54 protein-coding genes and 1 riboswitch (2 of these 55 only partly in view) are annotated in these 56,453 nt (G+C 72.0%); of the genes, 24 read left to right on the forward strand and 30 right to left on the reverse strand.

The window, feature by feature from the left end:
- Both ACBJ59_RS40840 and ACBJ59_RS40845 read right to left on the reverse strand, forming a co-directional pair.
- Positions 1-337: the 5' end (the start) of a hydantoinase/oxoprolinase family protein gene (locus ACBJ59_RS40840; RefSeq protein ID WP_375115483.1), read on the reverse strand. Its footprint begins 1,664 nt before the window's first position; only the first 337 of its 2,001 coding nucleotides appear in the window; its start codon is at positions 335-337; its stop codon lies off the left edge, out of view.
- A 6-nt stretch (positions 338-343) separates the two neighbouring features.
- Positions 344-772 (reverse strand): hypothetical protein, encoded by a 429-nt coding sequence (locus ACBJ59_RS40845; protein ID WP_364132484.1) that lies wholly within the window; start codon positions 770-772, stop codon positions 344-346.
- Positions 773-803: 31 nt separating this feature from the next.
- On the opposite strand from ACBJ59_RS40845, the gene ACBJ59_RS40850 reads away from it, so the two are divergent.
- A complete protein-coding gene (locus ACBJ59_RS40850; protein ID WP_375115484.1) occupies positions 804-1,460 on the forward strand; it encodes a thymidine kinase in 657 nt (218 codons plus the stop codon).
- A gap of 71 nt (positions 1,461-1,531) precedes the next feature.
- Here the strand turns inward: ACBJ59_RS40850 and ACBJ59_RS40855 are convergent, their stop codons facing one another.
- The 4 genes from ACBJ59_RS40855 to ACBJ59_RS40870 are packed head-to-tail and all read right to left on the reverse strand — an operon-like array spanning position 1,532 to position 4,282.
- A complete protein-coding gene (locus tag ACBJ59_RS40855) occupies positions 1,532-1,951 on the reverse strand; it encodes a MarR family winged helix-turn-helix transcriptional regulator (protein ID WP_375115485.1) in 420 nt (139 codons plus the stop codon).
- A 26-nt stretch (positions 1,952-1,977) separates the two neighbouring features.
- Entirely contained in the window at positions 1,978-2,652 is a 675-nt protein-coding gene (locus tag ACBJ59_RS40860) for a DsbA family protein (protein ID WP_375115486.1), read from the reverse strand.
- Positions 2,653-2,687: 35 nt separating this feature from the next.
- Complete coding sequence (locus ACBJ59_RS40865; protein ID WP_375115487.1) at positions 2,688-3,584, reverse strand: hypothetical protein; 897 nt, start codon at positions 3,582-3,584, stop codon at positions 2,688-2,690.
- A gap of 56 nt (positions 3,585-3,640) precedes the next feature.
- Positions 3,641-4,282, reverse strand: coding sequence for a carbon monoxide dehydrogenase subunit G (locus ACBJ59_RS40870; protein ID WP_375115488.1), 642 nt, complete (start codon positions 4,280-4,282; stop codon positions 3,641-3,643).
- A 267-nt stretch (positions 4,283-4,549) separates the two neighbouring features.
- Here ACBJ59_RS40870 and ACBJ59_RS40875 point away from each other — a divergent pair, with 267 nt between their 5' ends.
- Positions 4,550-5,905 (forward strand): cytochrome ubiquinol oxidase subunit I, encoded by a 1,356-nt coding sequence (locus ACBJ59_RS40875; RefSeq protein WP_375115489.1) that lies wholly within the window; start codon positions 4,550-4,552, stop codon positions 5,903-5,905.
- Between the two features lie 10 nt (positions 5,906-5,915).
- Positions 5,916-6,800: a cytochrome d ubiquinol oxidase subunit II gene (gene cydB / locus ACBJ59_RS40880; RefSeq protein WP_375115490.1), complete on the forward strand. Its 885-nt coding sequence runs from the start codon at positions 5,916-5,918 to the stop codon at positions 6,798-6,800.
- Here cydB and ACBJ59_RS40885 read toward each other — a convergent pair.
- The 5 genes from ACBJ59_RS40885 to ACBJ59_RS40905 are packed head-to-tail and all read right to left on the reverse strand — an operon-like array spanning position 6,793 to position 11,334.
- Positions 6,793-7,524: an ABC transporter ATP-binding protein gene (locus ACBJ59_RS40885; protein WP_375115491.1), complete on the reverse strand. Its 732-nt coding sequence runs from the start codon at positions 7,522-7,524 to the stop codon at positions 6,793-6,795. The two genes, cydB and ACBJ59_RS40885, sit on opposite strands and share 8 nt — an antisense overlap.
- Positions 7,517-8,260 carry an ABC transporter ATP-binding protein gene (locus ACBJ59_RS40890; RefSeq protein ID WP_375115492.1) on the reverse strand — a complete coding sequence of 248 codons (744 nt, stop codon included), beginning with the start codon at positions 8,258-8,260 and terminating at the stop codon, positions 7,517-7,519. The genes ACBJ59_RS40885 and ACBJ59_RS40890 overlap by 8 nt, the downstream gene beginning before the upstream one ends.
- Positions 8,257-9,246 carry a branched-chain amino acid ABC transporter permease gene (locus ACBJ59_RS40895; protein WP_375115493.1) on the reverse strand — a complete coding sequence of 330 codons (990 nt, stop codon included), beginning with the start codon at positions 9,244-9,246 and terminating at the stop codon, positions 8,257-8,259. Before ACBJ59_RS40895 ends, ACBJ59_RS40890 begins: the two co-directional genes overlap by 4 nt.
- Positions 9,230-10,111, reverse strand: a complete 882-nt coding sequence (locus ACBJ59_RS40900; protein WP_375115494.1) for a branched-chain amino acid ABC transporter permease — start codon at positions 10,109-10,111, stop codon at positions 9,230-9,232. The genes ACBJ59_RS40895 and ACBJ59_RS40900 overlap by 17 nt, the downstream gene beginning before the upstream one ends.
- On the reverse strand, positions 10,105-11,334 hold the full coding sequence (locus tag ACBJ59_RS40905; protein WP_375115495.1) for an amino acid ABC transporter substrate-binding protein: 1,230 nt from the start codon (positions 11,332-11,334) through the stop codon (positions 10,105-10,107). The genes ACBJ59_RS40900 and ACBJ59_RS40905 overlap by 7 nt, the downstream gene beginning before the upstream one ends.
- 102 nt (positions 11,335-11,436) lie before the next feature.
- Between ACBJ59_RS40905 and ACBJ59_RS40910 the strand changes: the two genes are divergently transcribed.
- Together ACBJ59_RS40910 and ACBJ59_RS40915 are read left to right on the forward strand one after the other, a co-directional pair.
- A complete protein-coding gene (locus ACBJ59_RS40910; RefSeq protein WP_375115496.1) occupies positions 11,437-12,477 on the forward strand; it encodes a LacI family DNA-binding transcriptional regulator in 1,041 nt (346 codons plus the stop codon).
- A gap of 137 nt (positions 12,478-12,614) precedes the next feature.
- The gene (locus tag ACBJ59_RS40915) at positions 12,615-14,900 is read left to right on the forward strand and encodes a PQQ-dependent sugar dehydrogenase (RefSeq protein WP_375115497.1); all 2,286 of its coding nucleotides are present in this window, start codon (positions 12,615-12,617) and stop codon (positions 14,898-14,900) included.
- A gap of 15 nt (positions 14,901-14,915) precedes the next feature.
- Here the strand turns inward: ACBJ59_RS40915 and ACBJ59_RS40920 are convergent, their stop codons facing one another.
- From ACBJ59_RS40920 to ACBJ59_RS40965, 10 genes are all read right to left on the reverse strand, one after another.
- Positions 14,916-15,332 (reverse strand): hypothetical protein, encoded by a 417-nt coding sequence (locus ACBJ59_RS40920; RefSeq protein ID WP_375115498.1) that lies wholly within the window; start codon positions 15,330-15,332, stop codon positions 14,916-14,918.
- A 47-nt stretch (positions 15,333-15,379) separates the two neighbouring features.
- Complete coding sequence (locus ACBJ59_RS40925; protein WP_375115499.1) at positions 15,380-15,805, reverse strand: hypothetical protein; 426 nt, start codon at positions 15,803-15,805, stop codon at positions 15,380-15,382.
- A gap of 49 nt (positions 15,806-15,854) precedes the next feature.
- Positions 15,855-16,868, reverse strand: coding sequence for a leucine-rich repeat domain-containing protein (locus ACBJ59_RS40930; RefSeq protein ID WP_375115500.1), 1,014 nt, complete (start codon positions 16,866-16,868; stop codon positions 15,855-15,857).
- Between the two features lie 30 nt (positions 16,869-16,898).
- Entirely contained in the window at positions 16,899-19,259 is a 2,361-nt protein-coding gene (cutA, locus tag ACBJ59_RS40935; protein WP_375115501.1) for an aerobic carbon-monoxide dehydrogenase large subunit, read from the reverse strand.
- Positions 19,256-19,735, reverse strand: a complete 480-nt coding sequence (locus ACBJ59_RS40940) for a (2Fe-2S)-binding protein (protein WP_375115502.1) — start codon at positions 19,733-19,735, stop codon at positions 19,256-19,258. The genes cutA and ACBJ59_RS40940 overlap by 4 nt, the downstream gene beginning before the upstream one ends.
- Positions 19,725-20,567, reverse strand: coding sequence for an FAD binding domain-containing protein (locus ACBJ59_RS40945; RefSeq protein WP_375115503.1), 843 nt, complete (start codon positions 20,565-20,567; stop codon positions 19,725-19,727). Before ACBJ59_RS40945 ends, ACBJ59_RS40940 begins: the two co-directional genes overlap by 11 nt.
- Positions 20,564-21,976 carry a uracil-xanthine permease family protein gene (locus tag ACBJ59_RS40950; protein ID WP_375115504.1) on the reverse strand — a complete coding sequence of 471 codons (1,413 nt, stop codon included), beginning with the start codon at positions 21,974-21,976 and terminating at the stop codon, positions 20,564-20,566. The genes ACBJ59_RS40945 and ACBJ59_RS40950 overlap by 4 nt, the downstream gene beginning before the upstream one ends.
- A gap of 138 nt (positions 21,977-22,114) precedes the next feature.
- Entirely contained in the window at positions 22,115-23,440 is a 1,326-nt protein-coding gene (locus tag ACBJ59_RS40955; protein ID WP_375115505.1) for a uracil-xanthine permease family protein, read from the reverse strand.
- Positions 23,441-23,551: 111 nt separating this feature from the next.
- The gene (locus ACBJ59_RS40960) at positions 23,552-23,755 is read right to left on the reverse strand and encodes an RNA-binding S4 domain-containing protein (protein WP_375115506.1); all 204 of its coding nucleotides are present in this window, start codon (positions 23,753-23,755) and stop codon (positions 23,552-23,554) included.
- Between the two features lie 11 nt (positions 23,756-23,766).
- Positions 23,767-25,365, reverse strand: coding sequence for a PucR family transcriptional regulator ligand-binding domain-containing protein (locus ACBJ59_RS40965; protein WP_375115507.1), 1,599 nt, complete (start codon positions 25,363-25,365; stop codon positions 23,767-23,769).
- A gap of 130 nt (positions 25,366-25,495) precedes the next feature.
- Between ACBJ59_RS40965 and ACBJ59_RS40970 the strand changes: the two genes are divergently transcribed.
- The 8 genes from ACBJ59_RS40970 to ACBJ59_RS41005 all read left to right on the forward strand — a co-directional run bounded on the left by ACBJ59_RS40970 (position 25,496) and on the right by ACBJ59_RS41005 (position 35,493).
- Positions 25,496-26,350: a DUF2877 domain-containing protein gene (locus ACBJ59_RS40970; protein WP_375115508.1), complete on the forward strand. Its 855-nt coding sequence runs from the start codon at positions 25,496-25,498 to the stop codon at positions 26,348-26,350.
- Entirely contained in the window at positions 26,347-27,696 is a 1,350-nt protein-coding gene (locus ACBJ59_RS40975; protein ID WP_375115509.1) for an FdrA family protein, read from the forward strand. The genes ACBJ59_RS40970 and ACBJ59_RS40975 overlap by 4 nt, the downstream gene beginning before the upstream one ends.
- Positions 27,693-29,072, forward strand: a complete 1,380-nt coding sequence (locus tag ACBJ59_RS40980) for a DUF1116 domain-containing protein (protein WP_375115510.1) — start codon at positions 27,693-27,695, stop codon at positions 29,070-29,072. The genes ACBJ59_RS40975 and ACBJ59_RS40980 overlap by 4 nt, the downstream gene beginning before the upstream one ends.
- A gap of 256 nt (positions 29,073-29,328) precedes the next feature.
- Positions 29,329-31,410 (forward strand): protein kinase, encoded by a 2,082-nt coding sequence (locus ACBJ59_RS40985; RefSeq protein WP_375115511.1) that lies wholly within the window; start codon positions 29,329-29,331, stop codon positions 31,408-31,410.
- 41 nt (positions 31,411-31,451) lie between these two features.
- Positions 31,452-32,024, forward strand: a complete 573-nt coding sequence (locus ACBJ59_RS40990; protein ID WP_375115512.1) for a TetR/AcrR family transcriptional regulator — start codon at positions 31,452-31,454, stop codon at positions 32,022-32,024.
- Between the two features lie 56 nt (positions 32,025-32,080).
- Entirely contained in the window at positions 32,081-33,280 is a 1,200-nt protein-coding gene (locus tag ACBJ59_RS40995) for a Cmx/CmrA family chloramphenicol efflux MFS transporter (RefSeq protein WP_375115513.1), read from the forward strand.
- Positions 33,277-34,095: an MOSC domain-containing protein gene (locus ACBJ59_RS41000; RefSeq protein ID WP_375115514.1), complete on the forward strand. Its 819-nt coding sequence runs from the start codon at positions 33,277-33,279 to the stop codon at positions 34,093-34,095. The genes ACBJ59_RS40995 and ACBJ59_RS41000 overlap by 4 nt, the downstream gene beginning before the upstream one ends.
- 156 nt (positions 34,096-34,251) lie before the next feature.
- Positions 34,252-35,493 (forward strand): MFS transporter, encoded by a 1,242-nt coding sequence (locus tag ACBJ59_RS41005; RefSeq protein ID WP_375115515.1) that lies wholly within the window; start codon positions 34,252-34,254, stop codon positions 35,491-35,493.
- A 13-nt stretch (positions 35,494-35,506) separates the two neighbouring features.
- Here ACBJ59_RS41005 and ACBJ59_RS41010 read toward each other — a convergent pair whose 3' ends face one another.
- Together ACBJ59_RS41010 and ACBJ59_RS41015 are read right to left on the reverse strand one after the other, a co-directional pair.
- Positions 35,507-37,075 (reverse strand): bifunctional 3'-5' exonuclease/DNA polymerase, encoded by a 1,569-nt coding sequence (locus ACBJ59_RS41010; protein ID WP_375115516.1) that lies wholly within the window; start codon positions 37,073-37,075, stop codon positions 35,507-35,509.
- 39 nt (positions 37,076-37,114) lie between these two features.
- Positions 37,115-38,368 carry a metallophosphoesterase family protein gene (locus tag ACBJ59_RS41015; protein ID WP_375115668.1) on the reverse strand — a complete coding sequence of 418 codons (1,254 nt, stop codon included), beginning with the start codon at positions 38,366-38,368 and terminating at the stop codon, positions 37,115-37,117.
- 370 nt (positions 38,369-38,738) lie between these two features.
- Here ACBJ59_RS41015 and ACBJ59_RS41020 point away from each other — a divergent pair, with 370 nt between their 5' ends.
- A complete protein-coding gene (locus ACBJ59_RS41020; protein ID WP_375115517.1) occupies positions 38,739-39,152 on the forward strand; it encodes a hypothetical protein in 414 nt (137 codons plus the stop codon).
- Between the two features lie 4 nt (positions 39,153-39,156).
- Here ACBJ59_RS41020 and ACBJ59_RS41025 read toward each other — a convergent pair whose 3' ends face one another.
- A complete protein-coding gene (locus ACBJ59_RS41025) occupies positions 39,157-40,737 on the reverse strand; it encodes an FAD-binding oxidoreductase (protein ID WP_375115669.1) in 1,581 nt (526 codons plus the stop codon).
- A gap of 31 nt (positions 40,738-40,768) precedes the next feature.
- Between ACBJ59_RS41025 and ACBJ59_RS41030 the strand changes: the two genes are divergently transcribed.
- From ACBJ59_RS41030 to ACBJ59_RS41055, 6 genes are all read left to right on the forward strand, one after another.
- Positions 40,769-41,278 (forward strand): TetR/AcrR family transcriptional regulator, encoded by a 510-nt coding sequence (locus ACBJ59_RS41030; RefSeq protein WP_375115518.1) that lies wholly within the window; start codon positions 40,769-40,771, stop codon positions 41,276-41,278.
- Positions 41,271-42,767: a glycerol-3-phosphate dehydrogenase/oxidase gene (locus ACBJ59_RS41035; RefSeq protein ID WP_375115519.1), complete on the forward strand. Its 1,497-nt coding sequence runs from the start codon at positions 41,271-41,273 to the stop codon at positions 42,765-42,767. The genes ACBJ59_RS41030 and ACBJ59_RS41035 overlap by 8 nt, the downstream gene beginning before the upstream one ends.
- Positions 42,768-42,906: 139 nt before the next feature.
- Entirely contained in the window at positions 42,907-43,755 is an 849-nt protein-coding gene (locus tag ACBJ59_RS41040; protein ID WP_364115104.1) for a sucrase ferredoxin, read from the forward strand.
- 100 nt (positions 43,756-43,855) lie between these two features.
- A complete protein-coding gene (locus tag ACBJ59_RS41045) occupies positions 43,856-44,167 on the forward strand; it encodes a WhiB family transcriptional regulator (RefSeq protein WP_080036407.1) in 312 nt (103 codons plus the stop codon).
- Between the two features lie 253 nt (positions 44,168-44,420).
- Positions 44,421-45,614: an esterase-like activity of phytase family protein gene (locus ACBJ59_RS41050; RefSeq protein ID WP_375115520.1), complete on the forward strand. Its 1,194-nt coding sequence runs from the start codon at positions 44,421-44,423 to the stop codon at positions 45,612-45,614.
- A 555-nt stretch (positions 45,615-46,169) separates the two neighbouring features.
- Positions 46,170-46,817 carry a hypothetical protein gene (locus ACBJ59_RS41055; RefSeq protein WP_375115521.1) on the forward strand — a complete coding sequence of 216 codons (648 nt, stop codon included), beginning with the start codon at positions 46,170-46,172 and terminating at the stop codon, positions 46,815-46,817.
- 55 nt (positions 46,818-46,872) lie between these two features.
- On the opposite strand, the gene ACBJ59_RS41060 is transcribed toward ACBJ59_RS41055, so the two are convergent.
- Entirely contained in the window at positions 46,873-47,106 is a 234-nt protein-coding gene (locus tag ACBJ59_RS41060) for a DUF397 domain-containing protein (protein WP_364115096.1), read from the reverse strand.
- A 135-nt stretch (positions 47,107-47,241) separates the two neighbouring features.
- On the reverse strand, positions 47,242-48,123 hold the full coding sequence (locus ACBJ59_RS41065) for a helix-turn-helix domain-containing protein (protein ID WP_375115522.1): 882 nt from the start codon (positions 48,121-48,123) through the stop codon (positions 47,242-47,244).
- Between the two features lie 129 nt (positions 48,124-48,252).
- Here ACBJ59_RS41065 and ACBJ59_RS41070 point away from each other — a divergent pair, with 129 nt between their 5' ends.
- Positions 48,253-48,726, forward strand: coding sequence for an ATP-binding protein (locus ACBJ59_RS41070; RefSeq protein WP_375115523.1), 474 nt, complete (start codon positions 48,253-48,255; stop codon positions 48,724-48,726).
- A gap of 23 nt (positions 48,727-48,749) precedes the next feature.
- Here the strand turns inward: ACBJ59_RS41070 and ACBJ59_RS41075 are convergent, their stop codons facing one another.
- A complete protein-coding gene (locus ACBJ59_RS41075) occupies positions 48,750-49,379 on the reverse strand; it encodes a phosphoribosyltransferase (protein ID WP_375115524.1) in 630 nt (209 codons plus the stop codon).
- A gap of 147 nt (positions 49,380-49,526) precedes the next feature.
- Positions 49,527-50,624, reverse strand: a complete 1,098-nt coding sequence (rsgA, locus tag ACBJ59_RS41080) for a ribosome small subunit-dependent GTPase A (protein WP_375115525.1) — start codon at positions 50,622-50,624, stop codon at positions 49,527-49,529.
- A 286-nt stretch (positions 50,625-50,910) separates the two neighbouring features.
- Here rsgA and ACBJ59_RS41085 point away from each other — a divergent pair, with 286 nt between their 5' ends.
- The 3 genes from ACBJ59_RS41085 to ACBJ59_RS41095 all read left to right on the forward strand — a co-directional run bounded on the left by ACBJ59_RS41085 (position 50,911) and on the right by ACBJ59_RS41095 (position 53,646).
- A complete protein-coding gene (locus ACBJ59_RS41085; protein ID WP_364115086.1) occupies positions 50,911-51,459 on the forward strand; it encodes a sigma-70 family RNA polymerase sigma factor in 549 nt (182 codons plus the stop codon).
- Positions 51,456-52,199: an anti-sigma factor family protein gene (locus tag ACBJ59_RS41090; RefSeq protein ID WP_375115526.1), complete on the forward strand. Its 744-nt coding sequence runs from the start codon at positions 51,456-51,458 to the stop codon at positions 52,197-52,199. The genes ACBJ59_RS41085 and ACBJ59_RS41090 overlap by 4 nt, the downstream gene beginning before the upstream one ends.
- 205 nt (positions 52,200-52,404) lie before the next feature.
- Positions 52,405-53,646, forward strand: a complete 1,242-nt coding sequence (locus ACBJ59_RS41095; protein WP_375115527.1) for a CHRD domain-containing protein — start codon at positions 52,405-52,407, stop codon at positions 53,644-53,646.
- A 429-nt stretch (positions 53,647-54,075) separates the two neighbouring features.
- Here ACBJ59_RS41095 and glyA read toward each other — a convergent pair whose 3' ends face one another.
- Both glyA and ACBJ59_RS41105 read right to left on the reverse strand, forming a co-directional pair.
- Positions 54,076-55,326 carry a serine hydroxymethyltransferase gene (glyA, locus tag ACBJ59_RS41100; RefSeq protein WP_375115528.1) on the reverse strand — a complete coding sequence of 417 codons (1,251 nt, stop codon included), beginning with the start codon at positions 55,324-55,326 and terminating at the stop codon, positions 54,076-54,078.
- Positions 55,327-55,350: 24 nt separating this feature from the next.
- A riboswitch (ZMP/ZTP riboswitch) is annotated at positions 55,351-55,433 on the reverse strand.
- Between the two features lie 25 nt (positions 55,434-55,458).
- Positions 55,459-56,453, reverse strand: partial view of a serine/threonine-protein kinase gene (locus ACBJ59_RS41105; RefSeq protein ID WP_375115529.1) — the 3' portion only. 451 nt of this gene lie beyond the right edge of the window; the window shows 995 of its 1,446 coding nt (coding positions 452-1,446); its start codon lies off the right edge, out of view; the stop codon is at positions 55,459-55,461.

The following is a 56,453-nucleotide window of genomic DNA, read 5'->3' on the forward strand; positions in this document are numbered from 1 at the left end:
CGATCCTGGGCGGCTTGACCCAGAAGTAGGAGTTGCCGTAGCCGTCGGGCACGCTCTGCCTGGCGATCTCCAGAATGAACTCGAACCCCTCGGTCGTGATGAACCCGAGGTTCTGGATCCGGTCTTCCAGCAGCTGGTTCGTGTCCACCGTGGTGCCGTGCACGATGGAGCCGACGTCGAGCCGGCCCAGCTTCTCGATGCCCGCGAGGAACCCGTCCGCCGGGTTCGCGGGGGTCGAGGGGGTCTTCGTGGTGAGGATCTCACCGGTCTCCTCGTCCACCGCCACGACGTCGGTGAACGTTCCTCCGGTATCCACTCCGATACGGACGCTACGCATGGCTCCTCAACTTCGGCGACGGCCGAGCACTTCGTCGATGACTCGGGGCGCGTTGGTCGTGCCGACGTAAGCGGCCAGCCGCACCACCATCTCCTGCGATCTGGCCAGCTCGGCCTCGACCCTGGCCTTACCCGACTGCCCCGCCTGCACCCCGAAGTAAGCCCCGATAATGGTACCGATCACCCCCGCCACACCGGCGAACAGTGGGGCGAACTCCCCAGTGGCGAACACAGCGGCCCCGAACGCGACCAGCACCGCGACGATGCCCGCCACCACGACGAGAAAGCCGTAGCGCCACTGGGTGGCATCGGCCTGGGCCGCCGTGAGGTCGTCCTGCTTCATCATCGCGTCCAGCGCCGGCGGCGGGGACGTCGGTTTGTCGGTGACCACAGATTCCTCCTGTAACTCCAGGGGAGAAATGTCCCACGAGGTCATGGAACAAGCCAAGCCACTAAGCTGGCCCCCCGTGACCGAACTGTCTGCCTTGTCTGCCGTGCCGTCCGGTGCCAGGGATGCCGTACTGAAGTTCTATTTCGGCCCCATGGATTGCGGGAAGTCCACGCTGGCGCTCCAGATGAACTACAACCACGGACGGCAGGGCCGGCGGGGCCTGGTGCTCACCAAGCACGACCGCTCCGGCGGGCCGAAGATCACCAGCCGGATAGGGCTCGGGCTGGAGGCGATCGAGGTGGTGGACTCCCTCGACCTCGTCCGGCTGGTCACGGCGCACGACCGCATCGACTACCTGATCTGCGACGAGGCCTGCTTCTACACCGTCGAGCAGATCGAGCAGCTCGCCGACCTGGTGGACGAGCACGGCGTGGACGTCTACGCGTTCGGGCTGGCCTCGGACTTCAGGTCGGTCATGTTCCCGGCGGCGCAGCGGCTGTTCGAGCTGGCCGACGAGGTGTGCCGGCTGCAGGTCGAGGTGCTGTGCTGGTGCGGGCGGCCGGGGCAGCTCAACGCCCGGGTCGTGGGCGGGACGATGGCGCGTACGGGCGAGCAGGTGGTGATCGGCGACACCGACGCCGCGCACGTGCGCTATCAGGTGCTCTGCCGCCGCCACCACCGCTCGGGCAGCCTCGGCGAAGGCACGGCCGTCGCCCTGCGGCCGAACCCGTAGCCGAACCTGCAGCCGAACCTGCGACCAGCCCTGCGACCAGCCCTGTGGCCGGCGGCGGGCGGCCTCCAGCTCTAGCCGGCGGGGGCCCGCACCAGGCGCTCCAGGACGTCCTTGAGCAGCCGCGCGTCCTTGTCCGGCAGCACGGCCAGGAACGCCGCCTCGGCCGCGTCCACGGCGCGCGTGGCCTCCGCCAGCGTCTCGCGGCCGCGCCCGGTCGGCTCCACCATGTTCTTGCGCCGGTCGCCGGGGTGCGGCCGGCGCCCCACGAGCCCCTTCCGCTCCAGCGCGTCCACCAGGGCGACCATCGTCGTCCGGTCGATCCCCAGGCGCTGGGCCGCCTCGAGCTGGGACAGCGGCTCGGGCGCGCCCAGCACCGACAGCACCGCGAACTCGCGCCCGTCGATCCCGTACGGCTCCAGCGCCGGGCCCGTCAGGTCTGCCAGGCGCAGGTTGGCGTGCTTGAGCAGGTATCCAAGGCGGCGTTTCGACACCCTGCGATTCTCCCACCGGACGGGGATCAGACCGCGCAGTATCCGTCGTCGTCACACCCGTCCGCCGGGGCGGCGAGCTGGGTGATCGGCGTCTGCCCGGTCCGCTCGGCCACCTCGTCGATGGCGGCGGCGAAGGCGTCCTCCGGCTGCGCCCCCGACACGGCGTATTTCCCCTCGAACAGGAACAGCGGCACCCCGCTGACCCCGAGCGACCGCGCCCTGGCGAGCTGCTCGCGCACCTCCTCGGCGCCCTCTCCGGAGTCCCGCACGCCCACCTCGGCGGCCAGCTCGGCCAGCACCCCGGCGTCGGCCACGTTGCGGCCCTCGGTGAAGTACGCGCGGAACAGCCGCTCGGCCATCTCCAGCCCGAGCCCCTGCCCCGAGGCCACCTCGATGAGGCGGTGCGCCTCGAACGTGCCCGCGTTCACGGCCTTGTCGTAGTCCAGCTTCAGCCCCTCACCGGCGGCGGCGGAGACGACCCGCTCGACCATCTGCCGCGCGTTGGGCCCGAACTTGCGCTCCAGCTCCGGGATCAGCGACCCGCCGCCCTCGGCGGGCGCGTCGGGGTTGAGCTGGAACGGCCGCATCGTCACCTCGATCGTGCCGCCCTTGGCCCGGAACCGGTCGGCGGCCCTGGCGAACCTGGCATGCCCGATGTAGCACCAGGGGCATACGACGTCGGAGAAAATTTCCACCTTCATGTCCGGGGACAACCCATCCCGGCCGGCGGAGATTCCTAGCCGGCCGCCAGTTCCTCCAGCCGGTACGGCAGGTAGGCCGAGTCGTCCACCAACGCGGACGCTCCCCGCCACCACCCGAACCACTCGCCGCTGCGCCACATCCAGTCCACCCGCTCGATGGCGGCCACCACGTCGCCCACCGTCTCCCACCGCTCGCCGAGCTGCTCGCGGGAGGCGCCGTGGCGCATCGCCCACGCCCGCAGGATGCCGACGGCGGCGGACGGGACCTGGCGCGCGTAGGGGTCGGGGTTCTCCCCCGGCAGGCGGTGGGGGCCGAGCCCGGCCGCCACCCCCCAGCTCCACTGCGCCTCGGCGGGCCGCGAGTAGCGCAGGGACTGGAAGTCCAGGTTGGAGCCGAGATCCTCGTCGGGCCGCCGGGTGACGACCGCGTCGAGCCGCCCTCCGGCGTCGAAGTGCACGACGAGCCGCTGCCCGGGCTTGACGCCCGGCGGCAGCTCGAAGCGGTCCTCGGCCTGCCAGGAGTTGAGGTCGACCTGCGCGACGGCCGCGCCCCACAGCTGGTCGGCGGCGTCGTCGGAGATCCAGGCGGCCAGCATCTCCAGCGCGGTCAGGTCGGTCCACGGCTCGATCGCGACGGCCGTGCGCACCACCTCGTCGGGCGGGGGCAGCTTGCCGCCCCTGGACGTGGTCCACCAGCCCTCGCCCAGCTCGCGGGTGCCGACCAGGAGCGCGGCGATGGCGGCCAGCTCCGCCGACCGCCTGGTGAGCGAGGCCCCCAGGGCCAGCTCGAGCGTGCGGTCGGTGCGGTCGTCCCCGAGCACGGGGCGCACGTCGCCGATCAGCATCTCGGCGGTCGGGCGCTCCTCACCCAGGAGGTTGCGTACGACTCGTCTGGCCTCGGTTCGTGCGTCTTCAGCATGTGCCTGCCGCATACCGCCACGCTACGCCCGGAGATCCTTTTCCGCGAGAGTCCGTGCCGCCATCAACCTCAGGCGCTCCGGCGGCGCGACCCCCGCCCGAGCAGCCAGCCCACCGCCGCCCCGGCCAGCGCGACCCCCGCGCCCATGCCGAACGAGGCCAGCATGACCCACGGGCGCGTCTCCGTGGGCCGCTTGGCGGGCCGCTCGAACACCGCCTGGCCCTGCTCCGGGCGGGCCACCGCCGCGCCGGAGGACACGGGGGTCACCTCGGCGGGCGCCCGGAGGTGCTCGTCGACGGCCGAGAAGAACTCCCCCGCCGTCCGCTTGGCCACCGAGCCCAGCATCCGCTGCCCGACCCCGCCGATCATGCCCCCGATGACCGCCTCGGCGTCGTAGTCCACCCGCGTGCCGCCCTCGACCTCGCTCAGCCGCACGAGCACGGTGGCGTCCACGGTCCCCGGCGCGCCCTGTCCGCGCGCCTTGAGCGTGAAGCTCTCCGGCGCCAGCGGGTCCGTCAGCGCCACCTCCCCCTGGTAGACGCCCTTGACGGAGGCCACCCCCGCATTCACCGTCATGCGGTACGTGTCCGGCCCCGTCTCCTCCAGCCGCTCGCACCCGGGGATGGTGCGCACCAGCACCTCCGGATCCCGGAGCGCCGCCCACACCCGATCCCTGTCCACGCCGATCACCGCACTGCCCGCCACGTTCATGCCGACACTCTAGGCAGACGGGACCGGCCGGATAAGGGCAACACCTGCCAGAGGCGGGCGCGGTTCGCGGATCGGGTCCGCCCAACGGCGTACGGACCCATCAGCCCGGCGGGTGACGCGCCGGGCCGCGTTCCCGGGGCATTCTCGACATCCAGCAACCAGCAGCACGGGGATGTGACCAAGCTCGCACCCCATTGCTCTACAGGCTGTAGTACTACTACAGGTAGATGTACTACAGCGTGTAGAGCTGAGGAGTCGACGGGGAAGATGGACGCACTTGACCTTGCGCGGTGGCAGTTCGGGGTGACCACCGTGTACCACTTTCTGTTCGTGCCCTTGACCATCGGTCTCGGGATCTTCGTGGCCGGCCTGCAGACGGCCTGGCACCGCACGGGCAAGGAGCAGTACCTGAAGCTGACGAAGTTCTTCGGGAAGCTGTTCCTGATCAACTTCGCCATGGGCGTGGTCACCGGCATCGTGCAGGAGTTCCAGTTCGGGATGAACTGGAGCGAGTACTCCGTCTTCGTGGGCGACGTCTTCGGGGCGCCGCTGGCCATGGAGGCGCTGCTGGCCTTCTTCATGGAGTCCACGTTCCTGGGCTTGTGGATCTTCGGCTGGGACCGGTTGCCGAAGAAGGCGCACCTGGCGTGCATCTGGGCGGCGGCCATCGGGTCCAATTTGTCGGCCTATTTCATCCTTGCTGCGAACGCCTGGATGAAGCACCCGGTCGGCTACGAGGTCGTGGACGGCAAGGCCAGGATGACCGACCTGTGGGCGGTGCTGACCAACTCCACCGCGCTGGCGCAGGTCCCGCACGTGATCGGGGCCGCGTTCATCGTTGCGGGCGGGTTCGTGCTCGCGGTGTGCGGCTACTGGCTGCTGCGGACCCGCGTCGAGCGGGACCGGGCGATGTGGCGCGGCGCGGCCCGCGCCGCGCTGGTGATGACGGCGATCGCGGGGGCGGTCGTCGCGGGCACCGGCGACATGTCCGCCAAGCTCATGTACGAGCAGCAGCCCATGAAGCTGGCCTCGGCCGAGGGCCTGGAGCGCGACACGGCGGGCGCCCCGTTCAGCGTCGTCCCCGGCATCGAGATCCCGAACGTCCTGAGCTTCCTGTCCACCAACGACCTCAACGCCACCGTCCAGGGCACCGAGGACCTGCAGCGGCGCTTCGAGGAGCAGTTCGGCCCCGGCGACTACCGCCCCGACCAGACGATCGTCTTCTGGTCGTTCCGGGTGATGATCGTGTTCGGGCTGGCCACGGTGGGCCTGTCGGTGCTCGGCCTGTGGCTGACCCGGCGCAGGCGGCCCTTCCCCGCCTGGCTGTCGCGGGCGCTGCTGCTCGCGCTGCCCCTGCCCCTGATGGCGGTGATCGCCGGGTGGCTGCTGAGCGAGATCGGCCGCCAGCCGTGGACGGTCGCGGGCGAGCTGCTGACGGCCTCCAGCGTGTCGCCGGGCGTGAGCCTGGCCGAGGTGGCCACCTCGCTGACGATCTTCACGCTGCTGTACGGCGTGCTCGCCGTGGCCGAGGTCGTGCTGCTGGCCCGGCACGTCCGCAAGGGCGTCGAGGAGCCGGCGCCGGCCCCCGCGGCCGAGCGGCTCGAGCCGTCGCTGATGTACTGAGGAGCAGACAATGATCGAGTTGTGGTTCGCCATCATCGCCTTCCTCTGGACCGGCTACTTCGTCCTCGAGGGCTTCGACTTCGGCGTCGGCCTGCTGGCGCCGCTGGTGAGCAGGAACGCCGCCGAGCAGCGCGCCGGTCTGGAGACCATCGGCCCGGTGTGGGACGGCAACGAGGTGTGGCTGATCACCGCCGTCGGGGCCATGTTCGCCGCGTTCCCGGCCTGGTACGCGGGCGTGTTCAGCGCCTTCTACCTGCCCGTGACGCTGATCCTGGTGGGCCTGATCGTGCGCGGGGTCGGCCTGGAGTGGCGGGGCAAGGTGACCAACCCCGTCTGGTGCGACCTCGGCATCGTGGTGGGCAGCGCGCTCCCGGCGTTCCTGTGGGGCGCGGTCTTCGCCGACCTGCTCCACGACAGCGTGCCCGCGGCCCTGCTCGGCGGCGGGTTCACGCTGGCGGTGTGCATCCTGCACGGCGCGGTCTTCCTGTCGCTGAAGACCACCGGCCCGGTCCGCCGCCGCGCCAGGACCGTGGCCGTGGCGGCCGGCGCCGTGACCATCCCGGTGGCCGTGTTCGCCCTGTCGAGCCTCGGCACGGCCCCCGCGCTGGCCTCCATGGCGGCGCTGGCCGCGGCCACGGCGCTGATCTGGCGGCGCAGGGAGGGCTGGGCGTTCGCGGCCACGGCGGGCGCCATCGTGCTGGCCACGCTGGCGCTCTTCATGGAGCTGCGGGTGCGGCCGCTGCCCGGGCTCACCCTGGCGGAGGCGGCCTCCGGCCCGTACACGCTGACCGTGCTGAGCTGGATCGGGCTCATCGCGCTGCCGTTCGTCCTGGTCTACCAGGGGTGGACGTACTGGGTGTTCAGGAAGCGGGTCAGGGTGGGGGCCGTCAGCTAGCGGGCGCCCCGCCCAGGTAGAGGCGGCCCAGGCGGGGGTCCGCGGCCAGGTCGCGGGCGGGTCCGGAGATGTGCACCCGGCCGAGGTCGAGCACGCAGCCGATGTCGGCCATCTCCAGGGCTCGGCGCGCGTTCTGCTCCACCAGCAGCACCGCGACCCCCGTCCTGCGCATGAGGTCGATCCGGTCGAACACGACCTGCGTGTTGCGCGGGTCGAGCCCCATCGAGGGCTCGTCGAGCAGCACCACGGACGGCTCCAGCATGAGCGCGCGGGCGAACTCGACCTGCTTCTGCTGCCCGCCCGACAGCAGCCCGGCCATGCTCCCCCACCGCTCGGCCACGACCGGGAACAGCTCCTTGACCGCCTCGATCCGGGCGTTCAGCGTGGCCTGGTCGCGGACGGTGTACCCGCCGAGCCGCACGTTCTCCGCCACCGTCATCTCGCGGAACACGCTGTGCCCCTGCAGCACGTGGGCCAGCCCCAGGCCGAGCAGCCGCTGCGGCGACAGGCCCGCCACGTCCCGCCCGGCCAGCACCACCCGGCCCGACCTGGGCGCGAGCAGGCCGCTGGCGACCTTGAGCGCGGTGGACTTGCCGGCCCCGTTCGGGCCGACGAGGCAGACGACCTCGCCGGCGCGGACGGTGACGCTCAGCCCGCGCAGCACCGGCGCGGCCCTGCCGTACCCGGCGACGACGTCTTCCAGAGACAGTACGACCTCAGACACCGAGATACGCCTCCAGCACCCGCGGATCCTCCCGCACCAGCGACGGCGGACCTTCGGCGATGGGCGCGCCGCGGTCGAAGACGATCACGTGGTCGCACATGCCCATCACCATGTCCATGTTGTGCTCGACGACGAGGAACGTGCGGCCCTCGGCGTTGAGATCGCGGACGAGGCCCACGATCCGGTCGATCAGCGCCGGGTTGACCCCGCCGGCCGGCTCGTCGAGCAGCACCAGGTCCGGCTCGGCCATCAGGACCGCGGCCAGTTCGAGCAGCTTCTGCTGGCCGTAGGACAGGTCGCGGGCCTCGGCCTCCTCCAGGTGCTCGATGCCCATGCGGCGCAGCCAGTGGCGGGCCCGCTCGACCTCGCCCGCGTCGCGCAGCCCGGCCAGCAGCTCGCGCAGCCGGGTACGGCGCACCGCGACCAGCATGTTCTCCAGCACGGTCAGCCGGGGGAAGATCCGGCAGAGCTGGAAGGTGCGGCCGATGCCCGCGTGCGCGATCCGGTGCGGCGAGTGCCGGGTGATCTCGCGGTCGCGGTAGAGCACCCGCCCCGAGTCGGGCCTGATCATGCCGGTGACGATGTTGAAGAACGTGGTCTTGCCCGAGCCGTTCGGCCCGATCAGCCCGTTGATCTTCCCGTCGCGCAGCTCGACGGTGGCGCCGCTCACGGCCAGCACGCCGCCGAACGACTTCGTCAGCCCCTCGGTCCGCAGCGAGCTCCCTGTGACCGTCACCGGGCCACCCCCTGCAGTCGCTGGTCGGCGCTCTCGTCCGGGATGGAGGGGCCCGTCCGTTTCCTGACGAGACGAGCGAGGATGCCGTCCGGCATGAACAGCACGACCAGCACGAGCACCAGGCCGGTCGCGGTCAGGTGGATCTGCGTCTCGCCCAGCGCGATCAGGAAGTACTCCCCCGCCGGCGCCACGATGAGCGCCCCCAGCAGCGGCCCGAACAGGTGCCTGACGCCGCCGAGCAGGCTCATGAGCACCATGTACGAGCCGATCAGGATCGAGAAGACGAAGATCGGGTCCAGGCTGCCGAACCAGACCGCGTAGAGCCCGCCGGCCAGCGCCACGAACAGCGCGGACAGGGCGAACGCCGCCACCTTGTACGCCCCCGTGGGCACGCCCAGCGACTCGGCCTTGTCCTCGTCCTCCCTGATGGCCCGCAGGCCCGCGCCGAAGCGGGAGCGGGAGACGTACCACCAGGACAGCAGCGCGACTCCGAGCAGCGCCAGGAACAGGTAGAAGAACACCACGTGCGTCTGACCCCGGTGCAGGTCGGGGAAGGGCGAGGGCACCTGCAGCCCGGTGGAGCCGCCGGTCAGCGAGCGCCAGCCCTGCACGACGAGGTTCATCATGGACACGAGCGCGATGGAGACGATCACGAACGAGGCGCCGCGCACCCGTACCGCGGCGATGCCGACGCCGACCGCGAACAGCGTGACGAGCAGCGCCGAGACGAGCAGGGCCACCACCCACGGGACGCCCAGGCGCACGACGAGCAGGCCGGTGCCGTACGCGCCCAGGCCGAAGAACGCCGAGTGGCCGAGGGAGACGTAGCCGGTGAAACCGCCCAGGAGGTTCCAGGACGTGGACATGGCGGCGTACATGACGGTCAGCGCGCCCGCGTACACCAGGTAGTAGTTGGGCACCAGCCACGGGTAGGCGATCGCCAGCGCGGCGACCAGCAGCGGGAGCCCCCTAGAAACGGTGCGCAAGCCGGCCTCCGAAAAGCCCCTGGGGGCGGACGAGCAGGGCCAGGAAGAGGAAGACGTAGAACATCATCGTGGCCCAGGTGGCGTCCACGGTGACCAGCACGACGCCCTCGACCACGCCGAGCAGGACGGCCGCCAGGGCCGCGCCCACCACGCTGCCGAGGCCGCCGACCACGATGATGGCCATGAGCTTGCCGATCCACACCCAGTGGGAGGCGGGGAAGAACGGCGTGATCAGCGCCAGCACCGTCCCGCCCACGGCGGCCGTGGCCAGGCCCACGCCGAAGCCGTACCCGGCCACGCGCTCGGTCTGGATGCCGACCAGCCGGGCCGCCTCGCGGTGCTGGATCGTGGCCCGCAGCGCCTGCCCGAACCTGCTCCTGATCAGCACCGCGAACAGCACCGCGAGGGTGAGCGCCGCCACCCCGAAAGCGATGATCTTGTCGTACGGGAGGTGCACGCCGCCGACGGTCAGCGACCTGGTGGCGTACTCCATGCTGACCGACTTGTAGGAGCCCGTGTAGAACGTCCCGAGCACGCCCTCGATGGTGAGCGCGATCCCGAACGTCAGCAGCACCGACATCATCGCCAGGTTCTCCGGCGCGAGCCGGGCGATGAGCAGCCGCTGCACCGCCACGCCCAGCGCGAAGAACAGCGGCACGGTCAGCGGCAGCGCCAGGAACGGGTCCACGCCGAGCGTGGCGTGCACGGTGTAGGTGAGATAGGCGGCCAGGAACAGGAACGCCGGGTGCGCCACCATGACCACCCGCATGACGCCGAAGTACAGCGACAGGCCCGAGGCCAGCAGCGCGTAGAGCCCGCCGGTCAGCACGCCCAGGGCCAGCCCCTGCAGGAGCAGGTTCACCATTCCTGCTTGGGATAGACGATGGAGGCGGTCTTGGCCTGCTCCGGCAGGACGATCTCGATCTTGCCCTTGACGTACTGCTGGATCATGTGCGCCTGCTCGGGGCGCCCCTGGTCGTCGAAGGACAGCGGCCCCACGACGGTGTCGAACGTGCCCTGGCTGATGTGCGCGGCCAGCTTGTCCTGGCACTCCTTGGTGGGATCCACGCACTTGACCGCGGTCACGGCGGCCTCGACGATCTGGCCGACGGTGTAGCCGTTGGCCGCGTCCTCGTTGGCCTCGCCGCCGAACATCTCCTTGTAGCGCTTGACCATGTCCTGGTTGCCGGTGAACGAGGCGGTGGCCGACCAGCCCACGGGCGAGACGATGTGCTCGACCGCCCCCTTCACCGCGGCGGGGAACTCCGCCAGCGTCGGCCCCGTCGAGAACGCCGCCAGCTTGGGCTGCACCTTCAGCTCCTGCAGCGCGCGCACCAGGCCGACCGAGTCCTCGAACTGCGTGCCGCCCACGACCAGGTCCGGCTCGGCGGCGGCGATCTTGGCGGCGATGGGGGCGAAGTCGGTCGTCTCGGGTGGGTACACCTCGTCCACGACCGTCTTGATCCCGGCCGCGGCCAGCTTGTCCCGCAGCCCGTACGCGGTGCCCTGGGCGAACGGGTCGTCCAGGCTCGCGTACGCCGCCGTCTTGGGCCGCTGGTCGGCCGGCAGCTTGATGAGGTAGTCGGCCAGGTAGTTGTAGTGGTCGCCGGCGATGGCCGGGGCCGCGTAGAACAGCCGCTTGAAGCCCTGCTCGAAGACCTCGGCGGCGGCCCCCGCGGGCTCCACGAACAACATGCCGTACGACTCGGCGACCTTCGCCGCGGGGATCACCAGGCGCGAGGAGAACGGCCCGAAGACCAGGTTGACCTTGTCCTGGGTGATGAGGGACTCGTAGTCGGAGCTGACCCGGTTGGGGTCGGAGGCGTCGTCACGGAAGATCAGCTCGACCTTCCTGCCGAGCAGGCCGCCCTTGGCGTTCACCCGGTCGGCCCAGACCTGGTATCCCTCCTGGATGCCCTTGCCGGGCTCGGAGAAGTCGCCCGTGAGGGGGAGCGAGATGCCGATCTTCACCGGCCCCTGCTGCTGGCCCGGCGACTGCGCCGCGCCGGGTTCGTCGGTCTTCGCACACGCGGTCAGCCCTAAGGCGCAGACGGAGATGATCGCCAGGCTCTTGCGGACTCTTGCCATCGAGGAGACCCCCGTCAGAAGAGGTGGAACGAAAGCGCTTTCGTAAGCGCTTTCGGTTACGATTACACGGGATTCAGCCCCGTACAAGGGGGTGCGCACCGCATGGCAGAGCGACCTTCCCCGCACTCTCCGCCCCGCCTGGTCGACGTGGCCAGGGCCGCCGGCGTCTCGCTGGCCACGGCCTCGCGCGCCATGACGGGCAGCACGGGGGTGAGCGCCCAGGTCGCGGCGCACGTGCAGGCGATCGCGTCCGAGGTGGGCTACGTGCCCAACAGCCACGCGCGGGCGCTGGCCGGCGGGCAGGCGTCCATGGTCGGGCTGATCGTGCACGACGTCGGCGACCCCTATTTCGGGGAGATCGCCAGGGGCGTGCTGCGCGAGACCGAGAGCCGCGGCTACCTGGCGCTGATCAGCCAGACCGAGCGCGACCCGCGGGCCGAGCTGGCCAGGATCCGCGCCCTGCGGGCCCACCGGGTGACCTCGATCGTGCTGGCCGGCTCGGGTTACGTCGAGGCGGCCACCGAGGCCGACATCGCGGCCGAGGTGCGCTCGTTCACCACGGCCGGCGGCCGGGTCGCGGTGATCGGCCGGCACCACCTGCCGGTGGACGCGGTGCTGCCCGACAACGCCGCCGGCGGGGCCACGCTCATGCGCCACCTGCTCGACCTGGGCCACCGCCGCCTGGGCGTGCTCGGCGGCCCGCCCAACCTGACCACGGTGGAGGACCGGCTGGCCGGGCTGCGCACGGCGTTCGGCGCGGCCGGGCTCGACTGGGGGTCGGTCCCGGTGGTGCACGGGGACTTCACCAGGGAGGGCGGCGCGGCGGCGGCCGCCCGGCTGGTGCGGGCGCACCCGGAGCTGACCGCGGTGGTGGCGCTGAACGACCCGATGGCGGTGGGCGCGCTGTCGTGGCTGCTCAACCACGGGCACCGGGTGCCCGGGGAGATCTCGGTGGCCGGCTTCGACGACGTGCCGGTGGCGCGGGACGTCTATCCGGCGCTCACCACGGTCCGGCTGCCCATGGTGGGCATGGGCAGGCAGGCGCTGGAGCTGGTGCTCAAACCGCCCGCCGCGCGCCCGCGCCGCCGGCGTACCGGGCACGAGCTGGTGGTCAGGGCCTCCACCGCCGCGCCACGCCCCTGACCCGGGCCTCCTGACGCGCGCACCGGTTGCGGACGCGGGCCTCTGACGGCGCTCTTGACAGTCCTCCGCGCCGGGTTACGATCCGAAAGTCCCGAAAGCGCTTTCGCCCTCCGGGGCGCCCGCGAGAGGACCCCCCGATGCCCGCCTTTCGCATCCTCGCCGCCGCCCTCCTGACGATCGCGTTGTGCGCGCCCCCGGCCGCCGCCGCGGAGCCGGTCCCGATCGACGACCCCATCCCCGAGCAGCCCACCCCGTCGGCGCTCACGCTGACCCTGGAGGAGTTCGCCTCCTTCCCCAAGACCGGGACGATCCCGGAGCCGACCGACCCCCGGCTGGTGCGCTGGGCCAGGATCAACTACCTGGGCGAGCTGCCCGACGGCTCCCACCGCCGGTACGTCAACGACCTCAACGGCAAGCTCTACCTGCTCGGCCAGGACCGGCGGCCGAAGGAGTACCTGGACGTGGCCGCCGCGTTCGCGCCCGACTTCGTCTCCGGCCGGGGCCTGGGCAGCGGGTTCGGCTTCGCCGCCTTCCATCCCGAGTTCGGGTCGAACGGGCGGTTCTACACCGTCCACACCGAGTGGGGCGCCGCGCTCACCACGAAGACCCCCGACCTGCCGCCCCAGCCGGGCACCAGGTTCCACGGCGTGATCACCGAGTGGACGGCCGCCGACCCGGGCGCCGGCGTCTTCTCCGGCGCCCGCAGGGAGGTGCTCAGGCTCGGCTTCTCCGGCCAGATCCACGGCATCCAGCAGATCGACTTCAACCCGGCGGCCCGCCCGGGCGACCCGGACTACGGCCTGCTCTACGTCGCGGCGGGCGACGGCGGGCGGGGCGCCTCCAGCGACGACCCGCAGAACCTGGCCATCCCGCAGGGCAAGATCCTCAGGATCGACCCCGTCAGCCCCACCGGCAGGTACGGCGTCCCCGCCTCGAACCCGTTCGCCGGGCAGGAGGGCAAGCTGGGCGAGATCTACGCCTACGGCATGCGCGACCCGCACCGCTTCAGCTGGGACCGTGGCCGGCTGCTCCTCGGCCACATCGGCGAGCACGCCATCGAGGCCGTCTACGACGTGGGCCCCGGGGACAACCTGGGGTGGAGCGAGCGCGAGGGCGCCTTTGTCTTCGACAGGGCCGACCGCTGCCACCTCTACCCGCTGCCGGAGGACGACGCCCGGTACGGCTACACGTACCCGGTGGCCGCCTACGACCACGACCCGCCGCCCGGCCACCCCTGCAACGCCGACAGCGGCCACGCCGTCGTCGGCGGGTTCGTCTACCGGGGCGGGCGGCTGCCGCTCCTGTACGGCAAATACCTGTTCGGCGACATCGTGGACGGCCGGATCTTCTACACCGTCGCCGCCCACATGCGCGAGGACGCCGGCCGGGCCACGATCTACCAGCCGCGCCTGGTGGACGCCGCCGGCCAGCCCGTGACCATGCCCGACCTGGCCGGCAGCGCCCGGGTGGACCTGCGTTTCGGCCAGGACCGCGCGGGCGAGCTGTACGTGCTGTCCAAGGCCGACGGCAGGATCTGGAAGGTCACCGGGGCCGCCTACGCACCCTCCGGGGTGCTGCCCTCGTTCCGCCCGAACCTGGTGGCCGCGTACGACTTCGAGCACCCGCTGCCCGGCGACCCCGCCCGCGAGCAGGACCAGGGCCTGTCCGGCACCGCCATCGCCCTGGTCAACGGCGGCGCCGCGATGCGCGTCCCGGACGGCGCGTACCGGGGCAGCACGAACGCCCTGGAGACCCGGCAGGTCGATCCGGCCACGGCGGGCAACGACGACTGGAAGGCCGGCGTCCACACCGAGCCCGGCGTGCCCACCCTGCGCGCCTTCAACGCGGTCCGGGGCGCCACCGTCATGGGCTGGTTCAAGATGCTGGGCGCGGGCCCCGCGCCCAACTCCAACACCCCGGACCCCGCCGACCGCTACAACGCGATCGGCCTGGCGGGGGTGCTCAGCGGCAACTCACAGGGCCACGACGTGCGGGCGCTGCTGGAGCTCATCACGGTCGAGGGCGAACTCCGGGTGGTGGCGCTGGCCAGGAGGGTGGACGGGGCCCCCTCCCAGACGTTCGCCGCGAACCGGCCGTGGCAGGAGATCCTGCCGCGCGACCGGTGGGTGTTCCTCGCCGCGACGTTCGACTTCGACACCGGGACGATGCGCCTCTACCGCGACGGCCGCCCGCTCGACGGCTTCCGCACGGTGGCCGGCGACCCGTGGGGGCTGGAAGGCGATCCGGAGCCCGACGTCACCTCGGCGACCGACCCCAGAGGCATCAAGATCGGCGGCAGTTACCCGCAGAACACCAGGGAGCAGAACCCGTGCGACTGCCGCATGGACGGCCTGATGTTCCTGGACCGGGTGGCCACCGCCGGCGAGATCAGGGCCCAGTACGAGCTCGTCCGCAGCCGATAGCCGGGCCTGCGGGCGTCAGCCGACGACCCGCATCTTCTTGGTCCGGTGGTCGGTGAGGTGCAGGTCGCCGCCGAGCCGCTCCTTGAGCAGATCGAGCACCTTGCGGCTGGACAGGACCGTCCAGAGGCTGCCGACCAGGTGCGGGTTGTACTCGGGGGCGGCGTCCATCCAGGCGTCCTTACCGGCCTGGCTCTGGAACGTCGTGACGAAGAACTCGCCGTCCGGGGTCTTGCAGTACCCGGTACGGAGTTCGGCGGCGTTGACCTGCATGCGTGGCGAGCAGCCGACCTTGGCGGAGAGCTGCTCGACGGTGAGGGGGGTGGGCCCGGCCTGTCCGCCTGCTGCGACGTGGTCGTGGCCGCTCCCGGAGGTGCAGCCGGCGACCAGTCCGGCCAGCAGCGCGAAAGCGGCCAGACGTGGAATTGTCGTCATGTGCGGAGGTACGCAGCACCCCGGGCGGCGGTTCAGACCCAGACCGGCTACTTAGGTGTCGGCGTCTGGGAGACCCGGTGGTCGGTCAGGTGCAGGTCGCCGTTGAGCGGCCCCCTGATCGCCTCCAGCACCTTCAGCGGCCCCAGCACGGTCCAGCGCGGGCCCACGAGGTGCGGGTTGTACTCCGGCGCCCGGTCCATCCACTCGTCCTTGAGCTTCTCGGTCGCGAACGTGTTGACGAAGAACTCGCCGTCCTGGGTCTTGCAGTACGCCGTGCGCACCTCCTCGGCGTCGACCTGCATCTTCGGCTGGCAACCGACCTTGGCGGAGAGCTGCTCGACGGTGAGGGGGGCGGCGTTGGCGGGCTGGGACTTGCCTGCTGCGACGTAGTCGCTCCAGCCGCCCCCGGAGGAGCAGCCGGCGACCAGTCCGGCCAGCAGCGCGAAAGCGGCCAGACGTGGAAATGTCGTCATGTGCGAGGGTACGCAGCCCCACCCGCCCCGGTTCACCGCGAGACCGGGTTCACCTCAGGACGACGCAGCCCCGCGCCGCCAGCCGGCGCAGCGCCTCGGGCTCGCCGTCGAGCTTGTTCCACCGCAGATCCAGCTTCTCCAGGCCGGGCAGGGTCTCGGCCAGGCTCTCCGGCAGCTCCCGCAGCCGGTTTTCGCGCAGGTCGAGCTGCCTGAGGCCGGCGGGCAACGTCTCGGGCAGCCGGCGCAGCCGGTTGGCGCGCAGGTCCAGGTGCCGCAGCCCGGCGGGCAGCGTCTCCGGCAGCTCGCGCAGCCGGTTGCCCTGCAGGTGCAGCTCGCGCAGCCGGGTCAGGCCGCCGATCGTCCCCGGCAGCGCCTCCAGCCGGTTGTTGTAGAGCCGCAGCTCCACCAGCGCGGCCATGGAACCGATGGAGTCGGGCAGGCGGGCGATGCGGTTGTCGGTCAGGTTGAGGTAGGCCAGCCGGTCCAGCCGCCCGATCGACTCGGGCACCTCGGTGAACAGGTTGTCGCTGAGGTAGAGGTAGTCGGTGAGCGGCAGGTCGCCGAGCTCCGGCGGGATCTCGGTGAGCCGGTTGTGGCCGAGGTCGAGCATGCGCAGCCGGGTCAGCCCGCCGATGGCGGCGGGGATCTCGGTGAGCGCGTTCTGGGCCACGTTGAGCGATTCGAGCCCGGTCAGCTTCCACAGCGAGGCGGGCAGCGCGGTCAGCCCGTTCGCGCCCGCCGCGAGGTGCCGGAGCGTGCCGGGGAGGCGGTCGGGGAGCTCCGCGAGGCGGTTGCCGTACAGGTAGAGGGTCTCCAGGTTCGGCGGGCAGCCGGGGAAGGACGTCAGCGCGTTGCCGTCGAGGTGCAGCGCGCGCAGCGCGGTGAGCCCGGACAGGTCGGGCAGCGCGCGCAGGCCGTTGCCGTCGAGCCGCAGCTCCTCCAGCGCGGCGAGCCCGGCCACCCGGCCGGGCACCTCGGCGATCGCGTTCCAGGCCAGGTCGATCAGCCGGACGTTGTCGGGGACGGCGGGGAAGGTGGTCAGGCCGGAGTCGGGCGCGCGCATGGCCCCATGATCCCACGCGGCCGGTCGCGATCACCGCGTACGGGCTATCCGGAGGTCGAAGAGCTCGGACGGGGAGATGGGCATGCGGTCGATCTCGAAGCCCTCGGCGTCCTCGATGGCGGAGGCGATGACGGCGGAGACGGGGATCACGCCGGCCTCGCCCGCGCCCTTGATGCCGAGCGGGTTGAGCGGCGACGGGGTCTCCAGGTGGCCGGTCTCGATGTGGGGGATCTCGGTGGCGTACGGCATGAGGAAGTCCATGAAGGAGGCGTTCACGAGCTGGCCGTGCTGGTCGTAGACCATGCGCTCGTAGAGGGCGCCGCCGATGCCCTGGGCCACGCCGCCGTGGATCTGGCCCTCGACGATCATGGGATTGATCAGCCGGCCGCAGTCGTGCACGACCGCGTACCTGACGACCCTGATCTCGGCGGTGTCCGGGTCGGTCTCGACGATCGCCGCGTGCATGCCCGCCGCGAACGTGGACCTGATCGGCGAGTAGTAGTCCCGCCCCTCCAGCCCGGGCTCCTCGCCCTCGGCGATCGGCGGCCGGTCAGGGGAGGCCGCACCGGAGAACTGGGTGGCCTTGGCCGTCTCCTCGTCGAAGGCGTAGCGCAGCGGGTTGGCCAGCACCGCCACCGTGGACAGCGGGATGGAGGCGGACGGCGAGCCGGCCACGTGCACCAGGCCGTCGGCGATGTCCAGGTCCGCCGGGTTCGCCTCCAGGGCCTCGGCGGCGATGCGCAGGGCCTTCGCGCGCACCTTGCGGCAGGCCAGGGCGATGGCGTTGCCGCTGACGACGGCCGCCCTGGAGGCGAAGGTGCCCACCGCGTAGCCGAACCTGCGGGTGTCGCCGGTGACCACGCTGACCCGCTCGATGGGCACGCCCAGCTCGGTGGCCGCGATCTGCGCGAACGCGGTCTCGTGGCCCTGCCCCTGCGAGGTCAGGCCGGTCGAGACGTGCACCCGGCCGTCGGAGGTGATCTGCACGTGCCCGCCCTCGTACGGCCCCACGCCGGTGCCCTCGACGTAGCACCCGATCCCGATGCCCCGCCCGGGGCGCCGCTCGAAGGAGTCCCAGCCGATGAGCTCCTTGATCATGCGGAGCATCTCCGGGTAGTCCCCGCTGTCGTAGATGAGCGGCCGCCCGTCCTGGAACGTCATGCCCTGGTCGTACGGGAACTCGTCGGGCCGGATGAAGTTGACCTCCCGTACCTCCGTCCGGTCCTTGCCCAGGTAACGGGCGATCTTGTCCATCGTGCGTTCCATGCAGAACACGCCCTGCGGCCGCCCGGCCCCGCGATAGGGGGTGACCTGCACGGTGTTGGTGTAGACGGCGGTGAACTCGACCCGGTAGGAGCCCGGCTTGTACGGCCCCAGGAGCTGCGTGGAGGTGACGATCGGGACGATGATCCCGTAAGGGGTGTAGGCGCCGTGGTCGTGCAGGATCGTGACGTCCATCCCCAGCACGCGCCCGTCGTCGTCGAACCCCACCCGCACGTGCTGCACCTGCCCCCGCTCGTGCGCGGAGGAGATGAAGTGCTCGCGGCGGTCCTCGGCCCACTTGATCTCGCGGCCGAGCGTCATGGCCGCCCACGGGACGAGCACCTCCTCGGGCCACGGGTGCACGATCTTCACCCCGAAGCCGCCGCCCACGTCGGGCGCGATCACCTCGACCTGCGGCAGAGGCAGCCCGAGCGCCGCGGCCACGGCCATGCGGACGCTCGTGGAGGTCTGGGTGCTGGAGTAGACGCGCAGGTCGCGGCCGTCCCAGCGGGCGTACACGCCCCGGCCCTCCAGCGGCATGCTGGCGCTGCGCTCGATGTCGAGCCGGAAGGCGAGCGTGTGGGGGGAGGCCTCGATCGCCTCCCTGGCGCCGCGCCCGTCGGCCGCGGGGACCTCCTGGACGAGGTGGGCGCCGATGTTGCCCGGCACGTCCTCGTGCACCAGCTGGGCCCCCTGGACGGCCTCCTCCAGGCCGACGACGGGCTTGAGCACCTCGTAGTCGACCTCGATGAGCGCGCAGGCGTCCTCGGCGGCGTACCGGTCGGCGGCCACGACCATGACCACCGGCTCGCCGACGTGCCTGACCACCTCCCTGGCCAGCGGGTAGGCGGTGCGGCCGTGCGTGAGTGCCGGGTGCGGGATGAGCAGCGGCAGCGCCCGGCCGACCCGCTCGGGCAGGTCCTCCCAGGTGTAGACGGCGACCAGGCCCTCCACGTCGAGCGCCGCCGCGACGTCGATGTCCCGGATGCGGGCGTGGGCGTGCGGCGAGCGCACGAACGCCGCCGCGAGCGCGTCGCTGCCCAGGTCGTCGAGGTAGCGGCCCTGACCGGTGAGCAGCCGGGGGTCCTCCCGCCGTTGTACGGGCTCGCCGAACAGCCTCGTCGTCATGTCTCCTCCGCCAGCAGCTCGGCGGCCCGGTGGACGGCCTTGACGATGTTCTGGTAGCCGGTGCAGCGGCACAGGTTGCCGGAGATGCCCTCCAGGACCTCCTCCTCCGTGGGGGCCGGGTTCTCCCGCAGCAGGGCGGTCACCGTGCACAGGAAGCCCGGCGTGCAGAACCCGCACTGCAGCCCGTGGCACTCGGCGAACGCCCGCTGCACCGGCGACAGCAGGCCGGCTCCGGGGGCGAGCCCCTCCACGGTGGTGATCTCGGCGCCGTCCACGGTCACGGCGAACGTCAGGCAGGACCGTACCGGCTGCCCGTCGAGCAGCACCGTGCAGCAGCCGCAGACGCCGTGCTCGCAACCCACGTGGGTGCCGGTCAGGCCCAGGTCGTGGCGCAGGCAGTCGGACAGCAGCCGCCGCGCCGGGACGCGCACCCGTCTGGCCGTGCCGTTCACGACGAGCGTGATCTCATGCTCCACGGGCCGCCACCCCTTCCCGCGCCGCGTTCCGCAGCGCCCGCTCGGCCAGCACGCCCACCAGATGCCTGCGGTAGGCGGCTGAGGCGTGGATGTCGCCGTCCGGTTCGGTCGCCTCCCGCACGGCCTGGGCCGCCGCACCCCAGTCGGCCTCTCCCAGCTCCACGACGACGGGAACGGGCCCCACCCCGATGCACGCGAGCCTCGCCGGCCCGCCGGGCGTGACGACGGCGCAGACCCCGGCCAGCGCGTAGTCCCCGTGCCGGCGCGCGACTTCCTCGAACGCGATCCCGTCCCCTTCCCCCAATGCCGGGAAAAATGCTGACACGGCCAGCTCGCCCGGCCCGACCGCCGACTCCATGGGCCCGACGAAGAACTCGGCGGCCGGCACGTCCCGCGTGCGGACGCCGCCACCCGGTCCGGCGCCGTCCCAGCGCGCCACCCGCACGTGCCCGCCCAGCACCGCGAGCACGGCGGGCAGCTCGGCGGCCGGATCGGCGTGCACGAGGCTGCCCACCACGGTCCCCCGGTTGCGGATCACGGGATGGGCGACCAGCTTGAGCGCCCTGGTGAGCAGCGGGTGCGCCCCGGCCCGCTCGGCCTCGGAGTGCCGGACCAGCGCGCCGACCCGGACGCCCGCCGGCGTCACCTCGATCCCGGCCAGCTCGCGGATCCGGTTGATGTCGACGAGGTGCTCGGGCGCGGCCAGCCGCATGTTGAGCATCGGGATGAGGCTCTGCCCGCCGGCCAGCACCTTCCCGCGTACCTCGGCGAGCGTCCGCAGCGCCGCGCCGAGGTCGCGGGGAGCGTGGTACTCGAACGGCGGTGGCTTCACCCGGTCTGGCTCCTGACCTGTTCGGGGCTGCGCCCGGCGATGGCGCGCAGCAGGTGGTATCCGCCCAGCACCACGAGCGTGCCGAGCGCGATGCCCTCAAGGGTGAAGTCGCCGCCGATGAAGTGCTGCACAGGTCCGATGGCCAGGATGATGCCCGCGCCGATCGGAACCATGTTCACGGGATCGGCGAAGTTCACCCGGTTCTCGATCCAGATCTTCGCGCCCAGTAGCCCGATCATGCCGTAGAGGATCACCGTCACGCCGCCGAGCACGCCGCCCGGCGTGGCCGCGACCAGCGCCCCGAACTTCGGGCAGAGCCCGAACGCGATCGCGATGACGCCCGCGATGTAGTAGGCGGCCGTCGAGTAGACCTTGGTGGCCGCCATCACCCCGATGTTCTCGGCGTAGGTCGTCGTGGGCGACCCGCCGACGGCGCTGGTGACCACGGTGCCGACGCCGTCGGCGAGCACGGCCCGGCCCACGTACGGGTCCACGTCCGTCCCGGTCATCTCGCCCACGGCCTTGACGTGCCCGATGTTCTCCGCGATCAGCGCGATCACCGCGGGCAGCACCAGCAGCACGGCCGAGGTCCTGAAGTCGGGCGCGTGGAAGCTGGGCAGCCCGAACCAGGGCGCGGAGGCCACCGACTCGAAGTTCACCCGGTCGTGCGGGAAGGCCGTCGCCACGCAGTACGTGCCCTCGACCGGGCAGCTCGCCCCCGCCGCGTCCCGCAGGTTGGCGCTCGGCAGCACGGACGTGATCTGCCCGGCCGTCCGGTCCAGCACCCACGACAGCAGGAACCCGGCGACGAGCCCGATCAGCACCCCGATCCGCCCGATGAACCCCTTGAACGCCACGATCACCACGAACGTGATCAGCATCGTGACGAGCGCCACCCAGTGGTCCTGCGGCCAGTAGACGTCCGCCACCACGAACGCCAGCCCGAACCCGATCAGCATCACGACCGCGCCGGTGACCACGGGCGGGAAGACGCGGTGGATGATGCCCACGCCGAGGAAGTGGATGGCGAGCCCGGCCAGCGCCAGCACGAACCCGGCGACCAGGATGGCGCCGGTCACGACGGCGTCCGCGCCGGCGGTGTCGCCGCCGACGGCCGCCCTGATGGCGAACACGCCGCCCACGAAGGACGCGCTGGTGCCCAGGTAGCTGGGCACCTTCCCCTTCACGATCAGCAGGAACAGGATCGTCGCGACGCCCGACATCATGATGGCGACGTTCGGGTCCAGCCCCATCACCAGGGGGAACACGAACGTCGCCCCGAACATCGCGACCACGTGCTGCGCCCCGAACCCCACCATGCGGGGCCAGGTCAGCCTCTCGTCGGGCCTGACCACCTCACCGGGTGCCAGGTGCTTCCCGTCACCGTGTTTGGTCCATCCCATAACCATGCGAGCCCCTCTTGCACTGGGCGCTGTGCCGGCGACACGTTCCGTTGCGGGCACATTAGGCCCGATGGGACGCTCCTACACGGGCATGATCTGCCAAATCTGCCCCGCCGACCAGAGAGAAGCTCGCGCACACGGGGGTCAGCTCACTTGTGCGGGCGACCTGCGGGTGACGCGCAGCAGGTGATAGCCGAGCAGCAGCACGATGGTGCCGAGCGCGATGCCGCTGAGCGCGAAGGTGCCGGTGATCGGGAACGCGACGGGCCCGATGGCGCAGATGATCCCCGCGCCGGTGGGGACGAGGTTGACCGGGTCGGACAGGTTCACCCGGTTCTCGATCCAGATCTTGGCGCCGAGCAGGCCGATCATGCCGTACAGGATGGTCGTCACCCCGCCCAGCACCCCGCCGGGCGTGGCCGCGATGAGCGCGCCGAACTTGGGGCAGAGCCCGAACAGGATCGCGATGGCCGCGGCGATGTAGTAGGCGGCGGTGGAGTAGACCTTGGTGGCCGCCATGACCCCGATGTTCTCGGCGTACGTGGTGGTGGCGGAGCCGCCCACGGACGTGGCGACCACGGTCCCGACCCCGTCGGCGAGCACGGCCCGGCCCATGTAGGCGTCGACGTCGGTCCCCGTCATCTCGCCCACGGCCTTCACGTGCCCCACGTTCTCGGCGATCAGCGCGATCACCACGGGCAGCACCAGCACGATCGCCGACACCTCGAACACGGGCCCGTGGAAGGAGGGCAGCCCCACCCAGTCGGCCTGCGCGACCGCGTCCAGGTTCACCCGGAAGTGCTCGGTCACCTTCCCGCTGTCGTCCGGCGCCAGGATCTTCCCCCCGACGAGGTCCCACACCCACGACAGCAGGAACCCGAACACCAGCCCCAGCAGCACCCCGATCCGCCCGAGGAACCCGCGGAACAGCCCGATGAAGACGAACGTCGCCGCCATCGTCAGCAGCGCCACCCACGGATCCTTCGGCCAGTAGACGTCCGCCGCCACGTACGCCATCCCGAACCCGATGAGCATCACCACCCCACCGGTCACGATGGGCGGGAACACCCGGTGGATGACGCCGACGCCCAGCCGGTGGATGGCGTACCCGCACAGGGCCAGCACGACCCCGACCACGAGCAGCGCCCCGGTGACGGTCGCGTCACCTCCCCCGGCCGCCCTGATCGCCACCACGGCCCCGACGAAGGAGGCGCTCGACCCCACGTAGCTCGGGATCCTCCCCTTCACGATCAGCAGGAAGAGGATCGTCGCGACCCCGGACATCATCACGGCCAGGTTGGCGTCCAGCCCCATGACGAGCGGGAACACGAACGTGGCGCCGAACATCGCGATGACGTGCTGCGCCCCGATCCCCACCATCCTGGGCCAGCTCAGCCGCTCGTCCGGCTTGACCACCTCACCTGGCGTCAGGCGCTTCCCATCGCCGTGCACCTTCCACCCGAATGCCACGCCCGTACCCTCTATCTCCCGCCTGACCAGCGGGTATGTCTCCTACCTGTGTCGGAGAGCACAATAGAGGGTGCCGATGGGTGCCGGTGCCGCCGGGCGCCGATCAACGGCCTACGCCACGTTGATCGAGAACCCCTCGCCGCTGACCACCTGCCCGGCCCGGATCTTGGCCCGCTTCCTCAGCTCCACCTCACCGTCCACCAGCACCATGCCCTCGGCGATGAGGTGTTTGGCCATGCCTCCCGTCTCCGTGATCCCGCAATATTTCAGCAGGTCACACAGCGGGATGAATTCAGAGCGCAGTTCGAAGTCCACGACCCCACACCTTAGATGCCCCGCATCCGCAGCACGTGCAGGGCCAGCGTCAGGTTGAGCCTCAGGTGGGGGTCGTCGGTGAAGTTGCCGAGCAGCCGCTCCAGCTTCCCGATCCGGTAGCGCAGCGTGTTGTAGTGGAAGTGCAGCCGCCGCGCCGTCTCGGCCACGTTCAGGTTGGTCTCCAGCAGCGCCTGCAGCGTGCGCCGCAGGTCGGCGTTCTCGGCGTCGTCGTCGGTGGCCAGCGGCCCGAGCGTCTCCCGTACGAACGCGTGCAGCTCCTCCGTGTCGTTGACCAGCGACAGCAGCCGGTAGACCCCGAGCTGGTCGAAGTGGGCCACCGCCCCGGGCCCGTGCAGCTGCCGCCCCACCCGCGCCGCCTTCAGCGCCTGCGAGTACGCCTCCGGCAGCGCCTCGGCCCCCGGGCTGGGCCGCGAGGTGCCGGTCGAGAACGTGGCGGGCGGCACGTCGGCGAAGGCCGAGGCGGCGTCCTTGGCCACCCGGGCGGCGTCGATCGAGGCGTCCACCACGGCCACCACCTCGTGCGAGAACCCCGCCACCGCCCCGCGCGGGTCGTGCCGCCTGATCGCCGCGGTCCAGCACGACACCAGCCGGTCCTGCGCGCTGCGCTCGTCGCCGTCCGGGTCGAGCTCGGCCACCAGCACCGTCACGGCACGCGCCAGGTCCCATCCGAACGCCCTGGCCCGTGCGGTGATCCGCTCCGCCGTGCCGGCCCGGCCGGTGAGCACGTCGCGCAGGAAGTCGGCGCGGTATTTGCTCTCGACGGCGTTGACCGCCTCCTGCCGGGTGACGACGAGCGCCGCCACGGTGGCGGCGCGCTCCAGGATGCCGACGTCGCTGTCCCTGATCGCCCCCGACGGGCTGTAGGCCACGATCCGGCCGTGGTGGTGCCCGCCGGCCAGCACGGGAACCGAGGCGAACGACCGGGCCCGGCCGGCGGGCGAGGTGGGCGGCCCCTCGCGGGAGATGGACTCGCGCAGGACCGTCACGTGGTCGTCGGGACCGGCGGTGGCCAGCACGCGGCCCGAGCCGTCCACGGCCGCCACCGACACGTCGAGGAGCTGCGCCACCTCGGCGGCGACCTCGTTGAGCCCGCCCCCGGCCAGCACCACCTGCACCAGCGCCCGGTGCGCCTCCTCGGCGCGGGCGAGCACGGCGGCCTGGCGGTTGAGGATGTCCGTCAGCACCTGGTTGAGGATGTCGTCGAAGCCGACGTCGTTCGGCAGCAGGATGAGCGGGAAGCCGAGCCGGTCGGCCTGCTCGACCATCTCGTCGGGCAGCTCGTCCACGTAGCGGCCGAGCTTGATCGCCAGCGCGGCCAGCCCGCGCTCGTCCAGGTCGGCCACCAGCCGCCCGAGCGACTGCGGCGTGTTGCGCAGCGGGTAGCCGGTGGTGAGCAGCAGCTCGTGCGGCTTGACCCAGGCCAGGATGTCGGGCACTTCCATGACGTTGAGCCGCTGGACGATGCGGCCGAGCCCGCTCTCACCCGCGATCAGCCTGGCCTCCGCGAGGGTGGACACGCCCAGCACCTCTCCGACGGACACGCCGTGGATGATCGTGCCGGTGCTGGCAAGACGGACGGGGGGCTCCATGTGGGAATTGTGACCCCGGAAGCCGTCTGTCAGGAAGAGCCAACCTTCCCGCTGACTGTTGGCAAATTTACCCGTACGGAGGGTTCACCGGCCGTTCTACGGTCAGGTCCAAGGTCGGTTGGGAGGTCCGGTGACGGTCAGTACTCATGCACGGCGCTCTCGCACCCACGTGACGGGCGCGGCCAGCACGGCGGTGCGGCCCGTGCTGGAGTCCCAGCGACGCCCGGCGCGCGTGCTCGCCGCGTTCCCCGAGGGCGTGTACCTGGAGGTCAGGACCGAGCTGGAGCCTTCGGTGATCGCCGTCATCACGGGCGAGGCCACCCGGCTGCCCAACTCGGTGCTGCTGGCGACCCCGCTGCCGAACGTCACGGTGGGTGACGACGCCTCGGTGGGCGACCGCGTGATCGACCTGGGCCCGCTGAGCCTGAGCGTGCGCCGCTGGTGGGATCCGTCCCCGCCGCTGGGCCGGCTCGATCCGGCCCGGCTGGCGCGGGCGGCGGCCCACCTGGGCGAGCCGCCGGGCGCCGGGCTGGCCGGCAACGGCGCCGTGGACATGCTCGCGAGCAGCTGCGCGAAGGGCTGGCTGCTGGGCGCGGTGACGGCGGCGGAGCAGCTCGTGGGGCTGGGGCCGGGGCTGACGCCCAGCGGCGACGACGTGCTGGCGGGGCTGCTCGTGGCGCTGCGGCACCTGGGCGCGGCGGCGGGGGTGGACCGCGCGGTCTGGCTGGCGGACTGGCTGGCGGCGACCGTCACGTTCGACGCGCGCACGCGTACGACGCCCATCTCGGCCACCCTCCTGCACTGCGCGGCCAGGGGCGAGGCCAGCCCGGAGGTGATCGCGGTGCTGCGCGGCGTCGCCGGCCGCCAGGCGCTCGACCCGGCGCTGCGCCGCCTGCACCGCCTCGGCCACACCTCGGGCGCGGACCTGGCCCAGGGCATCGCCATCGGCGTGCGCGCGGTGCACGCCCTGAGCGGGTCGCGATGAGCGGCCTCCCGCAGGCGGTGCTGGTACGGAGGGGTGCTTACCACGACTCCGTCACCCTCATGCGGGTCAGCCGCGCCCTGTCGGAGCTGCCCGGCGTGGAGGCGGCCATGGTCGCCATGGCGACGGAGCTCAACGTCTCGATCCTGCGGGACCTGGGCTTCGGCGTCCCGGAGGCCGACCCGGGCGACCTGCTGATCGCCGTACGCGCCCACGACACCGACGCGGCCGTCGCGGAGGCCGACCGCCGGCTCACCGAGTCGCACCGGACGCAGGCCGCGCCCGAGGACCAGCCGCCGCTGACCACCCGCTCGGCGGCCGCCCGGGCCCACGCGGACCTGGTCCTGGTCTCGACGCCCGGCGAGTACGCCTTCTTCGAGGCCCTGGACGCCATCGAGGCCGGCCTGCCGGTCATGATCTTCAGCGACGGCGTCACCGTGGAGCACGAGCGCCGGCTCAAGGAGCTGGCGGAGGCCAAGGACGTCCTGGTCATGGGCCCCGACTGCGGCACCGCCGTGATCGGCGGCACCGGCCTCGGCTTCGCGAACGTCCTGACGCCCGGCCCGGTCGGCGTCGTGGCCGCCTCGGGCACCGGCGCGCAGCAGGTGACGTGCCTGCTCGACTGGGCCGGCACCGGCGTGAGCCACGTGCTGGGCGTCGGCGGCCGGGACCTGTCGGCCGAGGTGGGCGGCCTGTCCACGCGGCGCGCCCTGCGCATGCTGGACGACGACCCGGCCACCGAGCTGATCGTGCTCGTCTCCAAGCCGCCGTCCCCCGAGGTGGCGCGGGCCCTGGAGGCGGAGCCGCTGCGCACGCCGGTGGTGCGCGCCCTGCTGGCGGAGGGGGCCCCGGACCTCACGGAGGCGACCGAGCGCGCGCTGCGCGCCCTCGGCAGGCCCGTGCCCGAGTGGCCCGCCTGGCCGGCCTGGCGCGGCACCCGCCCGGCGGGCAAGCGGATCAGGGGCCTGTACGCGGGCGGCACGCTCGGCGCGGAGGCCGCCCTGGTGGCCGGGCAGGGCGACTTCGTGGACTACGGCGACGACGCCTACACCAGGGGAAGGGCACACCCGATGATCGACCCCACCCTGCGCGTGGAGGCCCTGGCCGGCGCGCGGGAGACGGACGTGGTGCTCATGGACGTCGTCCTGGGCCACGGCGCCGACCCCGACCCGGCCGCCTCGCTGGCCCACCCGGTCGCCCGCACCCCGGCCACCGTCGTGATCGCGCTGATCGGCACCGAGGGCGACCCGCAGGACCTGCACCGCCAGGCCGCCGCCTTCCGCGAGGCGGGCGCGGCCGTGTTCACCTCCAACGCCCAGGCCGCCCGCCACGCCAGGAGCCTGCTGTGACCACCCTGATCGACGCCCCGCCGCGGGTGATCACCGTCGGCGCCGGGCTGCTGGACGAGGCGCTGCGGGCGCAGGCGGTGCCGACGACCCCGGTGTCCTGGCGGCCGCCGCTGCCGGGCACCGCCGAGGCCCTGGCCAGGGTGCTGGCCGATCCGCGCCGGCAGGAGGCCAACGAGCTGGCCGTGGGCCGGCTGACCTCCGCCCGCCCGTACCTGGTGGGCGTGCGCCGGGCGTCGGAGGTCCTCGACGAGGGGACGTTCCTGCACGCGGGGCCGCCCATCTCGTGGGAGCGCGCGTCCGGCCCCATGCGCGGCGCGCTGATCGGCGCGATGTTGCTGGAGGAGCGCGCGGCCGACGAGCGCGACGCCGCCGACCGGCTCGCGGCGGGCGCCGTCGCGCTGCGGCCCTGCCACGAGCACGCCACCGTGGGCCCGATGGCGGGCGTGGTGAGCCCGTCCATGTGGTTGTTCGAGGTACGTGACGACGAGCACGGCGGCACCGCCTACTGCTCGCTGAACGAGGGACTGGGCAAGGTCCTGCGCTACGGCGCGTACGGCCCCGAGGTCCTCGACCGGCTGCGCTGGATGGACGGGGTGCTCGGCCCGGCCCTGGCGGGAGCGCTGGAGCGCACGGGCCCGATCGACCTGCGCTCGATGATGGCGCAGGCCCTGCAGATGGGCGACGAGCTGCACAACCGCAACCGCGCCGCCACCTCGCTCCTGCTGCGCGAGCTGGCCCCGGCCGTGGTCGAGGCGGCCCCCGGCGACGCGGCCGCGGTGCTGCGCTTCATCAACGGCAACGACCACTTCTTCCTCAACGCCGGCATGGCCGCGGCCAAGGTCAGCACGGACGCGGCCCGCGACGTCCCCGGCTCCTCCCTGGTCGTGGCCATGGCCAGGAACGGCACCGACTTCGGCGTCCAGGTGTCGGGGCTGGGCGGGCGCTGGTTCACCGGCCCCGCCGGGGTGCCCGACGGGCTCTACCTCGGCACGTACGGCCCCGCCGACGCCAACCCGGACATCGGCGACTCCACGATCACCGAGACGTCGGGGCTGGGCGGGTTCGCGATGGCGGCGTCACCGGCCATCGTGCGCTTCGTGGGCGGCGAGGTGGCCGACGCGGTGCGGGCCACGCGCTCCATGTACGAGATCACGCTCGCCGAGCACCCCGCCTACCAGATTCCCGGGCTCGGCTTCCGCGGCACTCCAGTGGGCATCGACGTCACGCTCGTGGCCCGAACGGGCCTGCTGCCCGTGGTCAACACCGGCATCGCAGGGCGCGTCCCAGGAACGGGACAAGTCGGTGCGGGCCTGGTCAAGCCACCTGTCGAGGCGTTCACCACGGCATTGCTCGCCTTGGCCGATTCGATTAAGTGATCCATTTGAATGGTGGCATATCCCCACGTCATTGCCGATGTAAGGCAACATCAGCTTCCCTTGGGCATTCCCCGCCGATATCGTAACGATCCTCACAATCTGCAAGTAGCGTTGAAGACGCACGTGACGGATGAGGCGAGATGGGGGCGGGAACATGGCAGCCGACCGCTTGCTCAGCGGGCCCGGCTCGGAGGGAGGAGCCGCAGGGGGCGCTCCGCAGGGCCAGGGTCGCCTGATCGGCAGGCGATACCGACTGATGTCGCCTGTCGGCAGGGGCGGCATGGGTATGGTGTGGCACGCTCACGACGTGCTGCTCGACCGCGACGTGGCGGTCAAGGAGCTGATCCTTCCGTACGGGCTGGACCACGCGGGCAAACAGGTGGCGCACCGGCGCATGTTGCGCGAGGCCAGGTCGGCCGCGCGGCTGACGCACCCCGGCATCGTGACCGTGCACGACGTGGTCGAGGAGGACGGCCGGCCCTGGATCGTGATGGAGCTGGTCCGGGCTTGGTCCCTGGAGCAGGCCGTCCGCCAGAGCGGGCCCCTCCCGGTGATCCAGGCCGCCGAGATCGGCATCCGCGTGCTCGACGCGGTCCGGCACGCCCACGCCGCGGGGATCCTGCACCGCGACATCAAGCCGGGCAACGTGCTGCTGACCTCCGACCGGGTGGTGCTGACCGACTTCGGGATAGCGGCCATCGAGGGCGACGTCACGATCACGCAGACCGGGCTGCTCATGGGGTCGCCCGCGTACATCCCGCCGGAGCGCCTGTCCGGGCAGCCGATCACCCAGGCGGCCGACCTGTGGTCGTTCGGCGCCACCCTGTACGCCGCGGTCGAGGGCCGCCCGCCCTACGAGGGGCCGGACCCGGTCGCGGTGCTCGGCGCGGTGCTCACCCAGGACCCGATCAGGCCGCAGCGGGCCGGCTCGCTGATGCCGGTGATCGAGGGCCTGCTGCGCAAGAACCCGGCCGAGCGGCTGACCTCGACCCAGGTCATCGACATGCTGGAGACGGTGCTGCGCGCGCACGGCGCGCCCAGGCCGCGCACGCCGGAGACGCTGCCCAGCCAGGCCGACCCCACTCCCGCCGGGCTGCTGCCGCCGCTGGAGACCCCGTCGGGGCCGATGCCGTCGCGGATCGTCGAGACGCCCTCCGGCCCGGTGCGCGTGCCGTACGACCCGCTGAACAGCCCGTCGGGCGGCTATTCGATGCCCTACGACGGGCTGACGAGCCCGTCCGGCAGCCACCGCACCGACCAGCTGCCGCCGCTGCCCCGCGCGTACGACTCCATGGCCGGCGCGTACGACTCCCTGGCCAGCCCGTCGGGCCCGCAACCCCGCGGGTACGACTCCCTGGCGAGCCAGTCGGGCCCGCAACCCCGGGGGTACGACTCCCTGGCCGGCCCGTCAGGCCCCCAGCAGCCCTTCGGCGCGCCCCCCGGCCCCAGGGTCGGGCGCGACGCCGACGACGACCTCGACCTCGCGTCGGGCCCGCACCCCCAGCCGATCCTGCCGCTCACCACGGACAGCCGCACCTCCTCCGGCGCCACCCCCTGGCCGCTGGCCTCGGCCGACGACCTGCGCGAGCAGTCGCGCGACCTGTCGCGGGACATCGGCCGCAACCGCCTGGCCACCCTGCCCAGCGCCGGCCCGCGCACGGGCAAGAGCCGGCGCCGGCCGGAGGACGACGACGGCCCCTGGATGCGCGACGGGCGGCCCACGCCACTGACGATCATCAGCGCGCTGCTGACGGTGGCCGTCGTGGTGGGCGCCGTGATGATCATCATGACCGGCGGGTCTCCCGAGGTCGCGCCCACCGCCACGACAGCGGCCAGCGAGGGGGCCAGCGAGGGGGCCGGCGAGGAGGCCACGACCGGCCGGCAGGACACCAAGCCGTCCGCCGCGCCCGACGGCTACCAGGAGCACACCGGCTCCGGGTTCGTCGCCGCCGTGCCCGAGGACTGGAAGTTCGCGACCTCCGGCGGCGTGGCCACGTTCAGCGGGCCGAAGGACTCCGGCATGCGGATCCTGGTCGAGCGGGCGACCCCGCAGGCCGACGGCGGGCTGTCGGAGCTGGGCCGCCAGGAGGCCGACGGCGGCCTGGAGAGCTACATCCAGGTGCAGTTGCAGGCCGTGGACTACCGGAGCTGGCAGGCGGCCGACTGGGAGTACACCTACACCACCCCCAACGGCGTCCCGATGCATGCCCTGGCGAGGTACGTCTCCATCGGCGACACCGCGGCCTTCAAGATCACGTTCGACCTGCCCGAGCTGAAGTGGGACGACCAGGCGGACACCCGCAAGGTGTTCCTGGACACGTTCCGGCAGACCACCTGACGTATTGCACTAATCATTCCAAAACGTGTAGCGTGCCTGTCATGGCGCGACCGAGGATGTTCGAGGAGGAGCGGGCGGTCGAGGCGGCCATGCGCGCGTTCTGGACCGCGGGCTACGAGGCCACCTCGACACAGGACCTGTGCGCCGCCACCGGGCTCGGCCGCAGCAGCATCTACAACACCTTCGCGAGCAAGCACGACCTGTTCGAGAAGTCGCTGCGGCACTACATGGACGAGCGCAACGCCACGCTCGCCCGGCTGATGGACGGCGAGCTGCCGATCAAGGAGAAGATCCGGACGGTGCTGTGGTGGGCGGTCGAGCCCGACCCCGGCGACCCGAAGGGCTGCCTGGTGGTCAACACGCTGGTCGAGCTGGGCCCGCGCGACCCCGACATCGCCGAGCTGCTGCGGCGCGACACCGCGAAGCGGGTCGAGACCGTACGGGCCGCGATCGAGGCCGCCCGCGCCCGCGGCGAGATCGAGGTGGACCGCGACCCGCTCGCCCTGGCCAACTTCGTCTCGGCCACGGTCAGCGGCCTGCGCGTGGCGGCCCGCGGCGGGGCCGGCCGGGCCACGCTCGAATCGATCGCGAATGTCGCGCTGGGCGCGTTCTGACTTTTTCGTGCCCGCGTTTTGAACTGATCAATCTAAAACTGTTGAGGAGAGTCGCCATGCCGTTGGCGATCTACATACTGGGACTTTCGATCTTCGCTCAAGGCACCTCCGAGCTCATGCTCGCCGGGCTGCTGCCCGAGATGGCCGCCGACCTGGGCGTCTCCGTGCCGGACGCGGGGCTGCTGATCTCGGCGTTCGCGATCGGGATGCTGGTGGGCGCGCCGGTGCTGGCCGTGGCCACGTTGCGCCTGCCACGCCGTACGGTGCTGCTGGCGTTCACCGCGATCTTCGTCCTGTCGCACGTCGCGGGCGCGCTCACGTCCAGCTACGGCGTGCTGTTCGCGACCCGCGTCGTGGGCGCCTTCGTGTACGCGGGCTTCTGGGCCGTGGCGGCCGGCACCGCGATCGGCCTGGTGCCCGCCAACGCCCGGGCCAGGGCGATGAGCGTGCTGGCCGGCGGGCTCACCGTGGCCACGATCATCGGCCTGTCCGCCGGCACGGTGATCGGCCAGCACCTCGGCTGGCGGGCCGCGTTCTGGGCGGTGGCCGCGCTGTCCGCCCTGGCCGGCCTCGGCGTGCTCGCCACCATCCCCGGCGGCCGCCCGGACACCGCGTCCGCGCCGAGCCTGGCCGCCGAGCTGCGCGCGATGGCCCGGCCCCGGCTCTGGCTCGCCTACGGCACCACCGCCCTGACCACGGGCGCCCTGCTGGCCTCCTTCAGCTACCTGAGCGCCCTGCTGGTCGGCACCACCGGCCTGGACTCGGCCTGGGTGCCCGCCGTCCTCGCCCTGTACGGCGTGGGCTCGCTGATCGGCATCACCCTCGGGGGCAGGATCGCCGACGCGCGCCCGTTCCCCCTCCTGTACGCCGGCGTCACCGGCCTCGTCCTGACCTCGGCGGCCCTGGCCATGTCCGCGACCGTCGCCCTGCTCGCCATCCCGCTGATCTTCCTGCTCGGCGCGTTCGGCTTCGGCACCAACCCCGCGCTGAACGCCCGCCCGTTCGCCCTCGCCAAGGGCGCCCCCACGCTGGCCGCCGCGGTGAACGTCGCCGCCTTCAACGCCGGCATCACCACGGGCCCCTGGCTGGGCGGCCTGGCCATCGCCGCCGGGCTCGGCTACGCGTCCGTCGCCTGGATCGGCGCCGCCATCGGCGTGGCCGCCCTGGCCTCGGTGGCGCTCGCCGCCGCCCTGCACCGCACGGATTCCGCCATCAGGGAACCGGCCGGAAGGGGTGAGATACGGTCGGCCGTATGAAGCTGGCGGGCATCTCCTTCTACCCCGTCAAGTCCACCGCGGGACATGAGGTCGCCGAGGCCGAAGTGCGACCGTGGGGCCTCGCCGGCGACCGGCGCTACCTCGTCACCGACGAGGACGGCGACGTCCTCACCGCCCGCGCGGAGCCGCGCCTGCTGGCCTGCGTCGCCCGGCTCGACGGCGGCACGCTGACCTTGACCGGCCCGCACGCCGACCCGTTGCCGGTCGTACCCGGCTCCTCGATGTCCGCTGTGACCATCGGGAGCAGCGCCCCCGTGGACGTCACCGACTGCGGCGACGCCGCGGCGGCGTGGCTGACCGGGCTGGTGGGGCGGCCGGTCAGGCTCAAGTGGCTCGACGACCCGGCCCGCCGCCCGGTCGATCCCGCGTACGGGCGGCCGGCCGACCGGGTGACCCTGGCCGACGGCTACCCGCTGCTGCTCACCACGACCGCCTCGCTCGCCCGGCTCGACGACTGGATCGTCGAGACCGCCCTCGAACACGGCGAGGAGCGGCCCGAGCCGCTGCCCATGAGCAGGTTCCGGCCCAACGTGGTGGTCGACGGGGTGGCGGAGCCGTTCGCCGAGGACGAGTGGAAGCGCCTGCGCATCGGCGAGGTGGAGTTCCGCGTCGCCAAAGGTTGCGACCGCTGCGTGCTGACCACGGTCGACCCGGCGACCTACGCCAAGGGCAAGGAGCCGATCAGGACGCTGGCCCGCCATCGCAGGCGCGACGGCAAGGTGTGGTTCGGCGTCAACCTGATCCCGGACGCGCCCGGCCGCATCGCGCAGGGCGATCCCGTCATCGTGCTCTGAAAATGATGCCAATAAGGCAACTTGCCCGGTAAAGAACGCTCACCGTCCCCTTTGGGGCGATGTTAGGGGATATGGGAGACTTCGGGGGTGACCAGTGCCCCCACAAAGCCCGCTGTCTCATCCTCTGACCGGATTCGGACCGTCCAGCGCCGCACCTTGGCGGTCCTCTCCGCGGCGCAGATCGTGGGAGGCGTGGGGGTCGCCGTCGGGCTGGCGCTCAGCTCGGTCCTCGTGGACGAGCTGTCGGGGTCCACGGTGATCAGCGGCTTCGCCGGCACGGCCACCGTGCTCGGCGCGGCGCTGCTGGCCCTGCCCACCGCCAAGGCGTCGGGCAGCGGCGGGCGGCGGGCGGGCCTGTCCCTGGCGTACGCGGCGGCGCTGGCGGGCTGCGCGATCTCGGTGCTGGCGATCAGCCTGCGTACGTGGCCGCTGCTCCTGGCCGGCCTGGTGCTGGTGGGCGGCGGCAGCGCCGGCGGCCTGGCGGCCCGCTACTCGGCGACCGACCTGTCGCCCAAGGACCGCTCGGCCAGGCATCTGTCGCTGGTCGTCTGGGCCTCCACGATCGGCTCCGTGGCCGGGCCGAACCTGGCCAAGCCCGCCGACCAGATCGGCATGCGGCTCGGGCTGGTGGAGAAGGCGGGGCCGTTCGCGTTCGCGGCGCTGGCGTTCGCCCTGGCGCTGGTGGTCGTCATCGGCTTCCTCCGCCCCGACCCGCTCAAGCTGGCCCGCGAGCTCAACGGCGCGCGGGAGGAGGCCGGCGGCCGCAACCGTACGATCCGCACCGCCTGGCAGACCCTGCGCACGACCCCGATGGCCCGCCGGGCCCTGGTCATGATCGCGATCAGTCACACGGCGATGGTCTCCGTCATGTCGATGACCCCGGTCAAGCTGCACCACGACGGCTCGAACCTGGACGTCATCGGCCTGGTGATCAGCCTGCACATCGCCGGCATGTACGTGCTGTCGCCGGTCGTCGGCTGGCTGGCCGACAAGGCGGGCAAGGTGCCGGTGCTGGTGCTCGGCATGGCGCTGCTGCTCAGCGCCTCCGCGCTGGCCGGCACGGCGGGGCACCGGGTGTGGCAGGTGACGGCGGCGCTGGTGCTGCTCGGGCTGGGCTGGTCCTGCGGCCTGGTGGCCGGCTCGGCGCTGGTCACGGAGTCGGTGCCGATCGAGCGCCGCCCGGCCGTCCAGGGGCTGTCGGACCTGCTGATGAACGTCTGCGGCGCCACGGGCACGATCGTCGCGGGCGCCATCGTGGGCCTGCTGGGCTATGGCGTGCTCGGCCTGGTCGTGGGGGTCATGGTGGCCGTGGCCGGCCTCTGGCTCGCCGCCGTCTGGCGCCGCGCCGCCCCCGGCTACGGGACCGCCGACCCCGCTCCCGTCACCGCGGGCCCCTGACCGGGGAGCCGCCTCACTTGGCGTCGGCGTAGGAGCCGACCGCCACCGCCTCCATCGGGAAGCGCACCGGAGTCTGCCCGAACAGCAGCCGGCTCGCCTCCGCCGCCGACTCCGTCACGGCCTCGATCACCTCCTGGGCCTGCGCCACCGGGCAGTGCACCATCACCTCGTCGTGCTGGAAGAACACCAGCCGGGCCGGCTCCGGCAGCCGCCCCCGCAGCACGGCCAGCAGCGCCAGCGCCCACTCCGCCGCCGTGCCCTGCACCACGAAGTTCCGGGTGAACCGCCCCCGGTCCCTGGCCGCCCGCGTGCCCTCCGGCCCCGACACCAGCTCCTTCCACCGCGCCGACGGGGGCGGGCTGGTGCGCCCGAGCCAGGACCGCACGATGCGGCCCTCCTCCCCCGCCTTGGCCGCGTCCTCGACGAACTGGTACGCCTTCGGGAAGCGCTGCCGCATCACGGCCAGCAGCTTGGAGGCGTCGCCGCTGGTGCCGCCGTACATGGCGGACAGCATCGCGATCTTGGCGTTGCCGCGCTCGCCGCCGAACGACTGCGCCAGCGCCGAGTAGAGGTCGATCTCCCCCGCGGCCCTGGCCAGCCCCACGTCACCGGCCATCGCCGCCAGCACCCGCGGCTCCAGCTGCGCCGCGTCGGCGACGACCAGCACCCACCCGTCGTCGGCCATCACCACCCGCCGCATCACCTTGGGGATCTGCAGCGCGCCGCCCCCGTTGGTGGCCCACCGCCCCGACACGACGCCGCCCACCACGTATTCCGGCCGGAACCGCCCGCCGCGCACCCACTGGTCGGCCCACGTCCACCCGTGGGCGCTGAACAGCCGGGCCAGCTCCTTGTAGGCCAGCAGCGGCGCCACCGCCGGATGGTCGATCTGCTTCAGCTCCCACTGCCTGGTCGTCTTCAGCGCCACCCCCGCGCCCTTGAACGCCTTGACCAGCTGCTGCACCGAGTCGGGGTTGACCGCGTGCCCGAACGCCGCCGCCACCTCGTCGGCCAGCGCCTGCAGCTTGGCCGGGCGCATGCCGTGCACGGGCCGCGGCCCGAGCAGCTCGGTCAGCAGCGCGTCGTGCACGTCCCTGCGCCACGGCATGCCCTCGTGGGACATCTCGACCGCCACGAGCGCCCCGGCCGACTCGGCGGCCACCAGCAGCCGGAACCTGCCCGGCTCGGGCAGCGCGGCGATGCGCCGGAGCTGGTCGTCCAGCACCTCGGCGACGGCCTCCGCGCCGAGCGGCTCGGGCTCGAACAGCGTGCCGGGCGCGCTGGGCTGCTCCTCCGGCACCGGCAGGCCGCGCAGCCTGGCGTGCGCGGCCCTGACCGAGCGCGGCTCGCCGTAGCGGCCCGCGTGGGCCAGCAGCAGCCCCTCGGTCAGCGCGAGGTCGTGGCAGCGCGCGACCCGCACCCCCTGCTCCAGCAGCGGAGCGTACGCCTCGCGCGTGTCGGCCCACACCCACCGGGGCCGCTCGGCCGCCTCCAGCTCGCGCACCGCGCCGGCGAGATCGGCGGGACGGCGCGCGGAGCCCCCGACCGGCAGCACCGTCTCCCCTGCGACCACGACGTACACATGGCCAAGGGTGCCAAACGCTCCCGACAGAATCGCCCGTCAGGGTGCCAGGCTGATGCGCACCTCGTCCTCCATCGGAGGTTCCAGCTCCTGCCCCAGGCACCCGGTGGCCGCGAAACACCGCAGGACCAGCTCGCCGGGGGTCACCGTGGCGTGCAGGAACTGCTTGAAGAACGGCGGCGTGTCCCAGTCGGACAGCTCCGACAGGTAGCGGTGGAACACCCTGTCCACCGGCAGCCGCAGCGGCCACGGCCAGGCCCCCAGCAGTCGGGCCGCCCACCGCATCCGCCGGGTGATCGTCACCGGCCCCGTCGGTGTCCTGACCGGCTCGTTCCTGATGTGCTCCGACATGATGCACAGCGCCTCGGAGGGCGTCAGGTAGAGCCACTTCATCCGCAGCCGCCTGGAGTAGAGCTGGCTGTAGAACGACAGCGAGTCACCGCGCAGCGGGTAGCACTTGAAGGCGTCCTCGTGCACCCCCGCCACGTCCACCCGCTGGATGGTGTGCGTCGCGTGCATGAACGCCCCGCCGCCGCCCGACACGATGTACTGGATCACCCGGCCGTCGTCCAGCTCGACCGGATAACGCTGGTAGTTGTGCACGTCGCCGCCGATGGCCGCGACGTACCGGTGTGCCGGGTCGCGCACGATGTCGTCGATCGTCCCGCCGCCCTCCAGCGGCGACGGCTTGTACGTGTTGCCGGTGTAGATCGGCTTGCCGGTCACCAGGATCTTCGGCCGGGGATCGAGCGAGACCCGGCGCAGCCACGCGGTCTGGGCCCGGTCGATCACGTTCCTGATGCCGGTGTCCACGCCCACGACGAGCAGGCTGTCGCTCTCGATCACCCAGTACGGCCCCGGCTGCGTCGCCTGCTGGGACGGCTTGCCCCTGAGCTCCCGCGCCGTCGCCAGCCGAGCCTCGTCGATCGTCTCCGGCTTGCGCCACAGCAGCCCGCGCAGCCCCCGGTCCGGCTTCGGCTTGAGCGGCGGAGCGTCGCAGAAGACCCGCATGAACCCGCCGAGCCCGTCGTACCAGTCATGGTTGCCGGGGATGGCGTAGATCGGGGCGTCGTAGTCCTTGTACGGACGGAAGAACTTGTCCCCGTACTCGTTGCCCGATCCCGTCGGATAGATCACATCGCTCGCGATGATGGCAAAGGACGTCTGCTCCCCTATTTTCAACAGGCCCGGAACAACGGCGTACTGGGAGGCATCTCCCTCTCCCGTATCGCCGAGCAGAAGGAAACTGAAATTCCCCCCAACAGGGGGCGTGATACGAAATTCCGGATCAATCCCGCGCGCTTCCTGCGCCTTCAGCCACCGCGCCCGGACCTCCCCCGAGGGATCGCCGAACAACCCCGCCAGGATCTCGTTGCGAGAGAGCCAGAGTGTGCGCAAATTCAACCAGCTGAAGCCATGCCCATTAGGTCTGAGCTGCGCGAATGTACCCGTCTGCGAGCAGGCCCACCCCGCCCCCTCCTCCGAGACCCGGGACGAAAGCTGCTTTCCCCGCTCAGCCGCGACATCCACCATGACCACATCTTTACCGCGATCTACCATTTGTGCATCCCGAACGCTCCGTACCGCTGGGAACACAGAAGGTGCGCAATGGTGTAACCTCACCCCCCAAGCAAGCGGTTGGGACCGCCAAGGGGAGGCTCCCATGCACCGTAACGACCCGGACGACGCGACACGCAAGGGGTCCGCCGACGTGGCGGCCATAGAGGGACTGCTCGCGTTCGCCCAGACCCGGCCGCGCTGGAGCGGCGGGGCGGCGCTCAGCAGTGCGAGCGAGGCGATCGCACGCAGCAGGGTGCTGGCCGGGAAGTCGCCGGAGGAGCACACGGAGCTGCTGTCGCGGTGCCTGCGCACGACCGCGAAGCTGCTGCTCAAGCGGGGCAAGGCCACCGAGGCGCTGCCTCTGGCGCAGGAGGCGGTGGCGCTGGACCGCTCGGTCGGCGGGGGACCGCTGGTCGTCTCGCTGATGTGCCTGGCCGGCGTTTTCGAGGCCCTGCACCGCTACAGCGAGGCCGCCGCGACGATGGCCGAGGCCGACCGGATCCCGCCCACGGACTGACCTTTCACCCCTCCGGGACGAGCACCCCAGGGTTGAGTATCCCGGCGGGGTCGAGCTCCGCCTTGACCGCCCGCAGGACGGCCGCGCCCACGGGCCCGATCTCGGCCGCGTAGGCGTCGCGGTGGTCGCGGCCCACGCCGTGGTGGTGGCTGATCGTGCCGCCCGCCTCGACGATGGCCGCGTTCACGGCCTCCTTGGCCCGCTCCCACTGGGCCACGGGGTCGGCGTCCTGCGGGGTCACGACGGTGAAGTAGAGCGAGGCGCCGGTCTCGTAGACGTGCGAGACGTGGCACATGACGAGCGGGGAGCCGAGCGCGCCGAGCAGCGCCAGCCGCACGGCGTCGTAGAGCCGGGGCAGGTTCGCCCAGAACCCGGCCGTCTCCAGCGTCTCGACGGTGGCCCCGGCCGCGAGCAGGGAGTCGCGCAGGTAGGGGGCGGAGAAGCGGCCGTGCTCCCACGCCTGGCCCGGCTCCGGCCCGAGCGGCTCGCCGCCCGTCCGGGCCAGCACGGCGGAGGCGGCCGCGTGCCGGTCGCCCACCCTGGCCCCCTCGTAGCCGGCGATCAGCAGGCAGCCGGAGCCGCCCGAGCCGCCCGAGCCGCCCGAGCCGATCGCGTCCGGCTTGGCCAGGCCGATCATCGTCTCGGTCTCGTCCGACAGCCTGAGCACGGTCGGCAGCGGCCCTTCCTGGGCGAGCGCCCGCATGGCGGCGGAACCCGCCGCGAACGACGCGAACCGCCACCCTTCGTACCGTCGCTCGGCGGGGGCCCGGCGGACCCGCAGCCGCAGCGAGGTGATGACGCCGAAGGCGCCCTCCGAGCCGAGCACGAGCTGTCGCAGGTCGGGCCCGGCCGCCGACTTGGGGGCGCGGCCGAGCGCCAGGGTGCCCGACGGGGTGACCAGGGTGAGGCCCACGACCATGTCGTCGAAGCGGCCGTAGCCGGCCGAGGCCTGGCCGCTGGAGCGGGCCGCGGCGAAGCCGCCCAGCGTGGCGTACTCGAAGGACTGGGGGAAGTGGCCCAGCGTCAGCCCGTGCGCGGCGAGCAGCCGCTCGGCGTCCGGAGCCCGCACTCCCGGCTCGAACTCGGCCACCATCGACTCGGCGTCCACCGACCGGAGCCGGTCGAGCCGGGCCAGGTCAAGCGCGATCACCCCGGCGAACCCCGCGCGGGCCGCGGCGAGCCCGCCCACCACCGAGGTGCCGCCGCCGAAGGGCACGACCGCGATCCGCTCCCGCGAGCACAGCCGCAGCAGCTCGGCCACCTCGTCGTGCGAGCCGGGCAGCACCACGGCGTCCGGCGCGTCGGAGCCGTCCCCCGCGCGCATGCGCAGCAGGTCGGGGGTGGACTTGCCGCGCGTGTGGCGGACGCGCGCCTCGTGGCCCGTCAGCACGTGCTCCGCGCCGACGACCTCGGCGAGCGCGTCGAGCCGGGGCCCGGACAGGGCGACGGGCGGGAGGCTCACGGACTCCAGCGAGGCGGCGGGGGTGCCGGGCGCGCGGACGCCGAGCAGGTCGCGCAGCAGATCGCGGATCTGCTCGGGCAGCTCGCGGGCCTTGGCGGGGTCGCCCCAGCCCGACCACAGCATGGGTTCTCCAGTCACGCTTACACTGTGACACATGACGTCGATCCGTCACAACGAGGTCGTGCTGGACGCGGCCCGCGACTGCGTGCTGGCCTACGGGGTGCGCAGGACCACGCTCACGGACGTGGCGCGCCGGGCGGGGGTGTCGCGGATGACGCTCTACCGCCGCTGGCCCGACGTGCGCACGCTGGTGGCCGACCTGATGACCAGGGAGTGGGTGCGCGTGGTGGGCGAGCTGGACCTGTCGGACCCGGTGCGCGCGGTGGTGGCCGGCGTCCGGGGGCTGCGCGCGCACCCGTTGTGGCGCAAGATCGTGGAGGCGGATCCCGAGCTGCTCGTGCCGTACCTGCTGGACCGGCGCGGCGCCAGCCACGAGGCCATCCTCGAGGTGCTCGAACGGGTGGTCGGCGATCCGCGCAAGGCCCGGGCGGTGCTGCTGGTCGCCCAGTCGTTCCTCCTGTCCGCTCCGACCATGCTCGACCCCGTGACGCTGGACGAGCTCGACGCCGAGCTCGCCGCCCTGCTGGAGGCCTACCTTGGATAGCTCTCTCAACGCCGCCAGACGATCCCGCGAGCTGCGCCGGGTCGCCGAGGAACGGGTGGACGTGCTGGTGGTGGGGCTGGGCGCGACGGGCGCGGGCGCCGCGCTCGACGCCGCCGCCCGGGGGCTGAGCGTAGCGGCGATCGACGCCCACGACCTGGCTTTCGGGACGTCGAGGTGGAGCTCCAAGATGGTGCACGGCGGCCTGCGCTACCTGGCCAAGGGGCAGGTGGACGTCGCCTACGAGAGCGCGGTCGAGCGCGGGATCCTGCTCAGGAGGACGGCTCCGCACCTGGTGAAGGCGCACCCGTACCTGCTGCCGCTGACCGCGGCCGTCTCGCGGCGGCAGGCGGCGCTGGTGATGACCGGCTACCGGCTCGGCGACGGGCTGCGGGCCGCCGCCCGCACGCCGCGTCGCCTGCTGCCCGGCCCGACGCGTCTGGCCGGGGCCCGCGCCCGCACGCTGGCGCCCGTGCTGCGGCCCGACGGCCTGCGCGGCGCGCTGCTGTCGTGGGACGGCCGGCTGCTCGACGACGCCCGCCTGGTGGTGGCGATCGCCAGGACGGCGGCCGCGCACGGGGCCCGCGTGCTGACCCGCTGCCGCGCGCTGCGGCTCACGGATCAGGGCGCGGCGGTCCGCGACGAGCTGACGGGCGAGGAGTTCACGCTCCGGGCCCGGGTGGTGATCAACGCCACCGGGGTGTGGGCGGGCACGCTGGACCCCGCCGTGAAGCTGCGCCCGTCACGGGGGACCCACCTCGTCCTGCCGCCGGGGACGCTCCCCGGGCTGATCGCGGGCATGCACGTGCCCATCCCCGGCGAGTCCAACCGGTTCGCGCTCGTGCTCCCCCAGCGCGACGGCCGCGTCTACGTGGGCCTCACGGACGAGCCGGTGGACGGTCCGGTGCCGGACGTGCCCGAGGCGCCCGAGGAGGACGTCAGAACGCTCCTGGAGGTGCTGAACGGGGTGCTTGAGGTTCAGGTGACCAGAGAGGCGGTCGCGGGCGCCTACGCGGGCCTCAGGCCGCTCCTGGCGGCAGACGGCCGGACGGCCGACCTCTCCCGGAGGCACGCGGTGCTCACCGAGGGCGGCGTCGTGACCGTGGTGGGGGGCAAGCTGACGACATATCGCCGCATGGCCGAGGACGCGGTGGATCGAGCGGTTTCGTACGCGAACCTCCGGGCAGCCCGTTGCCGTACGCGGCGGATCCCCCTCACCGGCGCGGGTCCGCAGCCCTCCGGGGTGCCGGCGCGCCTGGCGGAGCGGTACGGCTCCGAGGCGGAAGCGGTGCACGAGCTCGTCAAGGCGCACCCGGAGGAGATCGGGCTCGGCCTCACGAAGGGCGAGCTGATCTGGTCGGTCCTGCACGAGGGGGCGCTCGACGAGGGCGACCTGCTGGACCGGCGGACCAGGATCGGCCTGGTCACGCGGGACAGGGACCGCGCCCTTCCGGCGACACGGGACGTATTGGACCGATACTCCCGCGCCTAAACCCGCCGATCCGTTAGGTTAGTCTTACCTAAGTCGGATCGGGGAAGGGATACGTGCGTTGGCAAGGGTCTGCGAGCATCCGGTCGGGTGCCACACCGGAAAGGTGCCCACGCTGGCCAGCGCCACCGTGGGAGCCAGGATGTGGCTCCTCATCGAATACACCGGAGCCTGGCCCTCGCACCTGGAAAACTTCGAACTTCCCGCAGAAATCTCGGAACTCGTGCGGCGCGCGCTCGAACGCGGTATCAGGCCCCAGCTGATCCGCCGCCCGGGAAAGCGGACCCGCCCACGGGAGCAGGGAATCCGTGTGCTAGTGGCCTACGCGGTGGGCGAGCACCCCTGGCTGGCGCAGGGCGTCATCGCAGGTCCTGACGATCTTGACCTGGACGCGCTGGTGGCCGGAGTGGTCCCGGAGTCCTGCATACTTGAAGACGAGCCGGTATTTCTGGTCTGCACGCACGCCAAGCGCAATGTGTGCTGCGCCCGCATTGGACTACCCCTCGCTCGGTCCCTGGCCGAAAACTTGCCGGACAGAGTGTGGGAAACGTCACACGTTGGCGGCGATCGTTACGCCGCCAACCTCGTGTGCTTGCCACACGGAATTTTCTACGGCAGCATGTCTCAGGCTGCTGCACTGGCAGCGGCTAACGCGTACCGGTCGGGCGAGGTCATCCTCGACCGCTACCGGGGACGCGCAGGCATCCCTGAGCCATTGCAGGCCGTCGAGCACTTCGCCCGAGCCCATACGGGAGAGCGCTCCGTCGGCGCGGTGGCCGTGGAATCCTCCAGGACGGACGGCGACGTCACCGTAGCCATCGTGCGGGTCAACGCGCGGAGCTGCGGAGATGTCCGGCTCCAGGTTGTGATTGAGCCATCGGCGTTCACAGCGCCGTGTGGTACGGCTTGCGCCGAGACGATCACCACCTACCGGCTGGTTTCGCTGGACAGGCTCACGCCTGTGCGGTACGCCACGCCTGCCCTTGCCTGAAGAGGGAACATCACGGCCCTACGTTGCGTTGGAACAGTGACGCCAAAAGCGTCCAATGCGGCTCAATTACCGAAATACCTCTCACGAAGGTGGTTTTCTCATGTCTCAGGTACGTCGGCAGCTCGCCCGCCCGCGCCCCAGCTGGGGTTGGCAGGATGATGCCGCGTGCCGGGGTGAGGACCTCGTGCTCTTCTTCGGCCCCGATGGGGAGCGGCAGCCCGAGCGTGACGTACGTGAGCGGAAGGCCAAGGCGATCTGCGCCCAGTGCCCTGTCCGCAACGAGTGCCTTGACTACGCGCTGTCCCGGCCCGAGAAGTACGGCACGTGGGGCGGTCTCAACGAGGACGAGCGCGCCAGCGAGCGTCGCCGTCGTATGCGCCGCGCGGCCAGCGCCGGCATCTCCGCCGCCTGACACACCCGGCAGCGTCACCAGCATCGCGTGATCACGCAGTTGTCCCGATGAACCGGAGCCTGGCCCTCCATGTCCAGGCCCCGGCGAACCCGGTCGGGGCAACTGCCTGATCAGGCACAAACCTCACCCAAGCCCGCAAGCATCGTGGTCGCGGAGATTCCCCCAGAACTCCCGACCCGTCAGACATCCAGCCGACATCGCCCGTTGCCGTCCGTTCGGAATGCCGTCATGTGGCCGCCCTAGGGTGCCCGCCATGAAACGCATCGCCATCCTGATGTGCGCGGGCGCGCTGGCTGTCGGCCTGGCCGCCCCCGCCTCCGCGGATCCCGATCGGGCCGCTTTCGGCCGGGCCACCCTGACCGGCTTCGCCTCCCTGCCCGCCCTGACGTTCGTCCCCGGCAGCGAGGCGTCCGGGTCGCTGCTGGGCACGGCTCCGGTCAACGGCGTCACCCCGCCCTTCACCGGCCAGCCCGTCCAGGGCTTCAGCGGCATCGCCCGCCGCCACGACGGCACGTTCGACGTGCTGTCCGACAACGGCTACGGCAACAAGGCCAACAGCTCGGACTTCCTGCTCCGCGTCCACAGCGTCAAGCCGGACTTCAAGACCAAGACCGTCGAGGTGCTCGGCGGCTTCAACCTGACCGACCCGCGCAAGCTGGTGCCGTTCCCGCTCACCCGGCAGGACCGGACGCTGACCGGCTCCGACTTCGACGTCGAGTCGATCGTGCGCCTGGTGGACGGCACGTACTGGATCGGCGACGAGTTCGGCCCGTTCCTGCTGCACTTCGACCGCAAGGGCCGCCTGATGGACGCCCCGGTCCAGCTGCCCGGCGTCAAGGCCCCCGAGAACCCGTATCTCGACGGCGGCCAGCCGAACCTCGGCGGCAGCAAGGGCTTCGAGGGCATGGCCAGGTCGGTCGACGGCCGCCGCCTCTACCCGCTGCTGGAGGGCACGGTGAGCGGCGACCCGGCGGGCACGCTCCGGATGTACGAGTTCGATCTGCGCAAGAAGGCCTACACCGACCGGCGCTGGACGTACCAGCTCGAAGACCCCTCGCACGCCATCGGCGACGCGATCGCCGTCGACGCCAACCGCTTCCTGATCATCGAGCGGGACAACCTCCAGGGCGACGCCGCGAAGGTCAAGCGCATCTACCTCGCCGACATGCGCGACAGGGACCGCGACGGCAAGCTCGACAAGACCCTGGTCGCCGACCTGCTCGACATCGCCGACCCGCGCGGGCTGGGCGGCGCGGCGGGCACGTTCAGGTTCCCGTTCCAGACGATCGAGGACGTCGTCATCCTGGACGACCGCACGCTCGGCGTGCTCGACGACAACAACTTCCCCTTCTCCAACGGCCGGACCCCCGGCAAGCTGGACGACAACGAGTTCATCACGGTACGGCTGACGCACGGCCTCCAGGCCGACCCCCGCGTCTACCGGTAACGACCACGGAACGCGGGCGAGGCCGCCTCGCCCGCGTTCACAGGTTCTTCAGCGGCGCCGCGAACGGGTCCCACTCGATGACCACGAGCTCGCCCCAGCTCTCGGCGGCCCTGCGGCGCAGACCCTGGTCGACGGTGTCGGTCACCACCACGATCCGGTTCAGCCGGGGATCGGGCCCCCCCGCTCATGACATGCTCGTCGTCCACCGGCCACGCCGGCACCCTGTCCAGCACGGCCTGGCTGTTGCGCACCTGCCGCCGCACCTGGGGCACGTCCCTCGCGACCCGCCGACCGGCCAGCTCGCGCCCGCGCCCGGTGACGTAGGGGACGACGAGCGTGCGGGTGTCATAGAGCAGGTAGGGCGGTGCGAGATCGGGATCCACGGGCTGCCAGTAGACCTCCGCCGCGCCGCGGGTCGCGGGCTGCAGGATCACCCGCCACCCGGCCGGGTCGTACTCGAGGCCCGCGGACGTCCCGTACAGGACGAGCAGCACGAAGATCATCTTTGCTCGCACCCGGAGGAGCGCAGCGGCCCCGGCGATAGGGTCCCTTGCCATGTCAGAACATGAACCGTCGCCCGCGGACGACCTCGAGCGGACCGTGCGGCTCGCGGTCGAGACCCTCCGGGACGCGCCCGGGACCGACGCCTGGGAGAGCAAGGCCGGGAGCCTCGACTGGACCTGCTGGGAGACCGCCGAGCACCTGTCCGACGACCTGTTCGCCTATGCCGTGCAGCTCGGCCTCACGACTCCCCCGCTGGACGTCAGCGTCCCCTTCGCCCTGGAGAGCCGCCGGCCGGGCGGGCCGCGGAACTCGGTGCACGCCGACCGCGAGGCGGGGGTCACGGGGCTGCTGCAGGTGCTGCAGACGAGCGGCGCGCTGCTCGTGGCGATGGTACGCACGGCGCCGCCGGACGCCCGCGCGCACCACGTCTTCGGGGCCGCGGACCCGGCCGCCTCCGCCGCGATGGGTCTCGTGGAGACCCTCGTCCACACGTACGACATGGCCCAGGGCCTCGGTCTCGCCTGGGCGCCGCCCGCGGACACGTGCGCGCGGGTGCTGGCCCGGCTCTTCCCCGGCGCCCCGCGCGACACGGATCCCTGGACGACCCTGCTGTGGGCCACCGGGCGGGCCGAGCTCCCCGGCCGCCCGCGCCTGACGACATGGCGCTGGCACAACGAGCCGGTGTCACAGCCCTCGTGACCGAAACCCGTCGCCGGGCAGACCTTAACCCGGCGGCGGGTGGCGGGCCGCCGGATCAGACGATGAGATCGTCGAACTCGCCGTCCTTCGCCCCGAGGACGAACGCGGTGATCTCGGCCTGCGTGTAGACCAGGGCCGGGCCTTCGGGAAACCGGGAGTTACGCATGGCGATCTCCCCCGTGGGCAGGTTCGCGACCTCGACGCAGTTGCCGTTGGGGTTGCTCCGCCTGCTCTTGCGCCAGACGACGGGAAGGCGGCCGGCGGGCGTTCCGTTCCGGAACTCATGCATGGGGGCAGCTCCTCGCGATCTTACGGATGCACGTGCATCCGCGTTTGCGAGCTGACAATACGGCAGCACGAACTGCTCCATATACCGGACGTCCAAAAATCCCGGTATGGAGTGGATCACAGGGATATCAGCGGCTTATGCGGAAATGAGGCGTTCCAGGAAGCGCCGGGTCGCCTTGGGCTCCTCCGCCTGGATGCTGAGCCGATCCATGACCTCCATGTAGTGGTCGGAGTCGGCGGGTTTGTCCAGGTAGAGGGCGCTGGTGAGCTGCTCCATGTAGACGACGTCGGGCAGATCGCGCTCGGGGAAGCGCAGGATGCTGAAGGGGCCGCCGGCCGCCGCGTGGCCGCCGCGGTCGAACGGCATGATCTGCACGGTGACGTTGCGCTCGGCCGTGATGTCCAGGAGATGGGCGATCTGCTCGCGCATCGTCTCCGGGCCGCCCAGCGTGCGGCGCACGACGGCCTCGTCGATCACGGCCCAGAGCGTCAGGCCGCTCTCCAGCCGCTTCTGCCGGGTGGTGCGCAGGTCCACCCGCCGGTCGAGCTCGGACCTGGAGGCCTTCTCGTGGGCCAGCTCGATCACCGCCCTGGCGTAGGCGGGGGTCTGGAGGAGCCCGGGGACGAACTGGTTCTCGTAGGTACGGATGCTGGACGCGGCGCCCTCCAGGCCGATGTACACCTCGAACCAGGCGGGCAGCAGGTCGCCGTATTTGTGCCACCAGCCTGGGGCGTTGGCCTGCTTGGCGAGGGCCAGGAGGGGCTCGCGCTCGGCCGGGTCGGTGACGCCGTAGAGCGTCAGCAGATCGGCCACGTCGCGCTGCTTGAAGCTGACCTGGCCGAGCTCCAGCCGACTGATCTTGGCATGAGATGCGCGAATCGAGTATCCGGCGTCCTCTCGCGAGATACCCTGCTCCGTACGGAGCCTGCGCAGCTGAGTCCCGAGCAGGATCCGCAGCACCGTCGGGCTCCCCGGCGAATAGCTGAGAAGCTTCGCTTCCGCGCTCTCTGCGCTCACTGCATCGCTCCTAGGTCATCTGCACGTGCAGATGCGATTCGCATCCGTAAACTACGAAAAGTCTTGCATCGGTAAGCACTCCCCGTAAAGATGGGCATTGGATCACCAGACCGCGCTTCGGGGGCCAGAATGACGACTTTCGACGCTCGGCCGCAAGCCGCCATCGGTGCCCGGCCACCAGGATGGCTTTCGTCCATTCTGGTGGAAGGACGCACCGGGGAGTGTGATGCCGTCTTTCCGTTCCATCAACGTACCGCGCTGGAGCCCGCCTGTGTGGCGACGGCCCGGCGGTTCGTCGATCAGACGCTCGGCGCCTGGGGGGCGGTGGAGCTGGCCTTCGACACCCAGCTGGTGGTCTCGGAGCTGGTGACCAACGCGATGCGGCACGGCGGCGGGGCCGCGCAGTTACGCCTGCTGTCGCACGGGGCCGAGCTGGCGTGCGTGGTCACCGACCACAGCCACACCGTGCCGGTGGCGGCCTCGCCGGACGTGTTCTCCGAGTACGGGCGGGGGCTTCGGCTGGTCGACGCCCTCTGCACAGCGTGGGGGTGGCTCTCGCCGGGAGGCGCCCGCAAGCTCGTCTGGGCCATCATCGCGACCTGACCGCCCCATCGTCTCCCGCCGGGTCAGTCCCCCCTGTCGAGCAGGTCGAGAACGTCGGCGTCACTGAGCTGGTCGAAGTGCTCGTACCACTGACCGACCGCCCGGAAATCGATGGGCGTCAGCAGCACGACCACCTCGTCGGCCTCCTCCCGGAGCGACTCGACGGTCTCGCGGGCGCCGACCGGAACGGCCAGCGTCACCTTCGCGGGCTTGTGCGTGGCGACGGCTCTGAGCGCGGCCCGCGCGGTGCCGCCGGTGGCCAGCCCGTCGTCGACCACGATCACCTCCCGCCCTTCGAGCGCGGGCAGCGGGCGGTCGCCGCGATAGGCGCGTACGCGGCGGGCCAGCTCGCGCCGCTCCTCCTCCACCACGTCCGCCACGGACTCGGGCGTCATGCCCAGGCGATGCAGCAGCGTCAGGTCGAACACCGGCTCGCCGCCCTCGGCTATCGCGCCGACCCCCAGCTCGGGCGTCGGCGGATAGCCGATCTTCCGGGTCACGAGCACGTCGGGCACGGTGCCGAGGCGGCGCGCGATGGGCACGGCCACCGCCACGCCGCCGCGGGGCAGGGCGAGGATCACGGGGTCGCGCACGTCCTGCAACCGCTCGGCGAGCAGCGCCCCGGCCGCGGCCCGGTCTGCGAAGAGCTCCATGACCTGTGCCTACCCGCTGACGCCGGCTCCTCGCCCTCCTCCCCCAGCCATTCCCTCGGCACCCTGCGCCGGTCCGCAGGGCGCTCGCCGAGGCCACTGACCGTTCGGTTGCCGCTCAAGCCCCGTCTCCAGGGCAGGAGCCGCGGATCAGGGGCGGTTGCGGCCGGAGCGGCGCATCTCCTTGTGGATGATCTTCCACTTGTTCTGCTGCTCCTTGCGCAGCCGCGCGTCCGTCCGGGACGCCATCCAGGCGGCCTCCCGCTGCAGCTTGCGCCAGCTCTCCAGCCGCCGCTCCGGCAGCTCGCCGCTCTCCAGGGCCGCCAGCACCGCGCATCCCGGCTCGCTGGTGTGCCCGCAGTCGCCGAACCGGCAGTGCTCGGCCAGCGCCTCGATGTCGGAGAAGACGAGGTCGACGCCCTCCCCGATGTCGTAGAGGCCCACCCGCCGGATGCCGGGCGTGTCGATGACCAGCCCGCCCCCGGGCAGCAGGATCAGCTCCCTGTGGACGGTGGTGTGGCGGCCGCGGCCGTCCGCCGCGCGTACGTGCTGGGTCTCCATGACCTCCTCCCCGGCCAGCGCGTTGACCAGGGTGGACTTGCCGGCCCCCGACGGGCCGAGGATGACGGCCGTACGGGATCCCCCGAGGTAGCCGCCGACCAGCTCCACCCCGTCCCCGTGCAGCGAGGAGACGGCGTGCACGTCCACGCCGGGAGCGGCGACGCGGACGTCGGCGATCAGGTCGTCCAGGCCGTTCTCGAACAGGTCGGACTTGGTGACGAGCACGACGGGCGTGCCGCCGGACTCCCAGGCGAGGGCCACGAGGCGTTCGATGCGGCCGAGGTCGGCGAAGTCGGTCGAGTGCATGGACGGCTCGGCCACGAAGACGACGTCCACGTTGGCCGCGAGCACCTGGCCCTGGCCGTCGCCCGACAGGCCCCCGACCGAGTCGCGGCTCACGCCGCCCCGGACGAACGCGGACGTGCGCGGAAGGACCTCGTCGAGCTCGTAGCGGCCCTCAGGAAGCCACCTGAGCGCGACCCAGTCGCCGACGCACGGCAGCGACACCGGGTCGGCGGCCGAGGCGCGGCGTACGCGGGCGGAGTATTTGACGTGATGCTGGCCGTCCGCCGCGATCACCTCGGCGGCGCCGCGGTCGACGCGGGCCACCCGGGCGGGGACGGTTTCGGCGGGCAGCTCGGCGGCGCGGAGATCGGTCCAGCCGAGCAGAGCAAGATCGTTGAACAACGGAGTGAGACCTTTGATCGAGAAGGGTGGAACGGGTGGCTCAGCTGAGCCCCCGGAGGTGGACTGACGGCGCGCTGAACAGGGCGACCCGCATAAGTCCTCACCTCCTCGATCAGTCGTCGGAGTGACTCTACGCAGCCTGTCCCCGGCGATGCAATCGGATTATCTTCCGCGATCTGTTGAACCGTGCCAGGGCGCCTGGCCGTACCACCTCCCGACGGACTGAGAAAGGGGAATGATGCGAATCAGCACGTATCCCCCGCCCTCGGCCGAGGGAGCCGCCCCGATGGGCAAGCCGCGCTTACGTCACTGGATCCGGCGCGTACGCCCGGATGACGAGGTGGTCGTGTCCGCGCTCTACCGGGAATACCACAGGCCGCTGCTGGCCTTCGTGATCCGGCTGACCGCGGGCGATCGGCAGTGGGCGGAAGACGTGGTGCAGGAGACCATGATCCGGGCGTGGCGGAGTGCGGAACGGCTCGACCCCGATTCGGTCTCGCTGATGCCCTGGCTCGCCACGGTCGCCAGACGTATCGTGATCGATGACCGGCGGCGAAGGGACGCCCGCCCCCAGGAGTCGGGCGACGGACCGCTGGAGAGCATGCCCGTGCCGGACGAGATGGAGGGACTGCTGCACCAGGTGGTCGTGTCTGAGGCGCTGAAGGCGTTGTCGCCGGCCCACCGCGAGATCCTCAACGAGACGATCCTGCGGGACCGGTCGGTCAACGATGCCGCCGAGGCGCTCGGGATCCCGGTGGGCACCGTGAAGTCCCGGGTTTACTACGCCGTACGCGCGTTGCGGATCGCACTGGAGGAGAGGGGGGTGACGGCGTGACTTCGAGAGTCGAGCACACGGACGTGGGCGCTTACGCGCTCGGACTGCTGGACGAGGACGACAGGCTCGCCTTCGAGGCCCACCTCCTCGGCTGCCCCTCCTGCCGGTATGAACTGTCCGATCTGGCCGGCGTGGCAAGCGTGCTGAACGGGATCGGGCCCGTCGAGGACCCCGACCCCCCTTCCTATGACCGCCCCATCGGGGGCCAGGACGACGTGGTCGACCTGCTCCGGCGCAAGAAGGCGGCCGACAGGCGGACGCGCAGGGGCACGTTCGTGATCGGGATGGCGGCGGCGGTCACGCTGGTGGCGGGGGGTTTGACGATCGGCACGCAGCTCAGCGGGGGCGAGCCGGCCCCGCTGGCGCAGGGGCACGGCGGTCACATGGGCACGCACATGGGCCCGGCCGAGCAGTTCTACGCCGACGGCAAGCCCATCGAGGGCAAGGGCGTGGACGGGGTGACCGGTGGCCTGGTCGTGGAGACGAAGGGGTGGGGCACGCACGCGGCGCTCAAGCTGGCGGGGGTGAAGGGTCCGCTGGAGTGCGAGCTCATCTCGGTGGCCAAGTCGGGTGAGCGCCGGGTGATGACCGGGTGGTCCGTACCTCCAGCCGGGTACGGAGTGCCGGGGTCGCCCGATCCGCTCTACATGCACGGCGGCAGTGCCACGCAACTGAAGGACATCGACCGTTTCGAGGTGGTCACCTCGGCGGGTAAGAAGATACTCACCATCAAGGCCTGACCGGTCCTGGGGAAGCCCTCTCACCGCTGGTGGGAGGGCTTTCTTCATGCCCTCGCCCTTGTGTGGAAATTTACGCGTTCGCGGGTTGAACCGCACCGGGCTCCGGCGCGTACTGCTTGCCGTATCAACCGGAATATCAAGCCCTTTAAGGGGTTTCATTATGTCTATCCGGAAATTCGTATTTTCTAGTGCTTTAGCGGCAAGCGTGCTTGTCGTCCCGGCGGTGCCCGCGCACGCGTCCGGCGACGACGTCTATCTCGCGGCGGGCCTGCGCGGCGCGAACGAGGTGGGCGCCCCGGGCGACGCGGACGGCCGCTCGACCGTGGTGCTCAAAATCAGCGGGACCGAGGTGACGTTCGCGGCCCGGTGGCACGGGATCGGCACACCCACCGCCGGCCACGTGCACGCGGGCGCCAAGGGTGCGAACGGCGACGTCGGGCTCGACTTCTTCACCGAGTCCCTGCCCGGGTCGGTGCTCGGCGTCACCGGCACCGTCAAGGCCGGCGACGACCTCGTCAAGGCGCTCGTCGACAACCCCGGCGGCTTCTACGCCAACCTGCACGACGCCGCCCACCCCAAGGGCGCGGTACGCGGCCAGTTCCACCGGCTGAGCAGGCCCGTCGACCTCAACGGCGTGCTGCACGGCAGCGACCAGGCCACGCTCTCGTCCCAGGCGGACGGCCGCCAGGAGGTCCCCCAGGACGACGGCAGGCGGCGCGGCGACGCGGACGGCCGGGCCGTGTGGTGGCTGCGCCCGTCAGGCTCGTCCATCGCCTACACCGCCACCTGGTCGGGGCTGGGCCGGGTGACGGCCGGGCACCTGCGCAAGGGGCCTCCGGGCAGGAGCGGGCCGGTGGCGGCGGAGCTGTTCGCGGCCCGGGACGGGCTGCCCGAGAACGTGACCGGCGTCGCGGGGGTGACGCCGGTCGCCGCCAAGGTCGTCAAGCGCGTCACCGAGAACCCGGGCGCGTACCACTCGAACCTGCGCACCACCGAGTTCGACGGCGGCGCGGTGCGCGGGCAGCTCTCCGGCGAGGCGTTCACCCACCCGCGCGCGCTCACCGCCGACGTGCTGCGCGGCTCGCAGATCTACTCCTGCACGCAGCTTCCCGCCGGCGGCTACGGCTTCACCCAGCTCGGCGTGACGGCCACGCTGCGGCGGGGCATCGACCACTCGTTCGTGACGCCCGCGTCGGGGCCGCCGCAGTGGATCGCCCCGGACGGCAGCGCGGTGCGCGGCGCGGTCGTCAGCCGCACGCCGAACGGCGACAACATCCCCGAGCTGGTCCTCGACGCCACCCAGTCGGGCACGCCCACCGGGCTGCTCGCGCACGCCACGCAGATCCTGCGCCTCAACACCACGGGCGGCCTCGCCCCGGCCGGCTCCTGCGAGCCGGGCTCCGAGACCAGGGTCCCGTACGGCGCGGACTACGTGTTCCTCGGCTGAGGCCGGGCGGGGGACGATTCGGTCCCGTCCCCTGCCAGGCCCTTCCCGGTCGATCCGGCCCGGTCCCCCCGGGCCACCGACCGGCCGCGACGGGGTGCTCCGGCCCGGTCGCGACAAGCGCCCCGCCGCACACGGGAGCCCGTGCGGCGGGGCGCTCCATCATGCGCCCTCTGGCGGCGGGCGGGTACGGAAGACGGTGGCCGCCGCCGGGCGGGGATCGTCGCCGGGGCGGGGTGGAACCACCGTCACGGTCAAGCGTGCGCCGTGACGGCGGCCGGCCACGTGCCGGTCAGCGGGCGTCACCCTGGAGGCCCTCAGCCCCGTGCGGCGGGTGGCGCCCACTTGGCTCCGCCGTAACGGATGGACCTCGGCGACCCCGTGCGGCGGGTGCGACCGACCCGCCGAGAAGAGCCCGCGCGGAGAGGGTCTTTAGAGGCCCGGGGCCGGGAACTGGGCGGTGAGTTCGCTGACCTCGTGGTGGACGCGGGTGATGACGTCCTCGGCGTCCCCCTTGGCCAGGGCGGTGACGACCTCGTCCATCCAGGCGCCGATCTGCCGCATCTCCGCCTCGCCCATGCCGCGCGAGGTGACCGACGGCGTGCCGATGCGGATGCCCGACGGGTCGAACGGCTTGCGCGTGTCGAACGGCACCGTGTTGTAGTTGGTCTCCAGCCCCGCGCGGTCGAGCGCCTGGGCGGCCGGCTTGCCGCCGATGCCCTTGGGCGTGAGGTCGAGCAGGATCAGGTGGTTGTCGGTGCCGCCGGAGACCAGGTCGAACCCGCGCGAGGCCAGCTCGTCGGCCAGGGTCTTGGCGTTGGCGACGACCTGGTGGGCGTAGTCGCGGAACGACGGCTGGGCGGCCTCGTGCAGCGCGACCGCGATGGCGGCGGTGGTGTGGTTGTGCGGGCCGCCCTGCAGGCCGGGGAAGACGGCCTTGTTGAGCGCCGTGGCGTGCTCGTCGGCGGTGGCCATGAGCATGGCGCCGCGCGGGCCGCGCAGCGTCTTGTGCGTGGTCGTGGAGATCACGTCGGCGTGGCCCACCGGGGACGGGTGCGCGCCGCCCGCGACCAGGCCCGCGATGTGGGCGATGTCGGCGGCCAGCACGGCCCCGACCTCGCGGGCGATCGAGGCGAAGCCCTCGAAGTCGATGGTGCGCGGGATCGCGGTGCCGCCGCAGAAGATCAGCTTCGGCCGGTGCTCGAGCGCGAGCTGCCGGACCTCGTCGAGGTCGATGCGGCCGGTGTCCTTGCGTACGCCGTAGCGGACCGGGTTGAACCACTTGCCGGTGGCCGAGACCGACCAGCCGTGGGTGAGGTGGCCGCCGAACGGCAGGCCCATGCCCATCACGGTGTCGCCGGGCTGCAGGAACGCCATGTAGACGGCGAGGTTGGCGGGCGAGCCGGAGTAGGGCTGGACGTTGGCGTGGTTGACGCCGAACAGGGCCTTGGCGCGCTCGATGGCCACGGTCTCGATCTGGTCGATGACCTGCTGGCCCTCGTAGTAGCGCTTGCCCGCGTAGCCCTCGGAGTATTTGTTGGTCAGCACGGTGCCGGTGGCCTCGAGCACGGCCTTCGACACGTAGTTCTCCGACGCGATGAGCTTGACGGTGTCGGACTGGCGACGCTCTTCCGCCTTGATGAGCTCGGCGATCTGCGGGTCGACGCTAGCGAGAGAACCCATGACTCTCCTGTCATCATTGACGATTGCGAAGACCCAGGCGCACGGCCTCCGCTCCTTTCGCTCCCCGGTGGTCGATCCCACCCAATGCGCCAGTCGCGTCTCGTCCTAGACGATAGCGGATGTGACAGGGGCTTATTTCGTGGTGATCAGCAGATTCGCGTAGTGTCCGAGGTTCTTGAGGTCCAGGTCGACCGGGCCGGCGGCCTTGGGCACCTTGCGGAAGACGGCGAAGAAACGCCGGGTCTGCCCGGCCGGGATCTGGTCGCCGGGGGTCAGCTCCGAGCAGGCGCACTGGTCGCCCTGGAACATGGGCTTGACGGGCAGCGCCTCGTCGCGGAGGGCCAGCTCGACGTCCTTCAGGCTGTAGGCGTTGGTCTCGGTCAGGCCCCACACGCTGAGCGAGCTCTGCGAGTGGTCGTTGCTGACGGAGAACTCGAGCTTGACGTCGTCGCCCTGCCACCGGAGCGCCTCGATCCGCAGGACGATGGGCACGGTCCGGTAGCCGTCGTTGTACTGGAAGGACCTCGACGCCTGCTTCGTGCCGGGCGTGACGGTCGCGGCGGGGTCGGGCGCGTTCGTGGTGGCCTGGTGCGTGCCCGGCTGCTCCCAGGGGCGCCACAGCGCCAGCGTGCCGCCGGCGGTCAGCGCGGACGCGAGCACGGCGGCGATCACGGGCGGCGCCCAGCGCCCGCCCCCCGCGGGCCGGGGACCTGGAGCGGGGGACGCCTGGGGAGACAGCAGCGGCGTCCAGGCGTCGCTGACCGCGCGGGTCGCGGAGGCCACCGTCGCCCGCTCGCGGCCCATCAGGCGGTCGAGGAGCTGCTGCGCGGTCGGCCGCCGGGCCGGATCCTTCTGCAGCGCCAGTTCCACCAGCACCCGCAGCCGCTCGTCCAGCCCGTCGAGCACCGGTACGTGGTGCGCCACCCGGTACAGCACCTCCGGCACCTGCCCGGTCCCGAACGGCGGCCGCCCCGTCCCCGCGTACGTCACCACGCCGCCCCACGCGAACACGTCGCTGGCGGCCGTGATGGGCGCGCCGCTGGCCTGCTCCGGAGCCATGTACGCGGGCGTGCCCGCGACGACGGCGGACTGGGTGGCGTCCGGCTGGGCGATGCGGGCGATGCCGA

The organism is Nonomuraea sp. MTCD27 (assembly GCF_041950495.1).
Taxonomy (GTDB): domain Bacteria; phylum Actinomycetota; class Actinomycetes; order Streptosporangiales; family Streptosporangiaceae; genus Nonomuraea.

Coding starts and splice junctions, on each gene's coding strand:
- ACBJ59_RS40845 (WP_364132484.1), bottom strand. CDS start 772: ATGACCTCGTGGGACATTTCTCCCCTGGAGTTACAGGAGGAATCTGTG.
- ACBJ59_RS40860 (WP_375115486.1), bottom strand. CDS start 2,652: ATGAAGGTGGAAATTTTCTCCGACGTCGTATGCCCCTGGTGCTACATC.
- ACBJ59_RS40865 (WP_375115487.1), bottom strand. CDS start 3,584: ATGCGGCAGGCACATGCTGAAGACGCACGAACCGAGGCCAGACGAGTC.
- ACBJ59_RS40870 (WP_375115488.1), bottom strand. CDS start 4,282: ATGAACGTGGCGGGCAGTGCGGTGATCGGCGTGGACAGGGATCGGGTG.
- ACBJ59_RS40875 (WP_375115489.1), top strand. CDS start 4,550: ATGGACGCACTTGACCTTGCGCGGTGGCAGTTCGGGGTGACCACCGTG.
- cydB (WP_375115490.1), top strand. CDS start 5,916: ATGATCGAGTTGTGGTTCGCCATCATCGCCTTCCTCTGGACCGGCTAC.
- ACBJ59_RS40900 (WP_375115494.1), bottom strand. CDS start 10,111: ATGGTGAACCTGCTCCTGCAGGGGCTGGCCCTGGGCGTGCTGACCGGC.
- ACBJ59_RS40905 (WP_375115495.1), bottom strand. CDS start 11,334: ATGGCAAGAGTCCGCAAGAGCCTGGCGATCATCTCCGTCTGCGCCTTA.
- ACBJ59_RS40910 (WP_375115496.1), top strand. CDS start 11,437: ATGGCAGAGCGACCTTCCCCGCACTCTCCGCCCCGCCTGGTCGACGTG.
- ACBJ59_RS40915 (WP_375115497.1), top strand. CDS start 12,615: ATGCCCGCCTTTCGCATCCTCGCCGCCGCCCTCCTGACGATCGCGTTG.
- ACBJ59_RS40920 (WP_375115498.1), bottom strand. CDS start 15,332: ATGACGACAATTCCACGTCTGGCCGCTTTCGCGCTGCTGGCCGGACTG.
- ACBJ59_RS40925 (WP_375115499.1), bottom strand. CDS start 15,805: ATGACGACATTTCCACGTCTGGCCGCTTTCGCGCTGCTGGCCGGACTG.
- ACBJ59_RS40930 (WP_375115500.1), bottom strand. CDS start 16,868: ATGCGCGCGCCCGACTCCGGCCTGACCACCTTCCCCGCCGTCCCCGAC.
- cutA (WP_375115501.1), bottom strand. CDS start 19,259: ATGACGACGAGGCTGTTCGGCGAGCCCGTACAACGGCGGGAGGACCCC.
- ACBJ59_RS40950 (WP_375115504.1), bottom strand. CDS start 21,976: ATGGTTATGGGATGGACCAAACACGGTGACGGGAAGCACCTGGCACCC.
- ACBJ59_RS40965 (WP_375115507.1), bottom strand. CDS start 25,365: ATGGAGCCCCCCGTCCGTCTTGCCAGCACCGGCACGATCATCCACGGC.
- ACBJ59_RS40975 (WP_375115509.1), top strand. CDS start 26,347: ATGAGCGGCCTCCCGCAGGCGGTGCTGGTACGGAGGGGTGCTTACCAC.
- ACBJ59_RS40985 (WP_375115511.1), top strand. CDS start 29,329: ATGTCGCCTGTCGGCAGGGGCGGCATGGGTATGGTGTGGCACGCTCAC.
- ACBJ59_RS40990 (WP_375115512.1), top strand. CDS start 31,452: ATGGCGCGACCGAGGATGTTCGAGGAGGAGCGGGCGGTCGAGGCGGCC.
- ACBJ59_RS40995 (WP_375115513.1), top strand. CDS start 32,081: ATGCCGTTGGCGATCTACATACTGGGACTTTCGATCTTCGCTCAAGGC.
- ACBJ59_RS41000 (WP_375115514.1), top strand. CDS start 33,277: ATGAAGCTGGCGGGCATCTCCTTCTACCCCGTCAAGTCCACCGCGGGA.
- ACBJ59_RS41020 (WP_375115517.1), top strand. CDS start 38,739: ATGCACCGTAACGACCCGGACGACGCGACACGCAAGGGGTCCGCCGAC.
- ACBJ59_RS41025 (WP_375115669.1), bottom strand. CDS start 40,737: ATGCTGTGGTCGGGCTGGGGCGACCCCGCCAAGGCCCGCGAGCTGCCC.
- ACBJ59_RS41030 (WP_375115518.1), top strand. CDS start 40,769: ATGACGTCGATCCGTCACAACGAGGTCGTGCTGGACGCGGCCCGCGAC.
- ACBJ59_RS41040 (WP_364115104.1), top strand. CDS start 42,907: ATGTGGCTCCTCATCGAATACACCGGAGCCTGGCCCTCGCACCTGGAA.
- ACBJ59_RS41045 (WP_080036407.1), top strand. CDS start 43,856: ATGTCTCAGGTACGTCGGCAGCTCGCCCGCCCGCGCCCCAGCTGGGGT.
- ACBJ59_RS41050 (WP_375115520.1), top strand. CDS start 44,421: ATGAAACGCATCGCCATCCTGATGTGCGCGGGCGCGCTGGCTGTCGGC.
- ACBJ59_RS41055 (WP_375115521.1), top strand. CDS start 46,170: ATGTCAGAACATGAACCGTCGCCCGCGGACGACCTCGAGCGGACCGTG.
- ACBJ59_RS41060 (WP_364115096.1), bottom strand. CDS start 47,106: ATGCATGAGTTCCGGAACGGAACGCCCGCCGGCCGCCTTCCCGTCGTC.
- ACBJ59_RS41070 (WP_375115523.1), top strand. CDS start 48,253: ATGACGACTTTCGACGCTCGGCCGCAAGCCGCCATCGGTGCCCGGCCA.
- ACBJ59_RS41075 (WP_375115524.1), bottom strand. CDS start 49,379: ATGGAGCTCTTCGCAGACCGGGCCGCGGCCGGGGCGCTGCTCGCCGAG.
- ACBJ59_RS41085 (WP_364115086.1), top strand. CDS start 50,911: ATGGGCAAGCCGCGCTTACGTCACTGGATCCGGCGCGTACGCCCGGAT.
- glyA (WP_375115528.1), bottom strand. CDS start 55,326: ATGGGTTCTCTCGCTAGCGTCGACCCGCAGATCGCCGAGCTCATCAAG.